Raw genomic sequence first — 57,377 nt, 5'->3', positions numbered from 1 at the left:
GCGGTGCAAAGGCACTGCTGGATCTCGCCGTGTATGACAGTTTCACCAGGCTGCCAACGGCTGTGCTCTACGGATATCTGGCGTTGCTGGCACCCTGCCTGCCTGTCAGGGAATACAATAAAGGGATTTCTTCATATTTGTTTCGCAAGGATAGGGATCATTGAACATCACTATCTGCAAAAGATTTTCTGACTCAAGCCGCGGGTAATGAACCCGCATGTTTGATTCTGATTGATGGTTCGGAATTTTTGCTGTAAGCGGGGTTTGTTGAGAGGGTGTTATGTTTAAAATGATGAAAATATATTTACCGGCGGGTTAAGGCTAGCCTTATGCCCAATGCAATGAATGTAGCACCCACAATTCTATCCAGTAAATTTTGTAGCTTTCGGTTACCTGCAACAGCGCCTGCCGTGCCGCCAGCTAATATGGCAAATGTCACATCGGTCAAAAAAGCTATAAACGCATAAGTTAATCCCAGTAACAGAAAGGATGCCGCATGTTGTTCGCCTTCCGGCGTGACAAACTGAGGGAAAAATGAAATAAAGAAAAGGAGCACTTTGGGATTAGTTAATGTCGTGATGAACCCCCTGGACAGCAGCCTGCAGGCACTTACCTTCCTGGAGTTTTGGGGTGTGACATCTCCCCCGTCCTTTTTTCTTTTGAATGTTCCTAACAACATTTTTCCACCCAGGAACATCAGATAGCTCGCTCCAATGTACTTAATCGCGGTAAACATAACAGGAGAGGCAGTGATGAGGGCTGTCAGCCCTAAAGTGCTTGCAATCGCATGTGTGCAACTTCCTAACGCTACTCCAGAAGCTGAGACAATACCGGCGCGACGGCCGTTAGCAACGCTTTGTCCAATGACATAAGCCATATCAGGTCCGGGAGTTACAGAAAGCAAAAAACTGAAAAGGCAAAGAGTCCAAAATTTGTAATATCCAGCATGGCGACCTCAGATGTCTTTGGAATTTAATATTAATCCAACCGTATAACACTTAATTTTCCAGCTCAAGAATTTTGCTGGCCTCTCCTCACTAGCATAATTGATATTCTATTTTCGGCACCCGCCAACTAACTCTCAGATGAAATGCTGCTTAACACCGGAGGTCCGCTCTTCGCTCATAGAGGACATTGATCTATGCATCAGTCCGCTTTGTGCCATAAGCAGATGTTGTCGCCTTACTCGAATTAGATAGGTATGCTTAAAAATTTTTATGGCACATGCAAAAGGTTCGTAGAATAAAACTCACCAGGAAAAGCGATGACAATCATGCTGGCCTGCTCCAAAAAAACTGACTGGCGGCGTTATGTCGTTATTGTCAGTATGCCCGTCGCAGGTCGTCATGAGGATGCTGTGCCTGAAGCCTGTATTGCAGTCAAGCCTCGTGCCGAAAATTTCAGCGGTTACGGTGCATCAATAAAGCTGCTCAGACAAAGAGAGAGTTATGGCGAATATTATTGACGATAACTGGATTAGGATATCTGTGATATCAGCAATATTTAGTAGTCTCGTGGGTTCATTACTGGTTTTTATCTATCTTTCCCTGGGGAAAGACAGTGCACCGGTAGTGGGCCTCATATTTATATATTTTTTCATCGTTACGATGAGTATTATTGTGACCACGATGGGAACAATGATAATCGGCATGCCATTAGCGATGATTTCGAAGCGATTTTATCCTGATGCCGCCCTGAAGGGGAGCTTTTGTATCGTGTGCTCTGTGCTCTTCATGTGGCTGTTTGTACTGGCATGGCCTGTTATCAGGATATGTGAGGCGTCTTATTCTGATATTTTGCTTTTAAGCCCCTATGCTTTCTGTTCAGCTGCTGCACTTGCTTACCTGGTTTACTGGGAATGATGCGTATACATCAGATAGTGCAGACCGAAGGTAAACGGCGAACGCACCGCCTGGCATGAACGCTATTCAGCATATTTAATGTTGTTCCGGGCTCATGCATTCTATAGCAAAGCCCGCATTTAATTTTATGTCTGCCTGCATAGCACTGTTTGTCTGGGGTAAGGAGCGTAAATGGCCAGTGTCATCATTTTACATGTTCACCTGAAGTAGAGGTCAGGCCTGGGTTGTTTACCATCCTATCGACTTGCACCGGCTGAATTCAGTCTGTGGAACAATGAGCGCCATATGATTTTCTGCCATGCACTGTTTAAAAACTTCGTTTTTGTAATTTCCTATCTTTAAACCCAGCAGGGTGTTGATCCGTTCCGCTGCGTTTTTTTCAATGTAATAGCCACAATTTTCTTTTAAATACTTAGAGTTATCGCTCCCAGAAATCGACCGTCTCAGCTGGGCTTCAACTGTATTAACTGACTTATCCTGGGGTACGGCTTTTGCTGATTTCAAGCCAGAATAGAGTGGGTTGACCAGTAACTTCTGTGCAAATCGTTGATTTTCTCCGGTTAAATGGCCGGTTTTACACAATTGCAGATAGACCTGCGAAAGGCGTTGCTCCTCAGCGTCGGCAGCATGAGTGCATTCTTCCTGGACTTGTTCATCAGACTTAGCCGGATGTTTTTCAGTGGACCTCCAGTAACTATTTTTAAAGTCCGGAACCGTGCCTTCAAAGCTGCCAAAAGGGCACAATGCACTGGCACAACCCAGTAAAAACATGGGTACGCACGTCAGCATCAGAATACGTAACAGGGGAAAGGTTTTAAGACTGCTTTTATTCATATTATTCTCATTTTATTTAGCTTCGGAGAGAAGGTACGGACAATGTAATTATTTTGAAAGACTGCGTTCAGATGAGGCCCGGTCTTCTGCATAGAGTAACATAATCGGGGCAGACCTCGCTTTTTAGGGCAAGTTCGCATATCGATCTAAGTTAAGAAGGGGGCATGATATTTTATCAATTCTCACTCTCACACCGGCTGCGCGCTATTCTGTTTCCTGCCTGCACCTTTGCTGCGTGTCGTCAGAGTGTGGCCTCATTCACTAATTTCAGATAACGGTAACCCGATATATTTCTGCCGCTAACCACGCAGACGACCTTACGTCCACTCAATTCTTTTGCATAACGAAGGACTGCCGCAATTGCAGGTGCTCCCGAAGGTTCAATAACATGGCTGTGCTGATTCAGCATTAACAGCATCGCTGCTTTGATCCCGGCTTCTGAAACAATAAGAACACGATCAACGCGGTCGCGTACAAGGGGCCAGGCTATTGCTTCAGGCTCAATATAGCCACTGATGCCTTCGGCGATTGACGGGGATAATTCAACCGGGATCGTTTGGCCAGCCTCTTTCCAGTGTGCAAAAGTTGGGCTGGCTTCACTTTGAATTGCCCACACTTCGGCTGCAGGGTTGATAGCTTTGACGGCCGTCGCAATACCTGACGCCAGCCCGCCGCCGCCAATATTTACGAGAATGACGTCAGCGTCTGCCCAGTCTTCCATTATTTCCAGACCGACGGTGCCGGCTCCGGCTATCATCTGCTCATTATCGTAGGCGGAGACAAACGTCGCTCCGGACTCCTGCGCAGCCACAATCGCGGCCTGTCTCGCCTCTTCAATATTTTCAAAGAACGTAACCTGAGCACCATAGCTTTTCATTGCTGAGACCTTAATCGGGTCTGCTGAATAGGGCAGAAATATGGACACCGGTACACCTGCTGCGTGACCCGCGCAGGCAAGCCCCAGGCCATGATTTCCCGCCGTCGGGGCAATGACGCCGGCAATGCGCTGGTCTGGATTAAGACTGGCAATGACGTTTGCAGCCCCCCTCAGTTTAAAGCTACCCGTATGCTGAAGACTCTCCATCTTGAGCCTGACCTCTGCTCCTGCAAGAGAAGACAGCGCCTGCGAAAGCTGCAGCGGGGTTCTGCAAACCGTTGTTTTGATGCGCGCGGAAGCAGCATAAATCGCCTTCAGCGTGACACTGTCCATTGGTCTTTGTGTGTGGTTTGTCATAATATGACCTCAGAGTTTATATAGGAAAATAACTATATAGGAGATTGGCTATATGAACAATCCTGAAACATCAATGGCAGACCTTTTCCGCGCTCTCGGCAATGAGCACCGGCTCGTGATGGTGGAGTGGCTTTCCGATCCCAGGTCGCATTTTCCGGAACAGCAGGATGGCGATCTGGTTGAGGATGGGGTGTGTGTCGGGTTTATTACCGAAAAGATTGGTCTCAGTCAGCCGACCGTGACAGGCCTACACAGAACTTGCTGCTCTCTCCTGTATATTCCTTCTCTTTATATTAATTATCTTGCTTTGGGTGCATATAACGAGATTAAACACAGCGATAAAGGATAAAAATATTTTCATATCCGCCATATATCACGAACTGTCAGGCTCCATTCAGAAAATTCAGTTATCATAGATATGATTGATGTCAGAGGAGATATCTTAAACTCAGAAAAATATCTGGCAAAAATCACGTATCATTCTAATAAACTTTACCTTCAAACTAAAGAAATACTAGAATTTTCAAAAATTGAAATCGGTAACGTTGGCCTAAGTAATGTTAGCTTTTATACAGAAGACGCTTTAAATGCAGGTTTATCTCTCTATAATGAAAGCAATGCAAATAAAATTGAGTGCAGCGTATACCCGGAGAATGTTCTCATTAATGCTGATAAGCAAAAAATCATATCCATAATCCATAACATTATAGATAATGCAAACAAAAACACACATTCTGGATTGATTAGAGTAAAGCTCAGGATCACGAATTCTCACTTATTTTTAAGAGTGAGTGACACAGGCTGCGGATTTGACACTAAAAAACTTCCTCTTCTTTTCAAACCATTTAATCAGGGCGTCGAAAATGAAACGCGGCAAGGTTTAGGATTGGGACTGTCGATTGTTAATAGCTACCTTAAAACAATGAAAGGAAGAATCAGTGCGCATTCAGAGATTGGTAAAGGCTCTACTTTCATGGTCAGAATCCCGATTACCATTGTAAATTGATTTCATGAAAATAAAATGAAGTCCGGTCTTTCCGGACTTCTCTATTACTCAACAATAAAGTGCTTACTCTCCGCCTTATCTTCTGCAGAGCTCATACCTGTCAGATTCTGGTCAATCATCTCTTCAAGAGCCTGTGGCCCGGACTCACCGCGTATATGCAGATACATTTCCGTCAGCATCGCCATCATGATGCTGGTTCCCTCACGCGTTCCTGCAACACGACGTATTAAGTCACGGTTAAATTCCTCTATATCGAACTTATTTCCTTCACCCTGGTGTTTTTTGACCATCAGACCGATACCCACCAGTTCATTCACCACAGAGGAGAAGTTAACCTCACCGTGGGTTGCACCGTTCTGCAGCTCTATCTGCACCAGCTCCTGGACTTCTCTTTCGGTTTTTTCTTTGAAGTAAATATTTCTGCGTGCCATTACGGTATTCCCTGTAAGACAGAGTTAAATTTACCCTGCCTTTTGATTGATTTATTTATAAATATTGCCTTCATAGCGCAAGCCTGACTGCTCATTTGGATAATTTTACTCTTACTGTATTATTTACCCCGGTTTCAGTGTGTGTCAATCCAGCACTGTTCATTTAAGCCAGAGGGTGTGTTAATCAGGCACTGCACCTCAATTCTGTGTGTGTTAATCCGGCACTGTGCACAATTTTCATACGTAATTTACGGCTAAAATCTATGAATGATGTGTGTCAATCCGGCACCATAGCGGCTTTTGATGTGTGTCAATCCGGCACTACAGCCCTTTTTTATGTGTGTTAATCCGGCACTGCACACTGACATACCATGCATAACATTATGTTTTTAATCAATAGCCACAATCAGCACACACTACAGTGCCGTTTACAGTGCCTAATTAACACACAATCCAGCACCGTAATGACACACAATCCGGCACTGCATAAACACACAATCCGGCACTGTAAGGTGTGTTAATTAACACACAATTTCCATCACACTTCGAAAAAACAGCTAAAAAATAAAGTTAAACTCATGTTTTTAAACAACTAAACTGCAAGATTTTATCTTGCGTGAGGTGTGATGAAATTTTACCTCTGAAGAGCGGCTTGTTAATTAACCCTGTCTTACTGAATTCTTTATATCCAGGACGAAGTTCGTCACATGCCCGTCAGCGCACTGTGCGCGTCTGTAACGAATTATCTTGCAAGTGATGATCTGAGCGCGTATTTTTCACCCGAACCCGCCTGGCACATTACGCGCACGCACGTGAGATTATCAGAATGAAATGGTCAGCTTTGTTCGGGCTTGCCGCTGTATTCAGCGCGCAGGCCGCGCCGGAAATGTGTTTCACAAAGGCCGGTCGGGATTTCGGTATTGATCCACGTCTGCTGATGGCGCATTCCATTCAGGAATCACGCATGCGTAACAACGCACTGAATACTAAAAGCAGCGGCGGCACGCATGACGTCTGCAATATGCAGATAAACAGCTCTCACTTTAGCCAGCTAAAGAAGTTCGATATTACGCGGGAAAGGCTGCTGAAAGATCCGTGCATCTGCATTTATACCGGTGCATGGATCGAGGCAAGAAACTTCAGGCAGTACGGCAGGAACTGGGACAGCGTCGGGATGTACAACACCGGCCCGAACCCGAAGCTGATCAGACAGCGTCGCGAATATGCGGCCATTATCAAAAGTATTTACCGCGTGCTGATTGCACGGGATGAGGTTTATACCGCAATAGCGCAGCGGAATAAAAAATCGCCCTCGCCGGAAACGTTTCTGGCTGCGGACGTGATGCCTGACAAAAAATAACCCCGGCGCGCCGGGGTTATTTTTATGATTTGAGTTTTGCGAACTCCTCCGCCATTTTCCACAGCGCCTGATTCAGCTTTATATCGCCGTCGATGCCGGTTACCGGACGGGTGGTGGTTCTTTTTCCCTTCGCAGTTCTGCCGGGCACACCCCCCTTAATCAGATTCTCCTGCACGATATTAAACGCGGTCCACAGGTCGGTGCCTTTGTCATACCAGGCACGCGGCTGAATAATACGCTCAGCAGACACCGGCGGCTCTTTTCCGTCATATTTATATTCCAGCGCCAGCTGCCCCAGCAGGCGGCGTTCTTCGCTGTTAACCTGAATACCTTTCATCATGCCGATATTATTTTCGACCTTATCAAACACGCCCAGCACCTCATAAGCGCCTTCAATAACCTGCGACACAATATCACCTTTGTGCGGCACGCTGATTTCACCAAATGATTTCCAGCACACCAGGCCATTCGTGCAGACCTGCCGGAAAATACCGGGGATCATTTTATAACTGCTGGAGCCGTCATGGCTGTTCAGCAATACAATTTCCGGCACCTCTTCGCCGCCGTTGTTATTTCCACGGCGCAGGCGGATCATGTGTTTGGTAAATTCACGGCGCTCCGGATCGCGCACGCGCGACTGGCTGGCAAAAAAGGGCTCAAATCCTTCTTCACGCAGTTTATCCAGCAGCGTAATCGTCGGAATATAGGTATAACGCTCAGAACGCGAATCATGCTTTTCTGCAGAAAACGCGCTCGGAACAATGCGCATCAGCTCGTCGTTATTCAGCGGGCTGTTTTTACGGATAGCGGTCGGGGCGGCATAGCGGGAAGCAAAACGGACCATAATTAATTACCTCTTAAATTTGAGTGTCAGCAGTGAAATAAAAAACGATTTATAAAGCGGCCAGCACTTCGCGGAATATCAGGTAACCGGTGTCGTACTCATACAGCGCCAGCGGCCAGCCGTTGTGCAGGTAAACGATCGCCGCTTCAGGCTCCTCCGTGGGCTCCTCCAGCGCATCGAGCTCAGCCAGCTGCGCACCATTAACCCCGCTGATGCCGGTGAACACGCCGTGCCTGTGCAGGTGATCGTACAGATCGCGAAACTGCGCCGGACTGAGCGCCCCGCCCTGCTTTTCAGCGCATGTTTTGGGAGATTCTGGCGTGGCGGTGTTGACGTTGACGTTCTGTGTGTTCATGGCATTTCTCCTGCTCAGGTGGGTTGTCATGTTTCGGTCGATCCAGTCGCGGCAGAGGGCAAAGGAGCAACGGCAGGCGGCAGGTGCAAGGGCGCCGCAGGCGTGCATTTCACCCTTGCAGCTGACGAATGACGGTGCTACGACCAGCCCTCCGCGCCTGGACTGACCGGAACAGGCCCGCCGCGCGCGAAAACGGCACGAACACACCCCGGACGGCTCTGCCGGTCCGGTCCTCAGCGGCCACGGCCTTTCGTGGCCAGTGAACGCACCGGCGACAGCCGGTTGCAGGGGTTGCGTCAGGATGGAAACCCGCTGGCCCGGAACGGGTCCGGGCAGAGACGGCCTGCCGGCTCTGTGCGCAGCATGACAGCCGCCCGGACGCCCGGTGTAACGGCTTTTGACCGTGCGGGACACAGCATTCCGGGTCGATTAAGGGGTCTGTCGTGGTGTTGATGACGTTGATTTTCAGTAAGAATCCAGGTTTTCATGCGCATACACGCTGTCTTTTTTCCCTGCAGCGCACTGCAGGGAAGCCATCATTTATCCTCTCAGACGTGAAAACTGCCAGTGACAGAACGGGCTGTATTCGTCAGCCACCGGCAGGTTCTGCTGCGCATATTTACTCAGCCCCCCATGCTCAGACCAGAACAGTTCAAGCGCTGCGGCATTCAGGTCGCCTTCAACCTTATAAACGTTAGTCGTCTGGTATTCAGTGTTCTCCGCATACTCTTCTTCGCCGATCGGATTGGCTGAATGCACGATCCGCGTTTCATAAGTCTCCGGTGTTGCGCCTGCCGCCAGGGCATAGACAGAAACCGTGACCAGCAGTTTTTCGTGCGCGTTAATCAGCAGCATCTCAATTCCTGAACGGAATTTTCCCGTATGAAATTCCGCCTCTTCGCGCGTTAAGGTTGCCGCAATCAGGAACTCCAGATTCATAGAAAAATCGCTACGCAGCGCCGCCGTGTTGACATTGAACTGCGGGACAGTCCGTGTAAAACAGACTGCGACGTAAAGCGCGCCGTATAGCCTCATAGCTGTTCTCTTCTGATGATTTTGCCGTGAAAGACGATGATTCTTTAGATTCTGCAGCCGTGGTGTTGACGTTCTGCTGTGACATGTTGTGTCTCCCGTGTGGTTTATCTGATGTTTCTCTGAGTTCCTTGCCGTGAAGGCAGAACGGGCTCGCGGGCATCAGGCTGAACGCAGGGGGAAACGGCAAAGCCGCAGCCCGCAGGGACCGGGTGACGCCGTTTAGCATGCGTCCCTTGCGTGAAGACGGCCGCGTGCCAGGTTTCTGCACGGCGAAGGGATTCAGGAAACTAAACTGAACGCGGAAGATGAACAGAGCACAGCCCCGGACGGCGGCTCTTTGCCAGTCCGGTCTTCAGCGGCCCCGTTTTCGGGGCCAGTGAACGCACCGGCGACAGCCGGTTGCAGGGGTTGCGTCAGGATGGAAACCCGCTGGCCCGGAACGGGCCCGGGCAGAGACGGCCTGCCGGCTCTGTGCGAAGCATGACAGCCGCCCGGACGCCCGGCACAGCAGCATTCTGTCTGTGCGGCACGGGCAGAAATGGCCGTTATGATCACGTATTACGCCAGGAAATAAGCCTGAAAAGGTGGTTGCTGGCACCGTTCTGATAGTTACTGTTATCAGGAGCGATGCGGCCGCGGCGCCGTCAGGCGCGCGCCCTGCCGCTTGCGCGCCGAAGGCGCAGGGGGTTTTGCGCACCAGGAGGGTGGCGGCGGGCCTCCCTGCCCGGCCCCTTTGTTACTGGTTTACGGCGAGGTATGCGCGCCTGAGTGCCGCCTGAATCGCGTCCGTTTCTCTGTCAGCGCCTGCATCCGGCAGCCTGCCCGCCGCCTGCATCAGTATTTCAAGATCGCCCGCTGACAGGGTCACGGGCCGGCTGCGCTGTCCGGCGGCGTAGCGGATATTATCAGCCAGCTCGCGGAGGGTTTCGGCTCCCACGCCCGCCTCGTGCTGCGCATCCCTGTCCCACGTGGAGAGGTCACAGACGATTTCGGCGGCGGTTTCCGCCGTTACGTGCTCCTCCCCCATAACCCGTATCACGTCTTCTTTACGCCAGATAATCAGCGTAATCTTCCTGTCGCCCTCAAACTGAATTTTCAGGTCGTTACACAGCTGACTTACGGTTCCGTACAAGGTTCTCTCCTTACCGGGGCGGCCCTGCCGCCCCGTGCTGTCAGATATATGTTTATTCGCCGCTCTGCTCTCTCAGCAGCGCGCTGATCCGAAAGAGCGCCGCCGTTTCCGCCGGGAAGCGGCGGGCAGATGCCCCTTCTCCGTTCTGCGCATCCTCAAGCCTCATGAAGTCCCACGCCACCCTGATCGCCGTCTCAAGCGCGGCGGCGGGCACGGTCGCCACGCGGGCCTGCTTTTCCTCCTCGCGGATGTTTTCCAGCACGGCCTGGAGCGTTTCCAGACTCACGCCATAATCGTGCTGTGCGTCCAGCCCGCTGATTTGCTGCACGATATCAGCGGCGGTTTTTTCCGTTACGCTTTCGTCGTCAAGAACGGCCAGCACGTCCTCTTTTGTCCAGACAATCAGCGTCATGAGTTCGTCAGATTTGTAACGCTGTAATAATCGGGCGCAGAGTTCGTTAACGGTTCCGTACATGGATTTTTCCTCTTAAGAGGGGCGGCCATGCCGCCCCGTGATTTATCAGTTCAGGGCGCAGAAAATGGCGGCGGCTTCGGGATGGGTTTTCACGCACTCCATCAGCTGGCGGTGGCGCTGGCAGAAATGCGCACTCAGTTCTTCGTCGTCGTGGCGGTCGTACAGCCAGCTGCGATGGTTAAGAACCAGCGCCGTGATGATGATCCCCGCCGCGTCGGCGCTGATTTCCAGCTCCGTCCAGTGGTACGGATTGGAGTACATGTAGCGTTCCTCGCCTTCCGGCTTCATGTATCCGCCGCCGCCCGGCAGCTGTACGAAGTCCCAGACCGTGCCGTCATAGTTCGCCAGGTAGCGGCTGGCGTAGAGGTACACGTTGTTTTCGGCCTGCGCGTAATCGTGACCAAACAGGGAAGGCAGAAAACGCAGGCTGACAAAATCGGCCAGAACAGACGCCGGCTGTAAAACGTGGGGTTGTGTGTTCATCAGACATCTCCGCAGTCAGAGGGGGTTAAAGTTCCGGCCTGTGCCGTGACTGAATGACAGCCCGGCGGAAAGCGGAGTGTTCAGGAGCGACACCGCAGGCCGCAGCGCAAGCGAGCGGGAGACGGGATTACGCACGGCGCTGGCGCGAATTTCTGAGCGGCGGCGCGACGGAAGTAAGCGCGGCGGAGCGAGTGCGAACGGGCGAGCAGTTGTGTTTGATGTCAACTTGGGAGGGGGTTAGAAGTCGCGCAGTGGTTGCAGGTGATGAACGTCCGCTATGAGCGAAAAGCGGACGTAAGGTCTGAACCGCTTGGATTTTTTCGCTTACTGCTAATGCGTATTGCCCGTTGGCCGAATCAATAGAGTTAATTCAAGGCAGACGTCACTGCTTTTATTGTGTCGACGAACAACCGCAGTGCAACCGGCATATGGCGGTTTTGCGGAAAGTAGAGTGCGAGGCCCTGCGACAAGGTTGTCCAGTCTTCCAGTAACCTAACCAGCCGCTTTGTGTCGAGACCCTGCCGGGCGTAGGGCTCTGGCACATACGCCACGCCTAATCCTGCAACAGCCGCTTCCACCATCAATGCGCTGTTGTCCAGGGTCAGGCTGCCCGGCACATCCAGCGCAAACTGTTGCTCATGCTGCTTATATTCCCAGTGATAACGTTTTCCGCCCGGCAGACGCTGGCGCAGACATGTATGTTGCATCATGTCATGCGGATGCCGGACTTTCGGACGCCCGGTCAGGTAACCGGGCGATGCTACGGTAACGAAGCGCAGAGGGCCACTCAGAGGAATTGCTACCATGTCTTTAGGTACATCTTCAATCAGCCTGATGCCCGCATCAAACCCCGTCGCTACGATGTCCACCAGTTGTCCCTGTGCGGCTAAATCAATCTCAATCCCTGGCTTTTGCTGGATAAATGCTGGCAATACCGTTTCCAGCAGAAGGCTGATTGCCGCATCGCTGGCGCTGATGCGCAGCGTACCGTAAGGCTGCTGAGCGCTGGCGGTGACGTCATTCAGCAATTCATCCATTTCCGCCAGCAAGGGGGTGAGACGCGCAATCAGCATTTCACCCGCTTCGGTCAGCGCAACGCTACGTGTTGTGCGATGGAACAACTGCACGCCAAGTGTTGCCTCCAGCCCTTTGATCATATGGCTAAGCGTTGAACGTTTAAGTCCGAGCACTTCAGCAGCGCGACTAAAGCTGCGCTGTCCGGCAATGACTTTTACAGCCTGCAGTTCATTCCAGGAAGGTCGCTTCATTGTTGGATATTTCTCACCACCTCATTCTTATTTGTGGAGATTATGCCACCAATAATCCGGTTTATGATGTTATCTGACTTACTAAACGGAGATGACATAATGAAAACCTGGCTAATAACCGGCGCATCCAGCGGCCTGGGTCGCCTGATGTGTGAAATGCTACTGGCCCGAGGTGATCGGGTATTCGCAAGTGTTCGAAATAGAACTGCTCTGGATGACCTGGAAGCAACATACGGCGAAAATTTGCAGGTGATGATGCTTGATCTCAGTAGGTCAGCGACGATAAAACCCACTGTTGAAGCTGCGTTCGCTCAGGCGGGACGGATTGATATTGTGGTAAGCAACGCGGCGTACGGCCTGTTTGGCGCAGCCGAAGAATTGAGCGACACGCAAATTGAGCGACAGATTGCCACCAATCTCACGGGTTCGATTCAGCTTATCCGCGCGGCGATTCCGTTTTTGCGACAGCAGGGCGGCGGTCGTATCGTGCAGGTTTCGTCAGAAGGCGGCCAGATTGCTTATCCCAACTTCAGTTTGTATCACGCGACTAAATGGGGAATTGAAGGTTTTGTCGAAGCGGTCCGGCAGGAAGTCGCGGCGTTCGGCATTGACTTTTTGCTGGTTGAACCGGGGCCGACGGCAACGCAGTTTGGTACGGGACTGGATATTGCTGATGCCCTGCCGGCTTATCACAATACGCCGGCAGGCGAACTGCGGTCGGCATTGATGTCTGGTGAGTTTGCGATCAAAGGCGATGCTGAAAGATGCGTGACAGCTATGATTGCCGCGGCTGATGCTGCCAGCCCCCCATTACGTCTGCCGCTGGGCAGTACAGCCTATGACAATATTGAAGCCGCGTTAAAAATGCGTCTGAGCGCACTGCAGGCAATGAAAGCCGTGGCACATGGTGCAGATCGCCAGTGAAATGTAAGCGGTTATGCCAGATGAAGTGGAAGGCAAACACCTGTGATGCGCTCAATTTATGTCCGAAACCAAAACGCCAACGTCCGCTTCTGGCACAAAGCGGCCCCTCTATTCATTCAGATTGAACAGAGTTACGTATCGTCTGCTTCATCCAGACTCGTAAATTGTCTCTTCAGCTGTATATCCAGTCCTTTTGGTCCCTGAACATAGCATTGAGTATCGTTATGAATTTCCTGATACAGGCTGTGATCGCGACTTTTTTTACTTTTCCACGTGAAATGAGGGATGTATAGAAGTCTTTAATCTGAGGGTTATATCGAACCGCGGAAAGCATCGCCATATAGAGTGTTGCCCGCAGGCCAGCCCTGCCTCCCCAGATAGCCCTTTTGCCGCGAAGCTGCCCGCTGTCCCTGTCATACGGGCATACACCGACCAGCGCCGAAATCTGCCTGCGCGTCAGCGCCCCCAGCTCAGGAAGCTGGCTCAGGATCGCTGCCTGGGTTACTGGCCCAACGCCCTTAACTTTTTCAAGAATTTTTCGCTTTGAAGATAGCGCAGTATTCTGATTAAGCTGGTATTTTATTTCCTGTTCCAGAGTACTAATTTGTGAGTTAAGCCAGGCGATGTGCTCTACAATCCCCGTCTCAATATATATCCCGTTTTTTTCCTGCAGTCTGTTAGTTTCCATGACGCGATTTTGTACCAGCTGACGCCGCCGGGTAAGAAGCAGTGCCAAATCCTGAAGCTCTTTGTCCCTGGCAGGTCTGAATTCCGGTTTCATCCGACGACCATATTCGCAGATTATCCTGGCATCGATAGAATCGCTTTTTGCCACCTTACCCATTGCCCTGGCAAAATTCTTTATCTGTCGCGGATTAATGACAGCGACAGGTAGATCCGCTGAAATCAGCATTGATTCAGCAAGAGAGTGATATCGGCTTGTAGCTTCCATGATAACCCCCGATATATGAAGACCTTCCAGCTCCTTCAGCAGCTGTATGATGCCGGAGGCGGAATTTTCCAGATGTATCAGTCGCTCGCTGGTATCAATAAAGACATCTAAAGCGAACTTTGATACGTCAATACCAACAGTTGTTTTATCGATCATTTCAGTTCTCCCTGCCTTGCAGATACGGGCTTCTGACGCACCAGGCAATTGTTCGGGCTATAGCTGAAAGTGATGCTGCGCATAATGCTCACCCGCGGGCTTGTTAATCCCTGGATGTCGATCGCGCTGCAGCATCAGTAAAAACCAGGATAAGTTTAGTCCCATCCCGGTTCTGCTTTAAACATACAAAGCAGTTGTGTTTAACTTCAAGATATTTCACTATGAACAGTGAATAAACGCACCGTAGAGGAAGCATTTTTTGCTTAGCCTGATGGATAAATCAGAAGGCGGCCAGGGATGAAAAGCTGAACTGGCTTTTGATGTGAGGCTGAATGCCTCTAGATGAATACATCTGAAGTAAATAGATGTTAAACCTGCCAATTCTACAGCAGGTATGAAGAAAACTGAGCTTATTGCATTGACGCACGATAACACTTTTGGTTAGTGCGTTAGTCTTAAGCCAGTTCTTCATGCCCGGAAAATCCACCCATGTTAATCACGCATGAATTCTCCTTCATCACCGAGCTGGGCGTTACTCCGAAAGCTTTACGGAATGCATGACTGAAATGAGTCAAATCAGAGAAACCGTGATCCAGAGCTATCTCTGAAACACTTCGTGCCCCGCCCTGAACAAGGGCATTTCTGCAGGCGGTCAGACGTTCCTGCCATATAATAGCAGCCGGAGTTTTCTGATGACGCGCAAAAGCACGGGTTACAGTGCGGACGGACACATGATGCGCTTTCGCAATGCTTTGCAGACTTAGTTCGGAGTTCTTCAGATTACGACTGATATAGTTACGGGGTTTGAAGTCCAATGGAACCAAAACGTACGCTATTTAGGTAACTGTATGATTGTCTGATATATCATAAATTATCAGACGTTGTAAGACGGCAGGCATAGAATGTCTATTAAATCGTATTTTTATTATAATAGACACAAGGTGTCTCCTATCCGATTTAAGGTACATTATATGCGACTTTTTGGTTACGCACGGGTCTCAACCAGTCAGCAGTCGCTCGAGATTCAAGTTAAGGCACTTAAAGAAGTAGGTGTTAAAGCCAACCGCATCTTCACCGATAAGGCATCAGGTTGTTCATCAGATTGCAAAGTACTCGACCTGCTTCGGATGAAGGTCGAGGAGGGTAATGTTATCCTTTTGAAGAAACTGGACCGTCTTGGCCGTGACACAGCTGATATGATCCAGCTGATAAAAGAATTCAATACTCATGGGGTTGCCGTCAGGTTTATTGACGATGGGATAAGCACCGACGGCGAAATGGGAAAAATGGTGGGCACCATATTGTCGGCTGTTGCACAGGCAGAGCGACGGAGGATCCTGGAACGTACGAATGAGGGGGAGACAGGAAGCAAAGCTTAAAGGTATTCATTTTGGCCGAAGGCAAACCGTTGACCGAAACAGAGTGACAGCCCTTCACAGAGAAGGGACTGGCGCAACGGAGATTGCCCGACAGCTCAGTATCGCCCGCTCTACTGTATATAAAATTATTACTGATGCCGCGAAACAGTGATGAGCAGTAACAAACCAGTACATCCTGGTTTGTTACTGTGTTGAACACAGAGCCGCGAAGGGGATGTTACCCTGCCGGCTCTGCTTCAGAGAAAGGATAACCAGGCCATAGCGCCCGCATCAGAATGCCACGTTCAGCGTCAGGTTTCCGGCGTTCTCCTGTCGCCCGTTTTCACCGTAAACTCCGTTCCATCCCAGCGTCAGGCTGGTCTCATTTCCAGCGTCTGCCAGCTCAAGGCCGGCACCGGCCACGGCGGCATCGGCGCTGAGCGGTGCCCCCCGCACGCGGAAGCCGGCGCCGGTATCCGCAAACGCCATCTCCCGCTCCGGTGTTCCGCCGCTCAGCACATGCCGCCACGCCACATCGGCATAAGGCCGCACGCTGACCCTGCCGGCCTTCAGACGCCACGAGGCGCGCAGTCCGGCGGTGGAAAAGGTGCTGGTCTGGTCGCCACCGGCAGCCTGCAGCGCGGCCTCACCACCGATTTCGCTGAAGCTGCCAAGCCGGGTTTTCACGGCCGTGATTCCGGCATACGGCTCTGCAGTAAGGGCACCGGTCTCCATGACGTATCCCGCCTCGCCGAACGCCTGCATCACGGACGCATGCGCGCCCGCCTGCTCCTGCTCGCTGAAGCCTTCAAAACTCACGTTGCGGCGCGTGTCAAGGTCGTGGTGGCTGTATCCCGCGCCGGCGCGCAGCGCAACCGGCCCCCACTGACCGCCGGCGTAGAGTCCGAAAAGCTGATCATCGCTGCCGGTGCTTCCGCCGCCCGAACGCCAGGAGGACGAGCCGGTGCCGGCCAGCACGCCTGCCCTTAAGCCCCAGTCGGTGCCCCCGTCCACGCCCACCATCATGCCGGACGCACTGCCGTCAAGCGAACCGGCTGACGGTCCGCCCCCCGAAAGCGAACCGTCTGACTTCCAGGGCCGCACCCAGGCGTCTACGCCGCTGCCGTGATGTTCACGCAGGCGGTCCAGCGCCGCTTCACGCAGGAAGCGGCTGTTTTCAGCCAGCGCCGTGGCAGAGGAGGCATATGTTTCGCCGGACAGGCTGTCGAGCGCAGTGCGCATCTGCGGCGCGTTCAGCACCGCCAGACTGCTGTACAGCAACCCCAGAGGAGAGAAGCGTTCAGCGGCCTGAGCTGCCTCGCGCTGGTTAAACGTCTGCGCCACGGAAGCGAAGCTGACGTCGTTACGTACCAGCCGCAGCGTGACGCGGTCGGATGTGTAGCCCAGCTGCGGCGCCAGGAACGTGTAGTCCGATGCGACGCCGTCAAACTGACCGCTGACGCCCCCCGCCGCCGTCAGGATGGTGTAGGTGGCCAGCGGTGAGTAGGTGCCGGCCTCACCCATGTGGAGGACCTGACCACCTGCGAGGGTGGCCCGGCCGGAGACGGAGAGCAGGTCGCTGTGGCCGGTGGCGGGGTCCGTTTCCCAGCTATAGACGCTCCCCTTATCCATGTTCAGGTCACCCAGCACGCGCAGCGTGCCCGGCGAATTGCCGGGTGCCACGGTGCCGCCGGTGCCGACATGCACGCTGCCGGTGCTGCCGCTGCCTTTCAGGGTACCGCCGCGACTGACGTCAACCGTTGACGTCAGGGGACCGTTGGCCGCCAGCGTGCCACCGTCTCTGATGCTGACGCTGCCGCCGAGGGCGCTGGTTACGTTGACTGAGGTCTGACTGATATCCGTGTGCCCGCTGAATCCTGACGTGTCACCCGTGATGCTGAGGCGGCCGGTGCCTGTCAGTGCGTACATCCCGGTGCCGCTGATACTGCCCGCCTGAGTGGCTTCACCGCTGTCAACTGCCAGGTTCACGGCCCCGGTCAGCAGCAGGGGATTAAGCACTGTGATACCGTCGCTGTAGTCGAGGGTTGTGCCGTCGTCGAGCGCAATGGTGCCGGTGCCTGCTGCTGACGATGTTCCGAGGTCAAGCTTACCGGCGGTCACGTGCGTCCCGCCCGCATAGCTGTTGCTGCCGGTGAGCGACAGCGTCCCGGTGCCGGATTTGACCAGGCCACCCGGTCCGCTGACCGTGCCGGAGAGGCTGCCCTGACGCCCCGGAGCCACGTTCACCTCGCCAGACCCGGCAAGGATTGTGCTGCCGGTAATGCGGAGGTCACCGTTCTGTGACCCCAGCGTTCCGCCACTGAGGCGCAGGGTAGCGCCGGGGGCCGTAATGATATCGCCCTGCGTCTGCAGCGAGCCGTTTTCCAGCGCCAGGGTGCCGCTATCTGCGTTCACGCCGGCTGAGTATTCATTAATGCCCGTCAGCCGCAGGGTGCCACCGCTGACGGAGAGGCCGCCGAAGGTGTTGTGCCCCGTCAGCGTCAGTTCGCCGCTGCCGGCCTTGGTCAGCACGCCGCGCCCGCCGATGTCGTTACTCCAGATGTCGCTGGCGTTGTAGACCGCCCCCGGCTGCGTGTCATCGGCCGCCCGCGCGGCGTCCATGGTCACGGTGGTGCCGGCGTCAATGGCTCCGTAGCCGTTGGCCGCCCGGAACAGGTCAAGACGTGCCCAGCCTTCGCCGTTATCCAGCACGATGCCCGATGGCAGTTCGGTCGTGCGCAGCACCTCCCGCAGCTGGTCCGCGCTCAGGTAGGGGAAGCGGGTCATGATGAGGTATTCCGCGCCCTGTGGCACCACTGCGGGCTTATCCCCCGGCCCCACCGCGGGCAGGCTGTAGGTCAGCCGGCTTTCCCAGTCGGCCCGGTTTCTGGTGTAATTGCCAAACGCATCGCTGCTGCCTCCATCCGCGCACGCAGCAATAGTTTTGCCGCCGCAGGCCTTCAGCATTGCTGCACGCACGTTTTCTGCCGTATTTTTTACGGCCCCTGCCAGCCCGCCGCCGGCTGCCATTGTACCGGCAAAAGCCCATTCCCCCAGCATGCGCCCGGCGATGGTGTCCAGCGGATAGTGCACGCCATTGACGATGCGGTGCAGCCCGTACTCACTGGCCCGGGTCATTATCTGCTGGTAGCGTTCGGGAAATATCCAGGCTGTATAAAGTGAGTCCATATAGCCGTTGGTAGTATGACCACTGGGAAAGGACGACCCGCCGGCACCAACCAGATTATGAATACTTTTATCCACCAGGAAAGGACGAAGGGTGTTGTAGTACTTTTTTGCATCCCCGGCGGCGGCATAGGCAGGCGTTCCCTCCCGGCTGGCCAGCTGCCACCCCGTTCCGTCAATGCCGGGATTCAGGGGCTGCAGCCCGCCCAACGCTGGCCCGGCTATCTGGGTGGCAGAATAATTGGTGTTATCTGCGATGGCCGCGCGCTGGTCGGTCTTTGTACTGGCGCCCATGATGTCTTTCACGTCCTGCAGGTTCTGCGCAATAATGTCCGGCCGGTTTTTTTGTATGTCGGTAAAGCCGCTGAGTATCTCATGTGCCTGTTCGGCCCGGGTGCCACCCTGAAAAAAAAGCAGGCTGATACAGATGGCCGGGACAGTTCGCCTGAATAAGTATTGTTGCATTTTTTACCCCTGAGTAAGCCCTGCCGGGCCGGATTAATCACGCGGACGGAAACGCCCTCCGCAAACTTTTGCTCCTGAGAATATTTCTGATTCTTCAGAACTGCCAGCGCACGCCAGCCTCAAAACTGTTCGCCTGATGCCGGACGGACAGCAGGCCGGACCAGCCGGCGGTTACCGCAACAGTATCGCCTGCGCGCCATTCGGCCCCGGCCTTCAGCAGCATTGCGTCACGTGGCGCATCGGGGGCCCGTACGGTAAAGGCATTCCCTGTACTGAAGTGCAGGGTGGCGTCCCGGCTGACAGCGCTAAGCGCGTGCTGCCAGCCCGCACGACCGTAAACATGGAGCTGCTCCACGGGCGAAATCTGCCAGGCGGTATTGCCCTCTAATCCGGCCACTGACTGCAGTGCATGCACTTCCTCCCGCCCGGCGCTCAGCGCGGCCGCCCCGCCGCTTTCCTGCAGCGCATTCCGCGAAAGCGAAACCCAGCGGAGACCGGTGAAGGATGCCAGGACCGCCGGACCGGAAAGCAGGTCATATGCCGCACTGCCGAAAACCTGTACTGACCGGGCGCCGTAATGGGACGTATCAGTGTCACGCTGGGTACCGTAAGCCACCCTCCGTTCTGTTTCAGCACGATGCACACCCAGCACGCTGCCCGCGCTGAGCGTCAGCGCGCCCGGCGTCCAGCTGCCATACGTCGACAGCCAGCCGTTGTCACCCGTGGCGCTGCCGTCCGCGCCCCCGTCCACCGATGAACGGGTGTAGCTCAGAGCAGCGCCTGCCCGCGCGTAGCGTCCGGTCAGGTCTGCCCCAAACAGCGCGCCGTACGCACTGTCGTCATAGCCATAATCCCCTCCCTGCCCGGCCGAATGGCCCTGAGCGCCCAGCAGTTTCCCCCATAGTCCGTGACCGGCCTGCGCTTCTGTAGCGGAGGGAGCTCCGGCACTCTGCAGGTGGTCTTCGAGCGCCGTCCTGACGGCAGCGGACTGATCCGCCAGGCTCTCCAGCACGTCCGCATGCAGCTGGCCGCTGAGGGTGCTGAACGCACTTCGGGCCTCACCGGCACTGCTGATGCCCAGCAGGGACTCGCGGACCGGATGACCGGCGGGAAGAGCGTCAGCCGCCGCTGCCACCGCGCGGCTGTTAGCCGTGCCGGCAAGAGCGGTAAAAGGAGTGGCATTGCGCCCGGCGGTCAGCGTCACGCCCGTGGCGTCATAGTCGGGATGCACGCCAAGAAAAAGCCAGGCCGGGGAAACCGTGCTGAAATGCCCGCTGAAGCCGCTGGCTGCGTCAAGGATGCGGAAGCGCCGGCCGTCCAGCGACTGCACCTCCCGCTGCGTCAGCAGGTTGCCGGTTGATGCGGACAGGGCGGACAGGTCAGCGCTGCTGAGGGTGATGCGTCCGTTGCTGTGCAGCGCGTCGCTGCGGCCGTCCGCCGAAATCGTCGAGACATAGTGCGAACCGGGCTCCAGGGTTACGTCACCCGCGGCAGTCAGCGTGTTGCCTGCGGCGCCGGGTGACAGGGTCGCACCGGAACGTAAGGTTATGCCACCTGTATGGCCACTGCCGCCAAGGACTGCTGAGCTGTCGACGGTCATGGTCCCCGGCAGCGTGCCATTAACGGTAAGACGGCCGGCATGGACCTCAGTCGGGCCGGTCGCCGTGCTGTCGCCGTTCAGCACCAGCGCGCCGGCACCGCTTTTGGTCAGGGGGCTGCTGCCGGTAAGCGGTGCCGCAATAACCGCTGTGTCTCCCGCAGCGGGCACGCTGACCGTCAACCCGGACGGGTCCATGCCCAGCGCCTGACCGATGAGGGTATAGCCGCTGACCAGAAAACGCAGCTCACGTGCCGAAACCTGCCCCCCGGAATTGTCAACGGTGACCGTCCCGGGGGCGCCGCGGAAAATGGCAGTTTTGCCGCCCCAGCCGTCGTTAATCAGGCCACCCGCCCGCGTCCAGTTTTCAGCCGACATGCCACTTTGCCAGGCGCCGTTACCGCCACCCGCGCGTCCGTCCGCCATCGGGGTGCTGCCGTCCCAGTACTGTTCATCCGGCAGCAGTGAGTCCAGCCGGAGAATGATGAACTGCGTCTTGCGCTGCGTGGTGCTGAAGTTATTGTCAGACACCAGAATGAGCGACGTGTGGCCGTCAGGCAGCGTGGGGCCGAAGCTCATCCCCTCCACGTTATCCACCTTGGTGTCCCAGGTATTCAGCACGCCCGCAAGCGCTTTCGAATCAAAAATCAGGGTCTTGCTGACGGGCAGCGTGCTGCCCGCACTCAGGGACGCGCTGCCGCTGATGTCCGGTGCTCCGGCAACGTCCACACGGTAGATGCGGATGGAATTATGCGATTGACTGGTCGGAGCGGTGCCCGCCCCTTTACCGTCCCAGGCTCGCTCCATCACCAGGAAGCTGCTGCTGCTCACGGCCAGCAGTTCGGACACGCCGTTGCCAGAGATGCCGTCCATGCGGTACGGATACTGCGCGAGCACCCTGCCGTCTTCACTCAGGCGGGAGAGGCGGGTTATGCCGCTGTCCTGCGCGCGCGGCGCCTCCCGGATGACCCAGAGCGCCCCCTCGTGGGTGAAGGTCATACCCTCCAGCTGGATGTTGCCCCCGCTGCCGGTCACGGTTTCCGGCGGCCGGATGGTATCGCGTGTCGTGCCGTCAGCGTGGAGGTGATACAGCACATTTTCGGACTCCGAGCTCAGCCACAGGCCGTCACCGGACGGGTCATGGCGCACCGACTCGAGCCCGTTGGTTTCGGGCTGCCAGGCCGGATTATTTAATGGGGTGACGCCGGTGAAGCGGATGCCGTAGCCCGGCTGTTCGGGTGTAAATACCGGCTCAAGCGTAAAGAGTGAGGTCTGCCCGGCGCCGCCCGGGCCCAGACCGAGACGGGTGTTATCGCGTGCGGCAACAAACTGCCCGTTGTCTCGGTTAAGGTCGATACCCGACAGGCCCCCGATGGTCCAGCCGTCATAACGCTCCCCCGTCGGAAAAGTCACATTGTTCTGATAGCTCAGTCCGCTCATTGCGGGTATATCTGTGCCATAGCTTTCTGTATTGCCACTGAATCTGCCGTCATCGGCCTGTGACGGCAGCGTCACCGCCATACAGGCCGCGCACAGCAGGCTGCGCCGGAAATTCTGACGCTGATCCCCCCAAAAAAACTCCATCACCACACCCATAATTTAAAGGAACTGTAAAGACGATTTTTGTTGAGGGGTTATAGAGGATTACTGTTTCATTTTTATGGCAGAAAAAGACTGAATTCAGACATTTGTAGCCGGAGAGATAAGTGGAGTGAAAAAAGCCAAGGTATACACAGCGAGGGATAAGTGAAGGTCAGAAAGATCCGTCGGGGCGGTCACTGATGCACCGGTGATATTGAGAACGCCAAGTTCGCTGGAAGCCCTGGGCCGGATGCGCAGTCATGGAGAAGAAACCGGAGATGAGGGTATCGCGCGCAGGTGTACGTGCATATTAATACGCTGGCGCATTATACGTTCACGTTGCCGGATGATATTCTGAAGGGGAAGCTGAGGGCATTAAATTTGTTTTAATTAAAACAACGAGTTACATCTTTAACGTGCGTTTTCGGTCCATTGGCCCTCAACCCCCATTATAAAGAAACGCTCATCAGCAAGTACTGTCTCCCCACTTGGTAACATCATTGTGAAGGTTCGGGACGCTACTTCTGGTCCTGTTAATGTTTTTTTCAATCCCGTTTCTTCAAATAATTCGCGTATAGCGGCCTGCTCGAAAGATTCATTTTTCTCAAGCCCTCCTCCCGGAGTTGCCCAGTATGTTTTTCCCCTTAGAGCATCATCCTTATGACAGAACCTAAAGAGCAGGACATTATTTTCAGGCGAAAGAATGATCAGTCGAGATGATGGTCTAATGCGCACATATCCCCCTAAAAAAAGCTTACATACTGATTCTCAATATTTATATAAACATAAATTGCAGCCTGAATCTCCCTATAGGTCTGTAATTTCTTACAGTTTTAATCTCACTCAACGTCCGCTTTTCGCTCTTAGCGGACGTTCATCTGATTCCGTCCGCTTTGTGCCAACAGCGGAAGTAGAGGTGCGGGTGGTGAATAAAAAAAGAGAGTGAAATTTTCATATGAAAATACGCGACAAAAGTTGATTACCCGAAGCTATTAATTAGTATCAGGTATACTCACCGGAATCAGGAATACAGAATGGCCATCGAAGTCCGTGAAGTTAATGCCGAAGATTATGAAGGCTGGATGTTACTCTGGAAACAATACCTCGCGTATGCCGGATGTGAGCTTGATATCACTATCACTCAGTCAACCTGGAACCGGGCCCTGTCAGCAGAATCTCCACTGATGTGCAGGGTTGCTGAGATGAATGGAAAAATTGTCGGTTTTGCCATTATCGTTTTACACGAGGGTGCCTGGATCACGCAGCCGCTATGTTACTTAGAAGATCTCTATGTGGATGAAAATAAGAGAGGTTTTGGAGCGGGGAAATCACTAATAGAAGCAATCCGCAAAGAAGCTGAGAAAAAATCCTGGGCAAAGGTTTACTGGGTTACACGTGAATCCAACCCAGCCCGTGCGCTTTACGATAGGCTGGCAGTACTGGAGGACTTTGTCCGTTATAGCATCAAATTATGAGTTTCCAGCAGTTTATAGGGCTGATGCCCGCACCTCCCTCACAGCTGACCTTACCGAGCGCGCATTTCCGATCCGTGCCAGGAGCAGACATTACTAGCATCAGTTTATGTTAATCAACGGGGAGTAGGTCATTGGGCTCCCGGTAACCGTTCAACAAAATGTGCTGGCGTGAAAGGTGAAGCAGAGATCCGTAAGCTGCCAGACAGGATCGGCTTTTAAACCGTCCTCAGGAAAGGGACCGGCTGACTCTGCTTCGTGTGATGGTAGCTAATCACCACATAATGTTAGATACAAGGACGGGGTTGGGGTTTTGCCACCATCAGCCCTGTAACCGGCTCTGCCGGGCTTACGGCGCCCGATGGCATCTGAAGCCGTCCTTTACAGTTTCTGGCGCCTCCATGCCGCTGACGCGGCATTAACGGGACAGGCTGCGCACTGCTCGCCTGTCCGGCTACGTCTGAGAGGTACATGCTATGCAGGTTACTGAAGCAGAACAGCGGGATTCAGAAGAGGCATACCGCCTGCTGGGTGAAGCCGTGCTCATGCTGGCCGATGCGGGACTTGAAACCACCCGCATAGGGCTGGCAGGGATATTCCGTTCGGAGCTCGACATACCTGATAAATGGTCACCAGGTATGGCGGACGTCATGCAGATCGTTATCGATAAGCTGGAAATTCTTCCGGATGTGGACAATGCGGAAACGCTCTGAAAGCACAGGCCGGGTTCACTCCGGTTATCCCTGGTATTGAAACCGGTGGCCATAACTCTTTTTTCGCTGTCCTGTTTGAGGACAGGCGCCAAGCTGCCGCCGGTTTGCAACCTGAAGCCGTGCCGGTTATAAATTGAGTTAATGACGTACCGGTTATGAAAAGGAGGATTCTGTGGAAGAAGAACAGGGACTGAGGATAGCGCTTTCGCCGGTGCAGCTGGCAGCCGTACTCTCTGATCGCAGCGTCAGTGAAGGTGAATCAGCCAGTAACCGTATATCCGGCGGGCTGGGGCTGGCGGGTGGCGTGGTGGAACTGTTCGGTGCAGGCGCCCTGTGCGTGGTGCCGGAGCCCACCATGCTGACCAAAGCCGGCTGCGTCTTTGTCGGAACGCACGGACTTGATACCATTCAGGCCAGTCTCCGGCAGGTCTGGACCGGCAGGCAGGTCAGTACCGATACCTTTAATTCCGCTGTGGGGCTCGCGGAATCCCTCGGTGCTGACCGCCAGACCGCCATGAAGGTTGGCCTGACGGTCGATATCGCCATACCGATGGCGTTTGCACTGGCGGCTGGCGCAGAGCGGGCCATTGCCGTACGCGGCGGGCGGTTCAGAATCGCTGAGCACGAGTCACTTTCAGGACGTGCGCCCGGTGGCCATACCATCGAACGACACATCGGCAAGTCGCCGGATGAGCTACGTGAAAGGCTTATCAGGGAGCCCAGGCTTGAAGAATCCAGCAGCTTTAAATCACTCCGTGAGGCAGAGGCAATCATCAGCCGGGTGCTGGCGGACAATAAAAATCAGATAGCGATGTGGGTGAAGAACGTTCCGCCTGGCATGCGGGCCCGCATGCGCCTGAGCCGGCGGTTTGCGCACCCCACGGGGATTATGGTACGCAAAGGAAATCAGGAGACCGTTACCTGTTATGCCGTCCGCGTGGAGATTGATTTCAGGTCATTTAACGGTAAACCCTGTTTTATTCTGACTGCGTTTCCGGAGGTATAGTGGACCGTATCAGCATCAGCGAACTGGATAATTTTATCGGCGTCTATTTCGGTCAGGACTACGTTATGGCCGAACCCGGGCATGAGATAGAGCCCAAAATTCAGGCCTACATTCACGACATGCCCGACGCGAATCTTCACGCCCTGCTGGCAGACATTGAACTGTTTCTGGACGGGTGCGACGATACCGAGCTGGATTTCCGGGCGCATTATAAGGGGGAGTTTGTGCCGGCGAACTGGGACACCACGGCGCAGGCGTTTCTGGCGCGGGTACAGGCCAGAGTGTCTGCCGCGCTTAAAAACCGTGAACGCTGATATCCAGCCGTCGATCCCCGCGAAGCAGTCAGCATTGCCGGGTCCCTGTTCCTCCGGGTTCCCTTTTTACAGGCTACAGTGAATGCCCGGGGTGGCTCAGAATAACGGACATGCAGCGGACGAGCCGCCAGTGAACAGCCGGATACATAACGTTGTATTTTACCCTGCACGGGCATTCTGTACGTGCGACCCGCACTTTTACGATTAACGATTTCATTCATCCGGGAACTGCCAGGAATAACGCCATGAACAGACATGAAGTGACGTCTGCGCTTTTCAGCAGCGCGGGATACGATGCGACCACCGGCGTGCTGGAGCTGGAGTACCGGAACGGCGCGTGCAGGCGCTGGCTGGCCGTGCCGGCAAAGGTGTATCAGGCCTTCTGTGCGGCCGCAGACAGCGACACTTTTTTCAGGACCAGCATCGATGGACGCTATCTCTCTGTGCGGGGCAGCCTCAGCCTGCGGCGCGACGTCTGAGGCCATCATCTGCGCGTACGCATCATAGTTCTCCCGCGCCTGCTGGCGACAGTAGCGGACGGGTGCCCTGCGCTCAGCCCGCACCCGGTAGCCACAGCGGCGCTGCCGGGCTGAATCCGTCAGCGTGGCCTGCACCCATGACCAGAACGCGCGACCGGGATGCGGCGTCACACTGTAACCGGCCTTTTTCATAATTTTACGGGCAATGCTCTCACTCCATTTGCAGATGAGTGAAAGTGCCCCGTTAATATCACCGCGCGATGTGAGAATGTTTATTTCGTGAAATTCGTTCATGGTTCCCCCGCTCCCTGTGTGAATTATATTATCGGCAGGGATTAATAATGACTTAACACGCATTTTTTATATTATGTTGCGACAGTAACAGGACGTTATTTAATTAAATAAACGCGCTGCGTGATAGAATGGTGACTTATTTATCCTGCAGGGCGACTATCCATGATTAAATATAAACCCGGAGTAATAGCGTTATGCGCGATTGCATTTATGCCCTGTTCGTTCGCTGCGGTGACGGCAGGATTCTCTCCCGGCGGCACGGCGCTGAACCTGATACTGCAGTTCGCCGGCAGCGCGCGCCAGAGCGTGGATGTGGCAGCCTGGGACTTCACTAGCCAGCCCGTGGCGCAGGCGCTGGCTGCTTCTGTAGCGCGGGGCGTGTCAGTGCGCCTGGTTGCCGATGAAAAGAAAAGCCGGGACCACTGGTCACTCGTCAGCGCGCTGGCCTGCGCGGGTGTGCAGGTGCGCGTCAACGGCATGTACAGCATCATGCACAATAAATTTATTGTTGCTGACGGAAGCGCGGTTGAAACCGGATCGTTTAATTACACGTCATCGGCTGAAAAAAGAAATGCTGAAAACGCGCTGGTTATTACGGGCGAGCCGGCAACCGCGCGACAGTATCAGATGGAATTTAACCGTCTGTGGAATGAATCTTCGCCTGTAGCCTGCTCAGCGGACAGGCTGAATTAAGAAACATGTAGGTCTCATATTCAGTATTGTGATCGGGAGGTGGCTTATTATAGCGGCAAAGAAAACATTTCCGGTGCGGTTTGCCGGCCAGCGCGGAACGCGGGAATGCGCAGCAGACTTCCGTGCGGATAAGCCGGAACAGTGGCAGCGCTGGCTGAAATACGCGCGGGATAATAAAGCCACGACGGTGGTGACCTGCCTGTGCCGGCCACCCGATGAGAACGCGCACTGCCGGCGCCTGAAGGTGCACCTTTCCCAGAAAACAGATCAGTGCTGGCTCGCGTCATGGCCTTTTTCCGGCCATGAGCACGCACCGGACTGCCGCTTTTATTCCGTCTGGTCAGATGAAAGGCAGGCCGCTATTTATGCACCTGACGCCGTAAAGGCGTCACCGGACGGGAACATTGTCATACGCCTTCCCACCGGTCTGCAGAAGAAAGATATCCTGGAAAAAAAACCGGATGCGCTCCCGGTCAGCGCCGGACCTGTTAAGCGGCGCCGGCAGCCCTCGATGCGCCCGCTGGGGTTGCTGCACCTGCTCTGGGAGCAGTCCGGCATCAACGTCTGGTACCCCGCCTTTGACCGGAAAAAACGCTATCCGGGCTGGGTCAGCTGGCGGCTGAATGAAGCTGCCGCACGCGTACGTATCGGACGGGTCCCGCTGCAGCAGTCGCTGCTTCTGATGGCCACGAAGGACTCAGCGCAGGCCGTGCAGAACCGTCATGTTGCCAGAGACGCCGGCAGCAAGTCACGCCGTCTCATCCTGATCTCGCAGCTGGCTGCCTGGAGTGACGCGGCCGATGCGCGACTGGAGTCCACGCTTCCGCTGGGACTGTTTGCCGGTTTTCCCGCGCTGCAGCTGCCTGATGACGTCAGAGCGCGCCTCGCGCGGAGCTTTTCGCGCGAACTGGGAGACTGGCGCCGCGGTGCCCGGGTCATGGTTATCTGTGAAACCGAGCCGCCGGAAACGGTTTTTATCCGAAGAGACGGGCAGAACCTGCCGCGCAGCAGCTGCAGGATAATCGATGCGGCGCTGATGACCGTCAGTCCGCGCTACATTCCCCTGGACTCGCGCTATGAGGGAATGGTCGAGACGCGTCTGTGGCAGGAAAAACGCGCGTTCATCAAGCCGCTGCGCTATGACGGTGAGGAAAATGTTTTCCCTGACTTTGTACTGACTGACGTTGCCGGCGCAGAAGCCCTGCCGATGGAGGTGTTCGGTATGAATACCCCGGATTATCTGCAGCGTAAACAGGTTAAAACGGTGACGTACGACAGAGAGTTCGGGGCCGGGCGATGGTGGCAGTGGGATGCCTCAGCAGACCCTGAAGGCCATGATATACCGGCCTTTCCGCCCCGCTGAGCACAGTTTAATGCAGGCAACTGTCCGGCTGGCGGCATATACTGACATTCTGAGTAACGGATACGCACTGTGTGGCAGACAGCGGCGTTACAGGTTCACGTCTTAAAGCTGAAAAGCTGTCAGAATGGAGTATTTTCATGGCCTTTCAGAGCCCGGCCCAGAACTACACCGAAACACGCCTGAGTCTGGGCGACCTCGTTCATCTTTCACCTCATTCAACCTACCTGATGCGCAGCGACAGCAGCTTTCCCGATGCCGGCATCGTGAAAGGGTCGGTGCTGGCCATCGATCGTTCGCTGGTACCGGAGCACGGTCAGCTCATTGTGGCCGAGTCCGACGGGGAGCTGACGCTGCGACGCCTGCTGCTCGACCCTGTTCCCGCCCTGCAGGCGCCGGATGCGGATGAAACCGTCACCCTGCTGGATGTGAGTCAGGGACTTCCCGTGTGGGGTGTGGTTGCCTACGCACTCACCGATGTAGCCGGGCTGGGATTCACCGGACCGGCGGGAGAGTAATCATGTTTGCGCTGGCCGATGCCAATAATTTTTACGCTTCCTGCGAAACCGTATTCAGGCCTGATCTGCGCAGTAAACCTGTCGTCGTTGTGTCGAATAACGACGGATGCGTTATCGCACGTTCGGCCGAAGCAAAGCGCATGGGTATAAAAATGGCCGCCCCGCTGTTTCAGAACGAGCGCTTTTTCAGGCAGAACGGCGTTCAGGTGTTCAGCTCTAATTATGAGCTTTAGTAAGTTACGTGGAATGCAACATTGACTGAGTAAGCTTTGAGCAGCAGTGTTGCTGTCAGAGGTGAACACAATGCCGATCCCACCGGATGAACACGTGCTGTTACTGGCCGAGCGCTGACTGAAACTGTTATCCGATCTGGGCCGGACACAGGCCACACTCGCCGCCTACCGCAGTGCCCTCCGCCACTATTTTGCTTTCTGCCGCCAGAACCGGATTGAACCTGAAAAGGCCCGATTTGAAGACCTGGCCGCGTACATCAGCCCTCAGCTGCCCGGCATGCCTTTTCCTGCGGCCAGCGCCACGCTCCAGCTGCGCCTGTCTGCGATCCGTCTCTGGTATGATTTTCTGGTTTATCAGGATATATGCAGTCTCAATCCGCTCCCCCGTGCGGGTTTACCCGGTGCCATTTATACCGGGCGGGGGCTGGTCCCGCGTATCACCCGCTTACCCGTAATACCAGATGATGAGCAATGGCTGAGATTTCTTAAACATGTTTCAGTTGCCTCCCTGCGTGACCGGCTGATGCTCGCGCTTGCCTATTTTGGTGCTCTCAGGCGTGCAGAGGTGACAGCTCTGGCGCTTGAGGATATTGACCCTGCTCATCGCCTGATCCGTATCCGTGCAGAAACAACGAAAGGCAGGCGGGAAAGGGTTGTATGTTATGGTCCGGATGTGACGCCGGTACTGGCAAACCATTTCCGGCAGCTGAAGCAGGCTGGCCGGACACAGGGTGCGTTGTTCCGTTCATTTTCTGATCGTAATTACGGTGCATCTCTTTCTGTGTGGAACTGGAGTAAAACCGTACGCAGATGGGCTCTGGATACCGGGCTTCCACATATTACAACCCATACCTTCCGCCATCTTCGTCTGACCCATCTGGCACGGGCCGGCTGGAAGCTGCATGAACTGGCGACTTATGCAGGACACAGGGATCCGCGCACCACTCAGATTTATATCCATCTGTCAGGTTCCGATCTGGCTGGCCGGATAACCGCAGCCGTGGCTGAAACCGACAGGAAGGTTGCCGGACTTATTTTTCAGGGGAGCCTCACTGATGAATGAAAAAAAACGGCCAGAGTCACTTATGTGCCTTTTAAACGCACAGACTATCAGCTGAGTGATGCGTTAAGCCCTGAAGAAAGAGACGCGATAAGTGCAGGCTACCGGCGGTCAGCTGCGCTCGATCGGCCTGGTTCTCTGCCGTTTTTACTGTTGCCCCTGCAGGACATAGCCTCGCGCAGCGATATCAGTGTCAGACTGGTCAGAATTATCATCCTTGCCGTTCTGGCAGAAACGCACCGGGCGGGTCAGCCCTGCTGGCTGTGGACGCAGGAAAGGTGGTTAACGCTCTGTCAGCAGCACAGTTCCGGCAGGCCTTTGCTTGTCGCCTTTGCCTTTCATCTCGGCCCGTTTCCCTCTGCGCTGAGCCTGCCAGTGCATGGCGCACCGTCGCTGTATGCCAGTGCCATCTACGGCCGGAGTATTGTCAGTCATGAACTTAACCGGCTGACAGATGTTCAGATCTCACTGGGATATGTCGGGCAGAATCAGAAACACAACCTGTCAGGTATGCTGGGTGTTCTGATGCTGATGAACAACGATCCGCGTCTTGAAACGTTCACGACAGAACTGCTGTGGCGGGGGCAGAACTGCCATGACCGGGGGATCGCAAGAGTGACAGGAAAAATATCCTATGCACTTGCTGCTATGGGAATTATAAAAAGCCCCCTGAGAATGCGTAACTATCAGGAATGGCATGAAAAGCCAACAGAAGGTATCGCACCTGACTGGGCCCGGTGGTGCCGGAAGTGGCGGGAAACGTCGGTACTCCGCCCCCGCTCCAGAGAAACTCAGTACAGTTTCATTCTCCGCTGCGGCCTGTGGCTTGCCCGGGAAAAGCCGGAAATATGCGAGCCGTCTGACTGGACAATGGAAACCTGCGCCAGCTTTATTGCAATGGTCGGCAGACTGAAAGTGGACGGGCTGTCACTGGACACAGTTAAAGGGGGCCGGCGTTCAAACCGCTCAGGAGAGCCCCTGATGCCGCATTCCCGCAGCCGGTTTGTTTATTCCGTTCGCCGTTTTATGCTTGATTATGAAAGCTGGGGGTGGGGCCGATTAAGGTTCAGTCCGGCCCGTCATCTGTCCACGCCGGACACGCCGCTGTTTCGTCAGGGCGTAAGTCCCCGTGTCATTGATGATCCGGTCTGGCTGAAACTGGTCTGGGCAAGCCTGAATCTGCGTCAGGAAGATCTGCTGAGCGAAATTCATTATCCCCTGTCTATGCTCCAGGCTATGGCGGTTATCTGGACACATGCCGGGCTGCGACAGAACGAACTGATGCGCCTGACAATCAGCTGCGTTACTCCGCAGGCGGATGACATTCCGCAGGAAAACGGCAGCGCTATCCCGGCCGGCACCCTGTGCTATCTCAGCGTGCCGGCCGGCAAAACGTCTAAAGCTTTTGTTAAGCCGGTCTCGTCTGTTGTGAAAAAATATGTCGATATCTGGCTCAGTGAGCGTCCTCAGGAGCAGGCAGCACTTACGGATGAACGCACAGGTGAAAAAGTTCGTTATCTGTTTCAGAACCGGGGTAAAACGGTGGGAAGAAATATAGTGAATCTCACTGTCATTCCGCTTCTGTGCGCCAGAGCTGGAATGCCTGCAGAAGATTCACGTGGTCCCATTACAAGCCATCGTGGCCGTGCTTCTGCCGTGACAGCACTGGCCAGTGTAGCCGGAGGCATGTCTTTACATGAGCTGATGCAGTGGTCAGGTCACTCATCCGCACAGTCGACAATGCATTATATCCGCATCCGCCCGACTCAGCTGGCCGCCTCGTTCGTAAAAGCAGACAGGGTGGCTCACATGATAAGCGTGCTGATTGACCACGATCCGGAAGCCGCGAGTCTGACCGGACCCGCGACGTACTATGACCTGGGTGATTCATACTGCATGAACCCCTTCTGGAGCAGCTGTCAGCACCGGATGGCCTGCATCGGCTGCGATTTTAACCTGCTGAAGGAGAGCGCGCGCGGGCTGGTACTGGAAAGCAAAGCCTCTGTCAGACGTTACCTTGAAGAAGTTCCGCTCACACCCGATGAAAGAGCCATCGTGGAACAGGACGCAGAGAAAATCGAACAGGCTCTTAAAAGAATGCCCCTTAAACCCGAAGGTTAAAACGGGCAGCTTTGTGCCAGAAGCAGACATTGGCAATTAAAAGTAGCTCCGAAAGGGTAACGACTGTGCTCAGTTGCCGCCTGAATTTACTTTTTCTGCACATTTCCAGTGAGCCGGACCTGAACACTGCAGCCCTCAAATATGGCTATCGCGCTGGGAGCCTTGTGAGGATCCTCAAACAATACGCTCTGGCGCCAATCCGCTCCTGACCATCGGAACCAAGTGTAAAAATAACGGCATCAATGTCTTTCGTCACATCAGTTAACGTTTCAGGCAGAGAAACATCACCATTAAAAATATCAGCGCCATGAGGAAGCAATTTCACTTTGCGCTGTTTTCTGACTAAAGCCACAGGTTGATGCCCCAATTCAATGGCTGTTTTCATGACATGAAGACCCATACTTCCTGTCGCTCCAGTAACGAGTTTTTTCATAATAAACCTCATTATATTAAAGGCTTATTTCGACATGCTCAGAATATTAATTATCATATTTTCCAGTAATGGGGTTAAAATGATTGTATCTATGACCACCTTTCATGAGTGCTCTGTGGAGGGAATACCTGATTAAGGAAATCGCCAATGCTCAAAGAAAACTTCAACGAACTCCAGATCTTTCTTGTTGTGGCAAGGGAGCGAAGTTTTACTAAAGCTGCCGGCAAACTCGGCGTATCCCAGTCAGCGCTTAGCCACGCGATAAAATCACTGGAAGAGCGTTTAAACATCCGTCTTTTGACCCGAACAACCAGAAGCGTTGCCCCGACAGAAGCTGGTGAGAGAATTATCGCCTGCCTTGAACCCCGTATTGCCGATCTTGAGCAGGAGCTAGAGTCGCTTATTCAACTTAATGGCACGGCTTCAGGCAATATCCGTTTATCTGCAGGAGAGCATGCTGCACGCAGTCTGGTATGGCCAAAGTTGAAACCTTTCCTCCAGGAATATCCCGAAATCCATGTCGATCTGGTTGTTGATAATGGTTTTGTCGATATTGTCGATGGGCGTTTTGATGCCGGGGTTCGCCTTGGTGAAAGCGTTGCTAAGGATATGATTGCCGTAAGGATTGGCCCGGATATGAGAATGGCAGTGGTTGGTGCACCCTCCTATTTTGCAGCTAACCCGGCGCCTGACACCCCGCATCAGCTTCAGAATCATCGATGCATCAATATGCGCTTACCGACGACCGGTGGTCTTTATCACTGGGAGTTCGAGAAGGATGGAAAGCCGCTACGTGTGAGGGTTGAAGGACAAGTCACGTTTAACCTGCTGGCAGAAAGGATCGACGCTGTTTTATCTGGCTTTGGCCTGGCCTGCGTGCCTGAGAATATGATTCAGGATCACGTAAAGTCAGGGAAACTTATTCAGATTCTGCAGGAATGGTGCCCCACCTTCCCCGGATATTACCTTTATTACCCAAGCCGAAGACAGCATCCGCCCGCTTTTGCGCTGATGATAGACGCGCTTCGTTACTCAGAGTAGCGGGTCCGCAGTTTGATGCAGACCCGCTTGAGTCTTAACGACCTACACGAGCCAGATGCTCAGGCGAGTAACGCTCACCGACGATTTGTATCGTTTCAAGCGCCTGTGTGATCTGAAGCGAATCATCCTTTGAAAGGATAATCTCTGCTGCTCCCAGGTTCTCCTCCAGACGGTGCAGTTTGGTGGTACCCGGGATAGGCACTATCCAGGGTTTTTGTGCCAGCAACCATGCCAGCGCGATTTGCGCCGATGTTGCCCCTTTTTCTGCAGCCAGTTCACCCAGTAAAGCGACCAGCTTTTCATTGGCTTCAAGCGCCTGTGCGGCGAAACGCGGCACGGTGCTGCGGTAATCATCCTTACCAAAAGTCGCACCAGGCTTAATTGCTCCCGTAAGGAAGCCTTTGCCCAGTGGGCTGAATGGTACAAAACCAATGCCCAGCTCCTCAAGCAATGGCAGGATCTCCTGTTCAGGCTCGCGCCACCACATTGAATATTCACTTTGCAGGGCAGTAACAGGCTGTACCGCATGCGCTCGACGAATAGTTTGAGCGCCAGCTTCGGAAAGGCCGAAATGTTTGACCTTACCTTCAGCAATCAGGTCTTTCACCGTTCCCGCGACATCTTCAATAGGCACATCCGGATCGACACGGTGTTGATACAGCAGATCAATAACATCTGTTTTGAGACGACGTAAAGACCCTTCAACAGCTTCGCGGATATGCTCAGGACGGCTGTTTAAGATTTGCTGCTTATTGTCATCGCCGAAGGTAAAGCCAAATTTGGTCGCAATAACGACGCGATCGCGGAAGGGCTTTAAGGCTTCGCCGACAACTTCTTCATTTACAAACGGGCCATACAATTCAGCCGTATCGAAGAAGGTAACGCCATGTTTGAACGCAGCACGAATGAGTTCGATAGCCTGACGGGTATCTGTTGCCGGACCATAGGCGTGGCTGAGCCCCATGCAACCGAGTCCCAGAGCTGACACTTCCAGCCCGGATTTACCCAGGTGACGTTTCTGCATTGAATTAATCTCTCTTTTTCGTGATTTAAACGTCAAGTTTGCGGCCAGTCAGCCATTCAACCATCGCAGGGTCACGATGCGAGAAGAAGGCACTGGTGGCGGTATCAAGGGCGGCAATCTGCAGCATATCTTCAGAACCGAGTTCAAAATCAAGGATATTGATATTTTCTTCCATACGTTCTTTTCTTACAGATTTTGCCAGTGAAACAATGCCACGCTGGAAGATCCAGCGCAGGACAATCTGACCCACGCTTTTGCCGTACTTTTCACCAATTGCAGTCAGGACAGGATGCTGAAACAGGCCATTTCTCCCTTCTGCAAAAGGGGCCCATGCTTCAGGCTGAACACCACGACTTTGCATCCATGGCACAGCATGCAGTTGCTGATTGAAGGGGTTAACTTCAATCTGGTTTACCGCAGGGGCAACCTTATTGAAGGCCATAAGGTCGGCAAGCCTGTCAGGATGAAAGTTGCTTACGCCAATGGCGCGAATTTTGCCGGCCTGTTGCATTTCTTCCATGGCACGCCATGCGCCATGGACATCGCCGTAAGGCTGGTGAATAAGGTACAGGTCAACGTAATCCAGCTGCAGCCGATTCAGTGAACGTTCAAACTGCGCTTTCGCACCTTCGTAGCTGGTATCCTGCAACCAGAGCTTGGTTGTCACAAAGAGTTCTTCACGTGCGATGCCGATCTGTTTCAGTGCGTTCCCTACCTGAGTTTCGTTCTGGTAGGAGGCCGCGGTATCTATCAGTCGATACCCCGTATCGATGGCATCAATGACAGCTCTCTCGCATTCAGCGGCATCTGACATCTGAAACACACCAAAACCCAGCAGGGGCATTTCCATACCGTTGTTCAGTTTTACAGTTTGCATGACGTTATCCTTCAGCTGTTGTATGAGAAAAGCATAACGCAAAGTGATTTATCCGATTAGATAGGGCAATTAGCTAGGGTTAATTAATTTAATTCATTAATCGTGACTGAACTCAGCCTTCGCTCGCTAACTGCCTACTGCAAATTTTTTTCTTTCAGAAACTGGCTGACTAAATCAGCGATTTGCACATTATTCAGGTCAGAGAACGGGAAGTGGGTATTACCTTTGATTCCCGCTTCAGGCAGATGCGTCACTGTTACATCTCCGCCATGTTTGTTCACCACATCGCGCCACTCGCGAGCCATAGCCAGACGTACTCGCCAGCTGTCCTGAGCCGGCATAGCTACAGGCTTATCCGGTATGTTATCGCCATAAATAATCAGGATCGGGATTTTAGTCAGTGCCATAAACTGTTCCATCGGAACAGGTTCACCTTTCAGTGTGTCAAATGCACTTGGCATTGGTGCAGGTAATTCTTTCTCGGGGAAAACAAAACTGCTACCCGGTTCGAAAGCTACAATGGCTTTAACCTTGCTGTTTTTCATTGCGGTGTACCAGCCGGGACCACCGCCCTGAGAGTGAGTGAAGAGAATAGCCGGACCAGATTTATCCACTACGGCGGACATGGCATCAGATATTACATTGATATCAAATGGCCCGGTATTCGGGGTCATCTGGCGGAAATACTGATTCAGAGCTTCTTTATCGTGAGAGAACTGGACGCCTTTAAAATAGTCTGGCCAGACACCTACACGGAACTGATTGAACCACATCTGTTCATCCGGCTTCGGCGTTACAGTGCCTTCTGCCGTTGTGCGTCCCGCACTGCCCCGACGCGGTTGGTCAACCAGATACGTTGAGAATCCACGACGCAGGAATATGTTCTGGAATCCTTCACGACCGTCCGGCGTACTTTCCCAGGTACGCGAAAACTGGCCTGCGCCATGCAACATGACCAAGGGATATTTATGAGGATTCTCCGGGATCTGGTAGAACACTGATGCATGATCGCCATGATAAGTCTGACCGGCGGAATCCAGCGGCTTCGTTGCGTCAAACTTCCCGGGAGCGGTTATGACAGTACCACCGGCAGAAAAGCTTCCCTGGTCCTTAATGACCAGAGGCGCGGCATAAATGGACTGAGTCACCAGACCACCTGCCATCACGCAAATGACCAGCGTTTTTAAGATTGTTTTCAAGATTACGTCCTCTGTTACGTTTGGCGTTCAATCATATCTGAGTTGTCAGAGAGGAGTATTTGGCCCCCTGTGATTACCCTTATCTGAGAGTTTTATGAGAACGCATAATCAGCTGCGTATCGTCTCTAACCAGCTCGTTACCGTTTCCGTGGTTCTTCGTTCCTGATCACATTCAATGGCCAGAGGTTTTTCCCGATGCGCATCCGGGGCAAGGCTTGCAAGAATATCGTCGCTGTCACCTTTGCCGTACCCGCCATGGGTAATGAAAGGTATAAGCAACTTCTCCGCCAGGTTATGGCCGCTCAGAAAGGTCTGCACTGCGGGCGGCACGCTGGTTCCCCAGACGGGGAAACCTAAATAGACAGTTTCGTAGCGTCCGATATCGGGCACGCTATTTTTTAAAGCCGGTTTTATTCCCCGGGCTCGCTCATTTTTTGCCTGCTCAACGGTCTTAAAATAGTCTTCCGGATAAGGTGCAGCCGGTTCGATTTCAAACAGATCGGTTTTCAGGCTTCGGTGAATGACACTCGCAATGACCCGTGTATTGCCGCTACGGGAAAAATACGCCACCAGAATACGGCTGTTGCCCTGAACGTTAGCAGTTCCGGGCGCCGCCGATGCCAGTGAAACGTTCGCCAGCGAGAGCCCGGCAAGCGCTGTGATCAACATTCGTCGGGTAGGATCATAGGGCATAACTGACTCCTTTATTTACGCGCCAGTGCCTGCTGTAGTGCTTTTTCAGCACGCATGGCGGCATCATTTTCGCCATGCGCACGCAAAACCTCTGCCAGCTGGCGCAACTGAGCTTCCGTCAGGCCGACCCGCATACTGGCACGGGTATGCGATAACAGCTGGGCTTCAACACCTGGCGTGGCCGCCAGTGCGCCGACCGTTGCCAGTTCACGGCTTTGCCAGTCGAGGTTATCTCGCGCGAAAATGTCGCCGAACAGGTGGGTTTGCAGGAACTGATTGATGGCCGGTGCAAAATCAAAAAGTGGCCCCTGGACGGGTGCCCCTGAGATTCTGGTCTGATTAGCGGTGCCGATCTGACGAAGTTCATCACCGACAGGGATGGGAGAAGCAGGTTCTGCACCCTCAACATCTTTAATGCCGCGTTGCTTTCGCGCTTTAACAACCTTCATCAGTGCACTGAGGGCATTCAGGCTGCGAGGAAAACCCGTATAAGCATAGAGCTGCACGAGAATTTCTTTGACCTCGTTTATTGTGAGTCCTGCATCCAGTCCCTGATTCAGTGCACGGTCCAGCTTATCCATCTGACTGCTGGCCATTGATGCTGCAATCAAAGGGATAGCCTGCTGACGGGTCGTCAGCGCTTCTGAAACGGTTTTTTCCTGGTTCATTTCTGAGGTTCCTTTCGCCGCTGACGCAACGTTTGTCAGGAGACCAAAACCAGCGGTGAGAAGTACCGCTGCCATCAATGCTTTAATGGGCATGGTATTGTTCATCTGTCACCTTCTCCATCCAGTTAGCGCTTTTGCCATCGACGATCCCCGTAATCGCCAGATGCGTTAGGGCGCTGTCAGGCGAAGCACCATGCCAGTGCCTGACGCCAGGAGGGCAGGAGACGACATCACCAGGGCGGATTACCTGCACAGGCTGACCTTCCTGCTGCGTGAGCCCGACGCCGGCAGTGACAATGAGTCGCTGACCTGCCGGATGCGTATGCCAGGCGGAGCGGGCACCCGGCTCGAAGGTGACGTAAGCGCCTGATACTCTCATGTTGTTATCAGGTCTGAAGAGAGGATCAACCCGGACGCGCCCGGTAAAATTCTCCGCAGGTCCATATACTGCGGCCTGACTTCCAGCTGGAGCAATCTGAGCTGAGGTATTTTGCTCCGCAGCCCAGGATGGGACAGTAAAAAGAGGCAGTAACAGCCCGATGTAGCGTAAATATCTGATCATGCAAAGCGTCCTTATCAGTCATGAGGTGGAAAGCCTGCGATGATTCTAGCGAGAGTGGCATGTCGTCAGGCTGACGATCTCCTGACAATTGTGTCAGTTAAATGTATTCCGGATTCCACCTCAGGAAGAACATCACAGAACGCTTTTCCGGGTTGCATTGCAAAGTTCAGTCCAAACGTGTTGACGCCACTTTCACTGCGCGCAAAGACATCTCCCCGATGCATAATGGCGACGGCTCGTACGATAGAAAGACCCAGCCCATGATGGGTATCACTGTTGGCTCTGGAGATGTCGACCCGATAGAACCGTTCGAAAAGTCGACGTAAATGCTCTGCTGCAATGGGCTCTCCCGGATTTGATACCTCAACACAGGCGTAATTCTTTTTTTCACTCAGCCTGACGGTGACCGTGCTTGCCGGAGGTGAATGCCTTGCACTGTTTTCCAATAAATTAGCCAGGGAGCGGTGAAATAACCGCCGGTCAATATGCGCAATGACATCGCCCTCAACGTCCAGTGAAAGCTGTTTTTCAGCAAACGAGGGTTCGACATATTCCGCTGTTTTGAGGGTTTCTTCCCGCAGGGAGACCCGGGCAAGCTGAGAAGCATGTTCACCTGCGTGAGCATGCGACAGAAAAAGCATATCGTTAACGATCGATGTCATACGTTCAAGCTCCTCGAGGTTAGAACCGAGTAACTCTTCCAGTTCATCATGCGACCGCCGGCGTGACAGCCCCAGCTGCGTCTGGCCAATAAGATTTGTGAGCGGCGTTCGGAGTTCATGGGCCACATCCGCATTAAAACTTTCGAGTTGTCTCCACGCTATCTCCTGACGCTCCAGCACGCCGTTAAATGACGAGGCGAGTTGCTGCAACTCTTCGGGTAATCTCGTGGTATCAAGGCGTTGGCCGTGGTCTCCAGGGGCGAGTTGTTGCGCCTGTTTGCTAAGGGCGCCTACCGGACGCAGGGCGATTTTTGAGACCATATAACCCAGTAAAGCGACAACAAAGACACCCAGTGCGGTAATAATCAGCAGAGTGCGGGTGAACGCATTGAGTGTGCCCATATACGGTGTGGAGTCGATGGCAACGACATAGCGCAACTCAGGTCTTTCACCATTTTGGGGGATAGTTTTCACTAACAGGAAAAGTGAACAAGCTCCGTCGGATGCGCCGGGCATTTTATTGAAGCCTTCCTGTAAAGAAGACCACCCGACTCCCACTGGCGGTGTACCACCGATACTGAACCGTGGATCATCACTGACAATCCAGTAGCGAACGCGCTCACCTTCGGAATTGGTCAGTACGGTGAACTTACTGGCAAGCACTGACCAGCCGTCAGCTGAGGTTCGGGCGGTGATCCACGGGCTCATTAATGATTCCCGAAACAGCAGCTCGTTGTGCATTTGCTTTTGCAGGGATTCATGTAATGAGCTTCTTAGCAGGATGCCGATAACAGAAACAATCAGAAGTGCCGATAATGCAAACATCAATGCCAGATGGACTGAGATGGCGCGCTTTATCATGCTTACCCCCTTCATTTATACTGGCCTGACTTCCAGAACGTACCCCATCCCGCGCACGGTATGGAGTAACTTAATGTCGAACGGGGCATCAATTTTTGCCCGCAGACGTTTAATGGCAACCTCAACTACGTTGGCATCACTGTCAAAATTCATGTCCCATATCTGTTCAGCGATCATCATCTTTGACAGAATCTCGCCCTGATGACGGGCCAGAAAGCTCAGCAGAGCAAATTCCTTCGCGGTCAGTTCAAGTCGCGTTCCGGCACGAAACACCCTGCGAGCCAGCAGGTCGAGTTGCAGATCGTGAATCTGTAATTGCGTGATGTCGGCACCATCTGTTGACCGGCGACGTACCAGAGCCTGAATACGAGCTACCAGTTCGATAAGCGAGAACGGTTTGGGGAGATAGTCATCTGCGCCAAGCCTGAGTCCTTTGACGCGCTCATCGACCGATCCCCGTGCAGATAACATCAGTACGGGGGTCTGTTTACTGGCGCGTATGCCTTCAAGTACCCGGTAGCCATCCATCCCCGGCAGCATCACATCAAGAATTATCGCGTCGTAGTCGAACTCCAGCGCGTAATGAAGACCTTCGGCACCCTCTGCAGAAACATCCACCGTAAAACCCGATTCACCCAGCGCACGACTGAGATAAGTTGACGTTTTTTCTTCATCTTCGACTAACAACAGGCGCATGACGGTGACTTCCTCTTAACTTTTCAGCGGAGCTTCAACATCTGAATAAACCTGTACTGCATCCGGCAGCCGTTGCCCCCGGACGGTGATAGTGTCCAGAGAACCGGTCAGCTCGGTCATCTCAGCAGGGGTCAGCGAGACGGCAGCAGAAGATGTGTTCTGCAGCATATGGTCTTTATTTGTGGTTCCCGGGATCGGGACTATCCAGGGTTTACGTGCCATTAGCCATGCCAGCGCAATCTGTCCCGGTGCGGCGTCTTTTCTTGTCGCCCAGGTTTTCAGTAACTCAACCAGCTGTAGGTTATGCGGGAGGTTGTCGGAGGAGAAGCGGGTTTCTATGGCGCGTATATCACCTGCAGCAAATCGGGTTTTTTCATCAATCCAGCCTGTTAAAAACTGTACGCCTAGTGGGCTCCACGGCACAAATCCAATCCCCAGCTCCTCACAGAGCGGAAGCACATGTTTTTCTGGTCCTCGCCAGAGCATGGAATATTCACTTTGTACGGCAGTGACAGGTAATGCTGCATGCGCCCGCTTCAGCGTATTGATGCCCATCTCGGACAGACCCCAGTGCAGGACTTTCCCCTGATCCATTAAATCCTTTATGACACCGGCGACGTCTTCGATCGGAACCTGAGGATCGACCCGGTGCTGATAGAGTAAATCGATGCGATCGGTACGCAGGCGCTTAAGCATGTTTTCTACTACCTGCCTGATATGATCCGGTCGGCTATTGAGGCCAGGCAGGCGTTTACCTGTCTGCTGATCAATGTTCCAGCCAAACTTGGTGGCGATAACGATTTTATCCCGAAAAGGGCCAACGCCTTCCCCGAGGATTCTCTCTACTTCAAAGGGGCCGTACGCTTCTGCTGCGTCAAAGAACGTTACACCCTCATCAAATGCCCGGCGGATAACCTTCACCATCTCAGGACGCCACGGGACAGAGGTATCGTATTTACGGCTCATGTTCTGCACGCCCAGACCAAGGGCAGAAACGTCGAGATTACCGAGTTTGCGTCTGCTCATTGCCGTAACGCGCTGGCTACTATGTCCCGATGAATCGACCTGAAAGGATTTCCCCGCCGCCGTTGCCTGGGGAACAATTGATGCGGCGGCAATGCCGGCACCGGCGAATAGCAGCTTACGTCGTGCGGGCATTGCAGGGTTGTTTTGACTTTTCATGGACCATTCCTTTTCGAAGCAAATTGAATATGAATCCCATTTAACCAGAGAGCATTCTGCTCCCTGATTGCCAACATAATGCTGACGGGTGGCTGACAGCCCTGTCAGAAAAGGTTGCCTGCCAGATAACGCTTCCTGACAAAAATGTTATGTCTCTGTCACGATGCTGACAGCCCCCCGCTCCTAATCTGGGACTGCATATTTGATACCGCAGCCTACAGAGCCGGGCTGACACGCATCGGGAGAGACCATGAAATTCACGCTTATAAGCGCAATACTGCTCACGGCAATAGCCGGAGCGACTTCAGTCAATGCGGCTGACTACAAAAAAAACCCCTTTACGCTTGCTTATGACGGTGCCATCACTGAGAACGTCAAAGGCAAGGTCAACATCCATCCGGTAAAATACGATCTGCATGGCATCCAGATTGCCGCGAATGTCTATACCCCGGCCAATTACGACCCTGCAAAAAAATACCCTGCAGTGGTGGTCGCACACCCCAATGGTGGTGTGAAAGAACAGGTCGCCGGGTTGTATGCCCAACGCCTCGCTGAGCATGGTTACATTACTATCACTGCCGATGCAGCCTGGCAGGGTGGCAGCGGTGGCAGACCTCGCAGTGTGGATAAGCCTGCAAACCGCATTGAGGATGTTCACGGTATGGCTGACTACATCAGCCAGTATCCTGGGGTTGATACGTCCCGCCTCGGCCTGCTTGGCATTTGTGGCGGCGGTGGGTATTCACTTGTTGCAGCCGAAACGGACAAACGATTCAAATCGATCGCAACAGTCAGCATGTTTAATTCAGGGCTTGTACGCCGCAATGGTTTGCAGGATTCACAGCTGGATACTGTCCAGCAGCGGCTGCAGCAGGCTTCTGACGCGCGGGCTCAGGAAGCTGCCGGAGGGGAGATTCTTTATTCCGGCGATGCAAATCTGACTGATGAACAGATCGCTAAATTACCGTTTGCCTTATACAGACAAGGCTATGAGTACTACTGGAAAACCCACCCACACCCGAACTCCACCTTTAAATACACGACAAGTAGCCTGCTGGATTTGATGAACTTTGACGTGACAGACCATATCAATCTCATCAATAAACCGCTGTTAATGATTGCCGGTACAAAGGCAGACACCTTGTATATGACCGAAGCTGCATTTGCTAAAGCGACCGGTACGAAGAACAAAGAATTGTTCCTTATCGACGGTGCAACCCATATCGAGACTTACTGGGTTCCCAGATATGTTGATCAGGCAATGCAAAAGTTAGACGTATTCTTCGATAAGAATATTTAGTCAGCCACAGAGGGCACCCCGGTCTGTCCGGCTGGGGGATATCTCCTGCCTGTAGTCACTTCAACCTTCACTTCACTTTTTTCTTTTGAGTGATATATCCAGATTAACGAAGTTGTGGTTAAAGATAATTGCGCTAGGAAAATAGGTGCTATGAATAAAATTCATAGGCTTAATCAGGGACAAGGAATGATCATTAAAAGTCGGTTGTGGCAGGATGGGCCCGGAGAGAGCGATACATTCTCTTAAGATCACTTTCAGGCGGAGGAGCATATGAGTTCGCAAGAGCCAACATTCAGTGACGTCGTTAAAAGCAGGTATTCAGCAAGAGCCTTTCTTCCATCTCCCATTCCCGATGATATCCTCGAAGACATTCTGTATGAAGCACAATGCTCGCCATCCAACTGCAACACGCAGCCCTGGTCCCTGCATATCGTCATGGGAGATAAGCTTGAGGAGTTAAGCCAGGCATTGACTGCGGATCTCAGGGCCAGAAACGACAGTTCCGATTTCACCTTTGATAAAGAAGCCTAACCTGAGCCATTCAGGGAACGGGCTTCAGAGCAGGGACGCTCATATTACCAGGCTCTGTGCGTTGCGCGCGGCGATACACTGAGTCGCTCAGAAGTGGTCGAACACAATGTCAGATTTTTTGGGGCGCCCCATGTAGCATTTTTGTTCATTCCTGTTGTAGGCGATAACGTTCGTGTTGCCTCAGACGCCGGCATGTACGCTCAGACGCTCCTGCTATCGCTCACGGCTCGCGGTTATGCGGGAGTCCCGCAGGCAGTACTGAGTTACTTTGCGCAAACGGTGCGCCGGATCTTACATGTCCCTGAGAATTTCAGGCTGCTTTACGGCATTTCGTTTGGTACGCCAGATAAAACCCATCCTTCCCTGCATTACAGGGAAGGACGAATTCCTGTTCAGGAAAGTGTTACCTGGCATCGATAACTAAGCGTGATTTTTAACCTTCACTGTCAGTGCCATCAGGGCGCTGGCTACCGTGAATACCGCGATAATCCAGCCCATTGTCCATGGTGTGCCATCGCTAAACAGCGCCAGAAGCAGCGATGAGACGATACCGCTACCATATTGCAGCGCGCCCATTAAGGCTGATGCCGAGCCTGCAACTTCAGGTACAGCGTCCAGTGCACAGGCCGTAGACGTTGCGGCGATAATGCCATTCATGGAGAAGAACACGAAGACAGTTGTCACAATCACGCTGATCCCGCCAATTCCCAAGCCAGTTGTAACTGCCAGCGCTAATGCTGCAATAGCAGCGATGAATACAGCAATCCGGAGCAACATTTCCAGCGGATAGCGGTGAACCAGGCGTTGGTTAACCATGCTCACTGCCATCAATCCAACAACGTTTACGGCAAACAACCAGCCGTAATGTTCCGGATCAACACCGAACCATGTGATATACACAAACGGCGAGCCGGTGATAAATGCATAAGCCGCGACATAATAGAACGTCAGGCATAACGTAAAACGCATATAACTGGTATTAGTAAGTAGTGATTTGTAGTTGCGAAAAGCGCCGGGTACGGAAGCTTGTATACGTTTTTCCGTAGGAAGTGTCTCCGGTAGCCAGAATAACGATATCAGCAATAATGTTCCGATAATCGTCAACAGCCAGAAAATGGTGTGCCACGAGGTGACTTTAATCATTTGCCCGCCAACCAGTGGCCCGGCGATCGGCGCTATTGCCATGATGATCATCAGGGTCGACAGCATGTGTGCTGCACGGGTACGACTGAACAGGTCGCGAATCATTGCACGCGCCAGCATCGGACCGGTACAGGCTCCCAATGCCTGAAAAACGCGCCAGAAGACAATCTGTGTAATATCCGTTGATAACGCACAACCTACCGAGCCTATAACGAATAATCCCATCCCGAAAAACATCGGCCGGCGTCGACCGAAGCGATCGCTAAGAGGCCCCCAAATCAGCTGGGCGAGGCAAAACCCAATCAGAAAACCCGTGATCGTCAGTTCTGCATCGCCCTGTAAATCAGTGGCCATGACAGGCATGGCAGGAAGATAAATGTCGGTTGATAAGGAAGTAACGGCCATTAAGGCACTGAGAATTAGCAAAAAAGAAAAACCGGTTTTACTGGTTGTCGCTGGCTGTGTTGGAGCCTGAGGGTTAAGCATGGCAGTCCGCTTTGATATGAATAATCAGACGCATGTTAACGTGTTTATCCTGCCGGATAATGATATGCAGAGGGATTAGAGCTATGAGTAATATTCATTAATTTCTTGAATTTTAAAGGCAGTGAAAGCCTGGCGGCACTCTAGCCTGTATGGAGGTTTGTCACTCATTAAAGGCAAATCAACGTTATCAATTCATCATTCTGATTTGATAGTCGTGACACGCTCAAGAGTTAATCTGTTCGTTTTCACTTACATTCGTTATCAAACGCATTGATAATTTCTGGATATTTTCTATTCCACATAAACGGTGATATGTCAGCGCGCATGATGGCCATCCTGGGCGAGATGGCCGCGGGACAGGAGGTATATTCCATCGATGAGTCATTCCTGGACGTTACCGGGATTAGTAACCTTATCCCGCTTGAGACATTTGGCCAGCAGATGCGTGAGCGCATCCGGAGAGAAACCGGACTGATAATTGGCGTGGGTTTCGGACCGACCAAAACGCTGGCCAAACTGGCTAATCACGCGGCCAAGAAATGGACGCAGACCCGGGGCATCGTGGATTTGTCTGACGAAAGCCGGCAACGGAAACTTCTGCATCTGACTGACGTCAGTGATATCTGGGGTATTGGTCAACGCATCAGTAAACGGCTGAACCAGCTGGGCATCACCACCGCCCTGCAGCTCGCAGACAGCAATGTCAGCATGATACGGAAAAACTTTGACGTCATCGTCGAGCGTACGACACGGGAACTGAATGGAGAGTCCTGCCTGGCACTTGAAGATGCGCCGCCACCAAAACAACAGATTGTAAACTCACGCTCTTTTGGCCAGCGCGTTACCCAGCTGGAAGACATGCAGCAGGCAGTCGTACTGTATGCCACGCGTGCGGCGGAAAAGTTCAGGGAGCAGAATTCGCGCTGCCGCCATATAAGCGTCTCAATCGCCACCGGCCGCCACGGTGATGAACCGCAGTATTCGAATACTGCTTCCCGCATATGCAATTATTCGACGAACGACTCGCGAGACATTATTGAATCTGCGCTTCGCGGTCTTAGCATCATCTGGCGGGACGGCTACCGGTATGCCAAAGCGGGCGTCATGCTGGGTGATTTTTATCAGTCAGGCGTGGCGCAGTTTGACATGTTCAGTGAGCAGCAACCGCGTGCAAACGCCGACGCGTTAATGGCCGCGCTGGACGTCATCAATCGTTCAGGTAGAGGAAGAGTTTTTTTCGCGGGCCAGGGAGAGCGTGACAGTGCATGACAGATAAAGCGTGAAATGCTATCCCCGCGCTACACAACCAGATTAAAAGACATACCAAAAATAAAGTAACTTCGTTTTCGCAATCTCTGCTTCGTGCGCCCTACCGCGCAGGTGGTCTAAAATTGCGGTCGCAATTAACTCAATAAAATGAAGATATGATGAAAACAGGACTGATTTCACTGGGTTTACTGGCAGCCCTGCTTACAGGTTGCGATGCTGGCGCACAGAGCCTTGAATGGTATAAGGCGCACGATAAGGAACGTAACGCAAAAGTTGAAGAGTGCAAAAAAGCGTCCGAACCACGCGGTACCGAGGACTGCCGGAATGCCATTGATGCCACTGTCCTCGGCGGCTCTTTCACAAAGAGTCCCAATAAAAGTTGGTAAATCCGATCTGCAATGTCCGCTCTTCGCTGTGAGTTCAACCGATGGATGCAACACACTGATTGAATCGCTCTGCGGGTGATTCATAGTCTAGCGTTTTTCTTGGCCTCTCGTTGAGCTGCCTGGCAACACTGTTTAGTCTTTGCTGGCTGTGAACCGATAAGTCAGTTCCTTTTGGAAAATACTGCCTGAGCAATCTGTTCGTATTTTCATTGGAGCCGCGTTGCCAGGGAGATTGAGGATCGCAGAAGTAAACCTGAATATCTGTGGCTACAGTAAACCGGGTATGGCTGGTCATTTCAGCGCCCCGGTCCCATGTTAATGTTTTATAAAGCTCAGCAGGTAATTCCCGGGCTTGTCTGATGAGTGCAGATATAACCGTTATGGTCTTGTTATCCCTGACTTTGGCCAGCATAACAAAACGGGAATGACGTTCTACGAAGGTGACGATACAGGAGTTTTTAGAGCCCTGGAGCAGGTCACCTTCCCAGTGACCTGGTACTGCTCTGTCAGCGGCTTCAGGTGGCCTTTCGCTGATAGAGACCGTATCCGGGATTGATCCTAGTCTTTTCCCTTTAAGCGATGATGTTCTGGATCTACGCACGACTCTTCCGCTTCTGAGGCATTGCTGCAGTTCTTTTTTTAATGCGCCCCGGGTTTGTATAAAAAGCGTTTTATATATCGTTTCGTGTGACACATGCATTTCCTGACTATCCGGATAACAGCGTTTCAGCCAGCCGGCGATCTGTTCCGGCGACCAGTCCTGATGCATCTTCTCTGCAATGATTTTACACAATGCGGGGCTTTCGATTAGCTTGCAAGGTTTTGGTCTCAGAGCATTTTCCCACGCAGCAGTATCCGCTTTTGATGCACGGTATTGTTTTGCACCGCCGTGCCTCCTGATCTCGCAGCTAATCGTTGAAGGAGCTCTTGATAATTTGGCTGCGATGTCCCTGATGCTGCGTTTTGCTACCAATCCTCTGGATATCTCCTCTCTTTCATCAAGCGAAAGCGCTAACCGGTGCCGCTTTCGCACGGGAGGACGGCAGCCACCTGTCTGGTGGATTGTAGGCATAATAGAAGAGTGAAATCTGTCGAACATTCTGGCGATATCATGCAGAGAATCACCTTGCTTATATCTGTCTCAGATAATCGCTTTCTGTTCTGGCGTGAAGTAAATGCGTGTTCTTCGTTTCATGGCAACGTCCCCCTTGATTAAGGATAGCGCTGCATCGACCCGTTGAACTCACAGCCAATAACGGACGTTGCTTTCACGCCTTGCCCGGTCAGTCACCTCATCGCAAAAGTAAACCCGCTGATATTGCAATATTTAGTTTGGTCTCCGCCATCATCCTTATCTGCCGGTTGAGTCTATTAAAAGTTTAAAAGCAGACATCAATTAAGTTGCGACCGATTTAATTTCTCATCCTCCTACAGACATGCCGTCTTACGCCGATAACGTTTCTGAAAGACACCATACGCGGTCATCGTGCGCTGAAGCATGATGCAGTTTTCACCGGAGAGACTGTTACAGAATACCCACTCTGTTTGATTGTACACTGACCGACCTTAACCACCCTGCGGACCGGAATGTCTCCGGCGTAGCTTATGATCATTTCAGGAACCGACATATGAAATCTGACATTCATGCTCGACTCGGCGTGGCGGTCTCTGAAACGTCACTGTGTGCCATATATCTGCTGTCATCATCCGGGGAGGTACTAAGCTGGAACCGGGGGGGCGAAACATGAAGGGATGGGACAGGCCGGAGATTACAGGACTGCATTTCTCGGTCTTCTACGATGACAGCGAACGGACCAGGGGCGTGCCGGAGGAAAATCTTGCCGCTGCCCGTGATTGCGGACAGTATTCTGCAGAGGGCTGGCGTCTGCGCAGGGATGGCAGCGTTTTCAGGGCATTTGTTGAAATTGAGTTTCTTCACCCGGCTGAAGGTGAGCAGGCTGCTTTTATTAAAATCGTACGTGATGTATCACGTCAATATGAAGAAAGAATGGCACTCAGTATCGCGCAGCGGGTGATCATCAGGCGTGAGGCAGAACTGTCGGATGCCAGTCAGCTGCTGGATGAGATATTCAGCCATACAGCCTGCGCGCTTATTCTGTGCGAGGCTGGATCGGGAAATATTGTTCGCACAAATCAGCCAGCCATCCACTCAGCCTGGCTGAGAACTCTTGTGCTGAGTGGTAACATCCTTAACCGTCAGTCCGTAACGTGGCTGGCGGGCCTGGACACAATCTTCAGGCGCGGTCTGCACCTTTCGCCGGGCGACGGACTTGTCGAAACCCTCACGTCCGGAGAGAAGATGCCTGAAATTGCTCTGAGGGTAGCGGCGGAAAGGCTGACAACCGGCGGGGCTGGCGAATTTATTCTTTTCACCCTACTGGATATAACTGCTGAGCAGCAGGCTATTGTCAGGGCAACTTATGAAGCCCTGCACGATCCACTGACGGGCCTGCTGAACCGCCGGGGCTTCATGCCGGCGCTTAACGGATTTCTGAAGAAGAGTATGCCTTTTGCACTCATGATACTTGATATCGACCGCTTCAAAATTATTAATGATGCGTTGGGGCATGCTGCTGGTGACTCTCTCCTTACGGAAATATCTGACCGGCTGCAGGCCACACTGCGCACTCAAGATTTGCTGGCACGAACGGGTGGTGATGAGTTTGTCGTTCTTCTACCCGATATGATCACTTCGGAAGCTGCGGGCGAAACAGCCCGCCGGTTTACGGACGTGCTATCGGAGCCATTTACAATTGAGGGCCGGAAAGTCATGTCCGGATGCAGTATCGGTATCTGTCTTTACAGTGGCGATGCGCGGCAGGCAGAAGACATGCTTGCAGCCGCCGACGTTGCGCTATATGAGGCGAAAGCTGCCGGGCGCAACGGCTACGTGATTTTCTCCTCCAGACTTGCCAGTGCAGCGGCAGAGCGCTTCAGCCTGGAAAATGACCTGCGCAATGCGATGGCGAACGGTGAATTACAGCTTTTTTACCAGCCCGTTGTTAACAGCCGCTCGGGTTTAGCGGTATCATATGAAGCATTAATGCGCTGGCACCATCCCGTCAGGGGGAGCGTACCGCCGTCCGTATTTATTCCCCTGGCAGAGCAGACCGGGCTTATCCATGAGATTGGTGCTTTTGCCCTTAGGCGGGCGTGTGCAGAAGTTGCCGGCTGGCCTGATAACGAACATATAGCAGTAAACCTCTCTCCCTACCAGTTTCGTGAGCCCCGGCTTGCCGACATCGTCCGGCATGCTCTGCATCACAGCGGTCTTGAGCCACAACGGCTTGAGCTGGAAATTACGGAGTCAGCCCTCTTGGAAAATCCAGAAGACAGCTATCGCGTCATTCATGAGTTGAAGGATATGGGAGTTCATATCGTCCTTGACGACTTTGGCACCGGCTTTTCATCTCTGAGCTACCTGCGGACCCGTCTGTTCAGTAAAATCAAAATTGACCGGTCCTTTATCAGCGATCTGCATTCAGATGCTAGCGCCACAGCAATTGTCGGTGCCGTCCTGACGCTGTGTCTTGAACTTGGGCTGGAAGTGGTGGCTGAAGGCGTTGAGAAAGAAGAGCAGGCGGAATGGCTCAGAGCATCCGGTTGCGGACTGCTGCAGGGCTTTCTATTTGGCCGTCCGGGGCCACACAGAAAGCAAAATCAGCCCATCTGACTGGCCTCTGATACATGCAGGTTTTACCGGCAATATACTGTCCGGATGAGGCAGGCCGCCGGGTCATAAGCACAATGACCTAGGGATGTTATGTTAAAAACAGGTGAAACGTAACGCGTTCTATTTGCTCAAAGTGGACCCTGCGGCATGGATTTCAATGTCCGCTCTGTGCCAGGAGCGGACGTTGCTGAGTCTGCAATCCATCAATTGTGGAGCATCAGCTTAAAGTCAGCTATCCGGATACTGATGCCAGAAACGCGCGCCTTTAATGAACCGGGTGGTTCTGTTAATATGGGCAGGTTTACAGGGAGAAACCACATGCGAACACTGACTGAAAAGAAACGAAATGACATCCTTAACGCCGCCACGACTGTCTTTCTCGAACAGGGTTACGAACGCGCATCCATGGATGCTGTGGCCAGAGCAGCAGAGTGCTCCAAAGCCACGCTCTATAACTATTTCTCCTCCAAGGAAAGCCTTCTTGACGCCGTCGTCAGGGCCTACGGCACCAATTTTCTGACGCGGGCGGCGGACGAGATTGACAGTCATGACAGTCGTCATCTGCCCCTGGCTGACAGGCTGCAGCGCTTTGGTGAAGGCATGCTGGGTGCAATGACATCGGACTGGAAGGGCCTGCAGCTGTATCGTATGGTTATTGGCGAGGCCGGACATTCCGGTATCGGTGATATTTTTTACGAATCGGGTGTCCGCGAAAGCATGAACGCGCTGGCAACGCTGATGAAACAGCATATCGAGGCTGGAGACCTGGTTCCCGCCCGCCCCGACCTGAGAGCGAAACAGTTTTCAGCGCTGGTGAAGGCTGAGGCTGATGAGCTCTTTCTCCGCCATAAAATGCCGGTTTATACGCGCGAAGATATCATCGCTATGGTGAAAAGCGCTGTAGAGGTATTTATATCAGGTGCAGCACCCCGCTGACCACACACCAGCAGGGCGGACTATTGCTCTTAAAGGTTGACTAATCCCTGAATATAATTAAACTAGTACGTACAGTTTAATTATAGGGGGTAACGCTTATGCTTCATCGTTTCATTCTGGTGGCAGGTCTGGCCGTGGGTTCGCTTCTGCTGAGCGGCTGCGTTTCTTTATTCTGAGGAGTTAACATGCGTCTTGTTTACAGCCTCATTACCGGTATGGCCGTACTGATGCTTACCGGATGCCTTTCTATCGGCAGCCACATCTGAACCTCACCAGCCCGCCTTCAGGCGGGCAATTTGCTGATACCGTCTGCGCACGGCTAAAATAATACCCCCGACAGTATGAGCACAATCAGGGTGCTTATGGCCAGAGCCACCATAATCTCTGCAACAAGCAGCGTGATTAACGAGTTCTGGTGGACTCCCCAGGCCCCCCTCTGTATATTTTCTCCCGCGGCGGGCTTTCAGGCGCCGGATATGAACGATTTCTTTTACGTTAATGATGACGTGCCACCACATAATCATGACGGTCACCGCAAGAGCGCCAAATAAAATCAGGATACTCAGGATGCTCCAGTCCATCCAGGCCCCCTGCCATTAATCACTGACAGTTTCTCCTTCAATGTATCCTCCTTCATGTAAGTCTTGGCTTATGGAATTCTGAAAACGCGTATCCCTGTGAGCCGGGCCGGATACTGCGAGGTTTTCACCAGGGGGTGACGTCACTGAGCACCAGCAGCACAAGCACAGACAGCGCATCAATAATGAGACATTCCGCAACCAGAAATATCTGTACCAGTTCTGATGAGGCACCCCACACCCTGACGGCATAATATCCGGCCCGGCGCTGACCGGACCGGCGCAGATGGCGTATTTCAATGAGGTTGCCGGCGGTTCTGAGCAGGGCACATACCACGGTCAGCAGCATGGCTCCATATATGAACCATTGCCTGGGCGATGCATTTTCCAGCCCCCCGGTTATCGGGCAGCCACTCATCAGCTGACCCGGGCGTCAAATGTGGTGAGGATGCCGGCGGCAATAAAAACAAACACCAGAACGATCCGGATGAGCAGTACCTTCATGCTCCTGCACCCGCCGCATACCGCCGAAGAAAATCAGCTGTACTGCGCCGCACTTCTTTACGGAGCACCGCCTTATCCTGCTGAAAGCCAGTCATCAGGATACGCACCTCCTCCGTCAGCTTCAGCCAGGCATGGGCCATTTCGCCAGAGGGCCTGCAGCGCAACTCTCCGCGCAGCATTGCCGTATCAATAACGCTCCGCGCATAGTCCGCTGCCGGTGTAAAGGCATCATGTCCCGGGCCGTCCAGGCTGCTCCTGGCTTCGCCATACTTTTGCAGTGTCAGCATCATTCTTATGAGCCTGCGCCGCACCGGCAGACCGGAATAGCGGAGCGGCAGGCTCAGGATAAAACATGCGCGCTCAGCACTCACTTCCCGCATGCGCTCCGGCCAGTCTTCCCTCATTACCGGCATGATTTCCAGCATGGAGCTGGGCAGGCACGTGATGCCTGACGACGAAACTTCCGGTTTTAAATAAAGCATTCCGCACTCCTCATGTGAAAGTCAGCGACACTCACTGAAACATTTTGTTGACAGAGTCAGGATAAACCATATTAACTATACCGTACAGTTCATTATATCAAAAAGTAACCGGAGAATAATTTATGGTTCGCCTCACAAAACAGCTTTCCCGTACGCTTATCCTGACCGCCATCATTGCCGCCGCAGGATGTTCGTCCACGTCACCGGTGAAATATTCCGGCATTCAGGCCACATCCCGGATGACGCCTAACACGGCTGATGACAGCGACCGGATCCCTTTCCGCTATGCCACCCCGGTTGACTGGAGCAAATACCGCAGCATCACCATCGATCCTGTTGGAATTTATGGTGGCAGCGACGCACAGTTTAATGACATGTCTCAGGAAGACCGGCGCAATCTGGCAGACTACATGCAGAAGAAGTTTGCCGACGTGCTGCGGGAGAAGTTTACTGTCAACACCAGCACCGGGAATGCCCCTTCTCTCCGGCTAAAGCTGACGCTGACCGGCGCGGATACCACGCCACAGGTTGTGGGGACCTTTACGAAATTCGACCTGGCTGGCGGCCCTTATAATATTTTTCAGTCTGTGCGAGGCGGGCGCGGACTGATGAGCGGTTACGTCAACTATGCTGTGGAAGTGCAGGATGCCGCGACCGGTGAACTCCTGCTGGCCTACGTAGCGGAACAGTATCCTAATGCCATGAACGTGGGGGCCACGTTTGGCTCATTGAGTGCGGCCGAGACAGGAGTGGACAAAGGCGCTGAGCAGCTGCTGGAAAAACTGCGCTAAGGGAGGCGATAACCAGATCATGACGGCTTGTGAGCACAGGGATCTGTCAGTGTAGCGATCGCTGCACTGATGGAAGATGGATGGATACAGGCATTGTTCATAAAGGCTATCCTCACATCAAAAAGAGCTGTGTTAAGAATTCCCAATGTCCGCTTTTCGCTCATAGCAGACTTTTCGATGAGATATCTGTTGAAGGTTTTTTGCTGAAACTGGCAGCATTATTTTAATACCTACAGCACGCGGTTAAGACGTGGCAGAAATAATCGCGTCATCAGTTCTGAAGCAGGAATAAAAAAGCCCGGCGACCGGGCAATGAGTCAGCCGCTCCTTTCAGAGCAGTATACGGGGTGTGTTAAGTCAGGTTAGGCGAGTATAAAAGATGGAGCCAAGCGGCGGGTAAAAAAATATCTGCTCAAGAGGCTGGCAGCAGGGACGAATCGTAATGGTGGTTCTGAAGCTTCTGAGTGGCCTCTGTACGTTATGAGGTAGACACCGTTAATTTTGCCGGCATCATATCAGTCAGCGGTATGAGCATCGGCTCTTTCACAGCCTGCTACGGATGAGAGGACCTGTGTAAGATAACAGGTGTAAACGATAATATTTCACCGAACCATTTTTAATTGCGAAAAAAGCCCGTCTTACGCGGGCTAATTAAAACAGAGCATTCAATAGAGAAGCGTTTATTGAGCGACTTATGCTCATTTTTATTATCGGCAGGCAGGGCAAAAGCTTTAAAAGCGGGTATGTCCAGACCTGATTTGCACATGGCTTTATTCCGGTCAGTTGCCGGCCCGCTGGCGCTGCTCACGCTGATATTTGTGGTAATCCTCATCGCATTCTGCTGAGCAGAATGCGGTACCAGCAACAACGGCTTCTTCTTTACACCATATGCACTTACCATCAGGGCTTACCCGTCGCGGCTTACGCGCGGACAGCGAGGCTGCCAGATGCGCTTCTTCGCGCTCCTGCGCCAGATCTGCATCATCCAAAATTTTTCTCCGGTAACTTAACAGAATGTCCTGCGCCTAGTGAACCGCAAGGAGTAAGACTCCCCCGGGCTGAATTACCCCTTCTCCCGTATAAATCCATACTGGCCGGCGCAATTCAGCCCGGGGGAAATCGACTAGAGAATAGCGACTAACCCCGTCACCCGCCAGAGTAAAATGCCTTCCTGCCAGGTCTTATTACACATGTGTGAACCGGCCACGCCTTTATCACCCCACTGATAACGCTGCCTGTTCATACCGCGCTCCCTGAAAATGGATTAAATGTGGCGACAGGCCGCTATATCAGACCAGACCTTAATAAAACAGATTCACGAAATGGCAAGGCGCACCGGGTCGTTACGCCGGCTGCATTCTGGAAGCAGCGGCTGGCCACAGCCCGTTACCCTGCATGATGTCGCACCGGGTAGCCGTCACAAAATTCCGCTGTGCCGCATCCTCCACACCCTTCGCCGCCACGCTGAGTCCGAAGCATTTCCCCAGTGTTGCGACAGCTCGGAACATCATCCGTATGCGCATTCTGTTAACCAGTTCATAGGTCAGCGACTTGTCAATTTTAAAGCCGCTGACGAAGCCGTGCTGCAGCATGCTGATGGCGCCCAGCGTCCGTCCGTAATGATCGATAACGAACGTGGTGCCCGTGCGCCTTGAGCTTCGCGGGCGTGTCCTGAACCAGCATCGCCAGAAGCGGTTCATCCACCTCCAGGTCTACGAAGGTAGCATTGCCGCCGGCAGCCTCTCGCGGCACGCTTTCAAAACCGTGCCCGGCCAACTGGCGCGGGAACAGGTTGATGCTGACCCGCAGCAGCGGGCCTGCCACTGACGAATCTGAACCAGCGAGGTCCGGATAATCCAGTCGGCCAGCACAACCGAAAGCGGACTTTTCACCAGCATTTCGTTAAACTCGGCCGGCAGCAGGAGGCTCCGCGCGGGATGCTGCCAGCGTACCAGCACCTCGCAGCCGAGCAGGCGGCTGATAGTGCAGGATGAACTGCTGGTGCCGCACGGCAGTTTCCAGCTCACGCTCAAAGCGCCGTCGCCGCTGTTCAGACTCGCGAAACGCCGGCCGGAAAGCACGCTGCGGCCCTTGCCCGAGGCCTTGGCCCGGTAAAGCGCCAGGTCGGCCGCCGACATCACCGCAAAAGCATTTTTACCGTACTCCGGACAGTAGGCAATGCCGGTGCTGGCACCCACCACGACAGGTGAACAGTGATAGCGGAAAGGCGTCTGTACGGCGGCGATAAGGCGATCCGCCGTGGAGCCGGCATTGTCATTCCCGTCGGGTAGCAAAATGATGAACTCGTCACCGCCGAGCCGGGCAGCGATTATCGCCCCAGTACACATCAGCCTGATCTGCTCCGCCACGTGGCAAAGCAGCGCGTCGCACGCAGCGTGCCCAAGCGTATCATTGACCTCATTGAAGCCGTCAAGGTCCATCATTAGCAGCATGCATGACACGCCGGCTTCAGTCAGGGGGTCCAGCTGCGTCATAAATGCGCCGCGGCTGGCCAGCCGGGTCAGCATGCCCAGTGAGGCCAGTTCGCACAGGCGGGCCTCGCTCTCATACCGGGCGG

51 protein-coding genes and 9 pseudogenes (1 of these 60 running past the window's edge) are annotated in these 57,377 nt (G+C 53.4%); 27 read left to right on the top strand and 33 right to left on the bottom strand.

Going from position 1 to position 57,377, the window contains the following annotated elements:
- Nucleotides 1–304: 304 nt before the first annotated feature.
- Nucleotides 305–948: pseudogene (locus tag ACX8ZY_RS22875) on the bottom strand (LysE family translocator).
- A gap of 316 nt (nt 949–1,264) precedes the next feature.
- Here ACX8ZY_RS22875 and ACX8ZY_RS22870 point away from each other — a divergent pair.
- Entirely contained in the window at nt 1,265–1,465 is a 201-nt protein-coding gene (locus ACX8ZY_RS22870) for a hypothetical protein (RefSeq protein ID WP_313679458.1), read from the top strand.
- On the top strand, nt 1,449–1,862 hold the full coding sequence (locus ACX8ZY_RS22865; protein WP_459261372.1) for a hypothetical protein: 414 nt from the start codon (nt 1,449–1,451) through the stop codon (nt 1,860–1,862). The genes ACX8ZY_RS22870 and ACX8ZY_RS22865 overlap by 17 nt, the downstream gene beginning before the upstream one ends.
- 228 nt (nt 1,863–2,090) lie before the next feature.
- On the opposite strand, the gene ACX8ZY_RS22860 is transcribed toward ACX8ZY_RS22865, so the two are convergent.
- Nucleotides 2,091–2,696: a hypothetical protein gene (locus tag ACX8ZY_RS22860; RefSeq protein WP_459261370.1), complete on the bottom strand. Its 606-nt coding sequence runs from the start codon at nt 2,694–2,696 to the stop codon at nt 2,091–2,093.
- A 241-nt stretch (nt 2,697–2,937) separates the two neighbouring features.
- The gene (locus ACX8ZY_RS22855) at nt 2,938–3,930 is read right to left on the bottom strand and encodes a threonine ammonia-lyase (protein WP_346529466.1); all 993 of its coding nucleotides are present in this window, start codon (nt 3,928–3,930) and stop codon (nt 2,938–2,940) included.
- 52 nt (nt 3,931–3,982) lie between these two features.
- Here ACX8ZY_RS22855 and ACX8ZY_RS22850 point away from each other — a divergent pair, with 52 nt between their 5' ends.
- Nucleotides 3,983–4,279, top strand: a complete 297-nt coding sequence (locus ACX8ZY_RS22850; protein WP_346529464.1) for an ArsR/SmtB family transcription factor — start codon at nt 3,983–3,985, stop codon at nt 4,277–4,279.
- A gap of 69 nt (nt 4,280–4,348) precedes the next feature.
- Nucleotides 4,349–4,936 carry a sensor histidine kinase gene (locus ACX8ZY_RS22845; RefSeq protein ID WP_346529462.1) on the top strand — a complete coding sequence of 196 codons (588 nt, stop codon included), beginning with the start codon at nt 4,349–4,351 and terminating at the stop codon, nt 4,934–4,936.
- 44 nt (nt 4,937–4,980) lie between these two features.
- Here the strand turns inward: ACX8ZY_RS22845 and ACX8ZY_RS22840 are convergent, their stop codons facing one another.
- Nucleotides 4,981–5,367: a relaxosome protein TraM gene (locus tag ACX8ZY_RS22840; protein WP_167433397.1), complete on the bottom strand. Its 387-nt coding sequence runs from the start codon at nt 5,365–5,367 to the stop codon at nt 4,981–4,983.
- A gap of 826 nt (nt 5,368–6,193) precedes the next feature.
- Here ACX8ZY_RS22840 and ACX8ZY_RS22835 point away from each other — a divergent pair.
- Nucleotides 6,194–6,727: a lytic transglycosylase domain-containing protein gene (locus ACX8ZY_RS22835; protein WP_346529459.1), complete on the top strand. Its 534-nt coding sequence runs from the start codon at nt 6,194–6,196 to the stop codon at nt 6,725–6,727.
- A 22-nt stretch (nt 6,728–6,749) separates the two neighbouring features.
- Here the strand turns inward: ACX8ZY_RS22835 and ACX8ZY_RS22830 are convergent, their stop codons facing one another.
- The 7 genes from ACX8ZY_RS22830 to ACX8ZY_RS22800 all read right to left on the bottom strand — a co-directional run bounded on the left by ACX8ZY_RS22830 (nt 6,750) and on the right by ACX8ZY_RS22800 (nt 12,319).
- Nucleotides 6,750–7,571, bottom strand: a complete 822-nt coding sequence (locus tag ACX8ZY_RS22830) for a DUF932 domain-containing protein (protein WP_129063673.1) — start codon at nt 7,569–7,571, stop codon at nt 6,750–6,752.
- 49 nt (nt 7,572–7,620) lie between these two features.
- Complete coding sequence (locus tag ACX8ZY_RS22825; RefSeq protein ID WP_346529457.1) at nt 7,621–7,926, bottom strand: hypothetical protein; 306 nt, start codon at nt 7,924–7,926, stop codon at nt 7,621–7,623.
- 540 nt (nt 7,927–8,466) lie between these two features.
- Nucleotides 8,467–8,865 (bottom strand): hypothetical protein, encoded by a 399-nt coding sequence (locus ACX8ZY_RS22820; protein WP_346529455.1) that lies wholly within the window; start codon nt 8,863–8,865, stop codon nt 8,467–8,469.
- A gap of 832 nt (nt 8,866–9,697) precedes the next feature.
- The gene (locus ACX8ZY_RS22815) at nt 9,698–10,093 is read right to left on the bottom strand and encodes a DUF1380 family protein (protein ID WP_346529452.1); all 396 of its coding nucleotides are present in this window, start codon (nt 10,091–10,093) and stop codon (nt 9,698–9,700) included.
- A gap of 52 nt (nt 10,094–10,145) precedes the next feature.
- Nucleotides 10,146–10,568, bottom strand: a complete 423-nt coding sequence (locus tag ACX8ZY_RS22810; protein ID WP_459261457.1) for a DUF1380 family protein — start codon at nt 10,566–10,568, stop codon at nt 10,146–10,148.
- A 45-nt stretch (nt 10,569–10,613) separates the two neighbouring features.
- Nucleotides 10,614–11,051: an antirestriction protein gene (locus ACX8ZY_RS22805; protein ID WP_187514191.1), complete on the bottom strand. Its 438-nt coding sequence runs from the start codon at nt 11,049–11,051 to the stop codon at nt 10,614–10,616.
- 365 nt (nt 11,052–11,416) lie between these two features.
- Nucleotides 11,417–12,319, bottom strand: a complete 903-nt coding sequence (locus tag ACX8ZY_RS22800; RefSeq protein ID WP_337016320.1) for a LysR family transcriptional regulator — start codon at nt 12,317–12,319, stop codon at nt 11,417–11,419.
- Nucleotides 12,320–12,418: 99 nt separating this feature from the next.
- On the opposite strand from ACX8ZY_RS22800, the gene ACX8ZY_RS22795 reads away from it, so the two are divergent.
- Nucleotides 12,419–13,243 (top strand): SDR family oxidoreductase, encoded by an 825-nt coding sequence (locus ACX8ZY_RS22795; protein WP_337016322.1) that lies wholly within the window; start codon nt 12,419–12,421, stop codon nt 13,241–13,243.
- A 172-nt stretch (nt 13,244–13,415) separates the two neighbouring features.
- Here the strand turns inward: ACX8ZY_RS22795 and ACX8ZY_RS22790 are convergent, their stop codons facing one another.
- A complete protein-coding gene (locus ACX8ZY_RS22790; RefSeq protein WP_337016268.1) occupies nt 13,416–14,351 on the bottom strand; it encodes a transposase in 936 nt (311 codons plus the stop codon).
- A gap of 455 nt (nt 14,352–14,806) precedes the next feature.
- Nucleotides 14,807–15,148, bottom strand: a pseudogene (locus ACX8ZY_RS22785) (helix-turn-helix transcriptional regulator); the annotation flags it as partial.
- A gap of 174 nt (nt 15,149–15,322) precedes the next feature.
- Here ACX8ZY_RS22785 and ACX8ZY_RS22780 point away from each other — a divergent pair.
- Nucleotides 15,323–15,881: pseudogene (locus ACX8ZY_RS22780) on the top strand (recombinase family protein).
- 119 nt (nt 15,882–16,000) lie between these two features.
- On the opposite strand, the gene ACX8ZY_RS22775 reads toward ACX8ZY_RS22780, so the two are convergent.
- From ACX8ZY_RS22775 to ACX8ZY_RS22765, 3 genes and pseudogenes are all read right to left on the bottom strand, one after another.
- A complete protein-coding gene (locus tag ACX8ZY_RS22775) occupies nt 16,001–19,360 on the bottom strand; it encodes an autotransporter domain-containing protein (protein ID WP_346530394.1) in 3,360 nt (1,119 codons plus the stop codon).
- Nucleotides 19,361–19,454: 94 nt separating this feature from the next.
- Nucleotides 19,455–22,541, bottom strand: coding sequence for an esterase-like activity of phytase family protein (locus tag ACX8ZY_RS22770; RefSeq protein ID WP_337016542.1), 3,087 nt, complete (start codon nt 22,539–22,541; stop codon nt 19,455–19,457).
- Between the two features lie 444 nt (nt 22,542–22,985).
- Nucleotides 22,986–23,273 (bottom strand): annotated as a pseudogene (locus ACX8ZY_RS22765) (NUDIX hydrolase); the annotation flags it as partial.
- Nucleotides 23,274–23,572: 299 nt separating this feature from the next.
- Between ACX8ZY_RS22765 and ACX8ZY_RS22760 the strand changes: the two are divergent.
- The 11 genes and pseudogenes from ACX8ZY_RS22760 to ACX8ZY_RS22710 all read left to right on the top strand — a co-directional run bounded on the left by ACX8ZY_RS22760 (nt 23,573) and on the right by ACX8ZY_RS22710 (nt 32,801).
- A complete protein-coding gene (locus tag ACX8ZY_RS22760; protein WP_346530424.1) occupies nt 23,573–24,013 on the top strand; it encodes a GNAT family N-acetyltransferase in 441 nt (146 codons plus the stop codon).
- A 473-nt stretch (nt 24,014–24,486) separates the two neighbouring features.
- On the top strand, nt 24,487–24,723 hold the full coding sequence (locus ACX8ZY_RS22755) for a DUF2767 family protein (protein ID WP_346530426.1): 237 nt from the start codon (nt 24,487–24,489) through the stop codon (nt 24,721–24,723).
- 172 nt (nt 24,724–24,895) lie between these two features.
- Complete coding sequence (locus ACX8ZY_RS22750) at nt 24,896–25,729, top strand: RNase A-like domain-containing protein (RefSeq protein WP_346530428.1); 834 nt, start codon at nt 24,896–24,898, stop codon at nt 25,727–25,729.
- A complete protein-coding gene (locus ACX8ZY_RS22745; RefSeq protein ID WP_129063545.1) occupies nt 25,729–26,043 on the top strand; it encodes a contact-dependent growth inhibition system immunity protein in 315 nt (104 codons plus the stop codon). Before ACX8ZY_RS22750 ends, ACX8ZY_RS22745 begins: the two co-directional genes overlap by 1 nt.
- Nucleotides 26,044–26,288: 245 nt before the next feature.
- Nucleotides 26,289–26,522 (top strand): KTSC domain-containing protein, encoded by a 234-nt coding sequence (locus ACX8ZY_RS22740; protein WP_033783562.1) that lies wholly within the window; start codon nt 26,289–26,291, stop codon nt 26,520–26,522.
- A 456-nt stretch (nt 26,523–26,978) separates the two neighbouring features.
- Complete coding sequence (locus ACX8ZY_RS22735) at nt 26,979–27,509, top strand: phospholipase D family nuclease (RefSeq protein ID WP_346530431.1); 531 nt, start codon at nt 26,979–26,981, stop codon at nt 27,507–27,509.
- 28 nt (nt 27,510–27,537) lie between these two features.
- Entirely contained in the window at nt 27,538–28,872 is a 1,335-nt protein-coding gene (locus ACX8ZY_RS22730) for a DUF1173 family protein (RefSeq protein WP_459261450.1), read from the top strand.
- A gap of 137 nt (nt 28,873–29,009) precedes the next feature.
- Nucleotides 29,010–29,387 carry a S24 family peptidase gene (locus ACX8ZY_RS22725; protein ID WP_346530435.1) on the top strand — a complete coding sequence of 126 codons (378 nt, stop codon included), beginning with the start codon at nt 29,010–29,012 and terminating at the stop codon, nt 29,385–29,387.
- A 2-nt stretch (nt 29,388–29,389) separates the two neighbouring features.
- Nucleotides 29,390–29,617, top strand: a pseudogene (locus ACX8ZY_RS22720) (Y-family DNA polymerase); the annotation flags it as partial.
- A gap of 121 nt (nt 29,618–29,738) precedes the next feature.
- On the top strand, nt 29,739–30,683 hold the full coding sequence (locus tag ACX8ZY_RS22715; protein WP_346530455.1) for a tyrosine-type recombinase/integrase: 945 nt from the start codon (nt 29,739–29,741) through the stop codon (nt 30,681–30,683).
- Between the two features lie 522 nt (nt 30,684–31,205).
- Nucleotides 31,206–32,801 (top strand): tyrosine-type recombinase/integrase, encoded by a 1,596-nt coding sequence (locus tag ACX8ZY_RS22710; protein ID WP_459261447.1) that lies wholly within the window; start codon nt 31,206–31,208, stop codon nt 32,799–32,801.
- A 148-nt stretch (nt 32,802–32,949) separates the two neighbouring features.
- Here the strand turns inward: ACX8ZY_RS22710 and ACX8ZY_RS22705 are convergent.
- Nucleotides 32,950–33,234, bottom strand: a pseudogene (locus tag ACX8ZY_RS22705) (NAD(P)H-binding protein); the annotation flags it as partial.
- A 147-nt stretch (nt 33,235–33,381) separates the two neighbouring features.
- Here ACX8ZY_RS22705 and ACX8ZY_RS22700 point away from each other — a divergent pair.
- Nucleotides 33,382–34,275 (top strand): LysR family transcriptional regulator, encoded by an 894-nt coding sequence (locus ACX8ZY_RS22700; RefSeq protein WP_337016611.1) that lies wholly within the window; start codon nt 33,382–33,384, stop codon nt 34,273–34,275.
- Nucleotides 34,276–34,309: 34 nt separating this feature from the next.
- Here the strand turns inward: ACX8ZY_RS22700 and ACX8ZY_RS22695 are convergent, their stop codons facing one another.
- From ACX8ZY_RS22695 to ACX8ZY_RS22655, 9 genes are all read right to left on the bottom strand, one after another.
- The gene (locus ACX8ZY_RS22695) at nt 34,310–35,299 is read right to left on the bottom strand and encodes an aldo/keto reductase (protein WP_337016614.1); all 990 of its coding nucleotides are present in this window, start codon (nt 35,297–35,299) and stop codon (nt 34,310–34,312) included.
- A 25-nt stretch (nt 35,300–35,324) separates the two neighbouring features.
- A complete protein-coding gene (locus ACX8ZY_RS22690; RefSeq protein WP_337016616.1) occupies nt 35,325–36,176 on the bottom strand; it encodes an aldo/keto reductase in 852 nt (283 codons plus the stop codon).
- 134 nt (nt 36,177–36,310) lie between these two features.
- Nucleotides 36,311–37,375, bottom strand: a complete 1,065-nt coding sequence (locus tag ACX8ZY_RS22685; protein ID WP_140034339.1) for an alpha/beta hydrolase — start codon at nt 37,373–37,375, stop codon at nt 36,311–36,313.
- Nucleotides 37,376–37,483: 108 nt separating this feature from the next.
- Nucleotides 37,484–38,068 carry a flavodoxin gene (locus tag ACX8ZY_RS22680; RefSeq protein WP_346530441.1) on the bottom strand — a complete coding sequence of 195 codons (585 nt, stop codon included), beginning with the start codon at nt 38,066–38,068 and terminating at the stop codon, nt 37,484–37,486.
- Nucleotides 38,069–38,079: 11 nt separating this feature from the next.
- Entirely contained in the window at nt 38,080–38,841 is a 762-nt protein-coding gene (locus tag ACX8ZY_RS22675) for a carboxymuconolactone decarboxylase family protein (protein ID WP_337016620.1), read from the bottom strand.
- Nucleotides 38,819–39,298, bottom strand: a complete 480-nt coding sequence (locus ACX8ZY_RS22670; protein WP_337016622.1) for a (R)-mandelonitrile lyase — start codon at nt 39,296–39,298, stop codon at nt 38,819–38,821. Before ACX8ZY_RS22670 ends, ACX8ZY_RS22675 begins: the two co-directional genes overlap by 23 nt.
- 65 nt (nt 39,299–39,363) lie before the next feature.
- Entirely contained in the window at nt 39,364–40,821 is a 1,458-nt protein-coding gene (locus ACX8ZY_RS22665; RefSeq protein ID WP_337016624.1) for a heavy metal sensor histidine kinase, read from the bottom strand.
- A gap of 15 nt (nt 40,822–40,836) precedes the next feature.
- Nucleotides 40,837–41,517, bottom strand: a complete 681-nt coding sequence (locus tag ACX8ZY_RS22660) for a heavy metal response regulator transcription factor (RefSeq protein ID WP_031594267.1) — start codon at nt 41,515–41,517, stop codon at nt 40,837–40,839.
- A 15-nt stretch (nt 41,518–41,532) separates the two neighbouring features.
- On the bottom strand, nt 41,533–42,699 hold the full coding sequence (locus ACX8ZY_RS22655; protein WP_337016626.1) for an aldo/keto reductase: 1,167 nt from the start codon (nt 42,697–42,699) through the stop codon (nt 41,533–41,535).
- Nucleotides 42,700–42,949: 250 nt separating this feature from the next.
- Here ACX8ZY_RS22655 and ACX8ZY_RS22650 point away from each other — a divergent pair, with 250 nt between their 5' ends.
- Complete coding sequence (locus ACX8ZY_RS22650; RefSeq protein ID WP_346530446.1) at nt 42,950–43,999, top strand: alpha/beta hydrolase; 1,050 nt, start codon at nt 42,950–42,952, stop codon at nt 43,997–43,999.
- A gap of 270 nt (nt 44,000–44,269) precedes the next feature.
- Nucleotides 44,270–44,950: pseudogene (locus ACX8ZY_RS22645) on the top strand (nitroreductase).
- Here ACX8ZY_RS22645 and ACX8ZY_RS22640 read toward each other — a convergent pair.
- Nucleotides 44,951–46,159 carry a multidrug effflux MFS transporter gene (locus ACX8ZY_RS22640; RefSeq protein ID WP_346530448.1) on the bottom strand — a complete coding sequence of 403 codons (1,209 nt, stop codon included), beginning with the start codon at nt 46,157–46,159 and terminating at the stop codon, nt 44,951–44,953.
- Between the two features lie 270 nt (nt 46,160–46,429).
- On the opposite strand from ACX8ZY_RS22640, the gene umuC reads away from it, so the two are divergent.
- The 3 genes from umuC to ACX8ZY_RS22625 all read left to right on the top strand — a co-directional run bounded on the left by umuC (nt 46,430) and on the right by ACX8ZY_RS22625 (nt 47,814).
- Complete coding sequence (gene umuC / locus ACX8ZY_RS22635; RefSeq protein ID WP_337016630.1) at nt 46,430–47,428, top strand: translesion error-prone DNA polymerase V subunit UmuC; 999 nt, start codon at nt 46,430–46,432, stop codon at nt 47,426–47,428.
- Nucleotides 47,429–47,431: 3 nt separating this feature from the next.
- A complete protein-coding gene (locus ACX8ZY_RS22630) occupies nt 47,432–47,497 on the top strand; it encodes a DUF4113 domain-containing protein (protein WP_072006765.1) in 66 nt (21 codons plus the stop codon).
- Between the two features lie 86 nt (nt 47,498–47,583).
- Complete coding sequence (locus ACX8ZY_RS22625) at nt 47,584–47,814, top strand: EexN family lipoprotein (protein WP_337016632.1); 231 nt, start codon at nt 47,584–47,586, stop codon at nt 47,812–47,814.
- A gap of 34 nt (nt 47,815–47,848) precedes the next feature.
- On the opposite strand, the pseudogene ACX8ZY_RS22620 reads toward ACX8ZY_RS22625, so the two are convergent.
- Nucleotides 47,849–49,009 (bottom strand): annotated as a pseudogene (locus ACX8ZY_RS22620) (IS30 family transposase).
- A 549-nt stretch (nt 49,010–49,558) separates the two neighbouring features.
- Here ACX8ZY_RS22620 and ACX8ZY_RS22615 point away from each other — a divergent pair.
- A complete protein-coding gene (locus ACX8ZY_RS22615) occupies nt 49,559–51,508 on the top strand; it encodes a putative bifunctional diguanylate cyclase/phosphodiesterase (protein WP_459261440.1) in 1,950 nt (649 codons plus the stop codon).
- 147 nt (nt 51,509–51,655) lie between these two features.
- A complete protein-coding gene (locus ACX8ZY_RS22610; RefSeq protein WP_346530130.1) occupies nt 51,656–52,444 on the top strand; it encodes a TetR/AcrR family transcriptional regulator in 789 nt (262 codons plus the stop codon).
- A 269-nt stretch (nt 52,445–52,713) separates the two neighbouring features.
- On the opposite strand, the gene ACX8ZY_RS22605 is transcribed toward ACX8ZY_RS22610, so the two are convergent.
- The 3 genes from ACX8ZY_RS22605 to ACX8ZY_RS22595 form a co-directional block, all read right to left on the bottom strand.
- Nucleotides 52,714–53,025 (bottom strand): hypothetical protein, encoded by a 312-nt coding sequence (locus tag ACX8ZY_RS22605; RefSeq protein ID WP_346530132.1) that lies wholly within the window; start codon nt 53,023–53,025, stop codon nt 52,714–52,716.
- Nucleotides 53,026–53,149: 124 nt separating this feature from the next.
- Complete coding sequence (locus tag ACX8ZY_RS22600; protein WP_346530134.1) at nt 53,150–53,371, bottom strand: hypothetical protein; 222 nt, start codon at nt 53,369–53,371, stop codon at nt 53,150–53,152.
- A gap of 151 nt (nt 53,372–53,522) precedes the next feature.
- Nucleotides 53,523–54,008, bottom strand: coding sequence for a hypothetical protein (locus ACX8ZY_RS22595; protein WP_346530136.1), 486 nt, complete (start codon nt 54,006–54,008; stop codon nt 53,523–53,525).
- Between the two features lie 122 nt (nt 54,009–54,130).
- Between ACX8ZY_RS22595 and ACX8ZY_RS22590 the strand changes: the two genes are divergently transcribed.
- Nucleotides 54,131–54,799, top strand: coding sequence for a DUF3313 domain-containing protein (locus tag ACX8ZY_RS22590; protein WP_346530138.1), 669 nt, complete (start codon nt 54,131–54,133; stop codon nt 54,797–54,799).
- Between the two features lie 779 nt (nt 54,800–55,578).
- Here ACX8ZY_RS22590 and ACX8ZY_RS22585 read toward each other — a convergent pair.
- Together ACX8ZY_RS22585 and ACX8ZY_RS22580 are read right to left on the bottom strand one after the other, a co-directional pair.
- Nucleotides 55,579–55,788 (bottom strand): hypothetical protein, encoded by a 210-nt coding sequence (locus ACX8ZY_RS22585; protein ID WP_337016172.1) that lies wholly within the window; start codon nt 55,786–55,788, stop codon nt 55,579–55,581.
- Nucleotides 55,789–56,142: 354 nt separating this feature from the next.
- Nucleotides 56,143–57,377: pseudogene (locus tag ACX8ZY_RS22580) on the bottom strand (EAL domain-containing protein) (it continues 877 nt past the right edge of the window).

Source organism: Pantoea sp. XAF26B01_ASV70 (assembly GCF_054512635.1).
Note: the sequence above shows the minus strand (reverse complement) of the source record. Positions and strands in the feature narration are given on the sequence as shown.

Excerpts from the sequence above, each read along its gene's own strand:
- ACX8ZY_RS22870 (WP_313679458.1), top strand. The coding sequence starts at position 1,265 with ATGACAATCATGCTGGCCTGCTCCAAAAAAACTGACTGGCGGCGTTAT.
- ACX8ZY_RS22865 (WP_459261372.1), top strand. The coding sequence starts at position 1,449 with ATGGCGAATATTATTGACGATAACTGGATTAGGATATCTGTGATATCA.
- ACX8ZY_RS22860 (WP_459261370.1), bottom strand. The coding sequence starts at position 2,696 with ATGAATAAAAGCAGTCTTAAAACCTTTCCCCTGTTACGTATTCTGATG.
- ACX8ZY_RS22855 (WP_346529466.1), bottom strand. The coding sequence starts at position 3,930 with ATGACAAACCACACACAAAGACCAATGGACAGTGTCACGCTGAAGGCG.
- ACX8ZY_RS22850 (WP_346529464.1), top strand. The coding sequence starts at position 3,983 with ATGAACAATCCTGAAACATCAATGGCAGACCTTTTCCGCGCTCTCGGC.
- ACX8ZY_RS22845 (WP_346529462.1), top strand. The coding sequence starts at position 4,349 with ATGATTGATGTCAGAGGAGATATCTTAAACTCAGAAAAATATCTGGCA.
- ACX8ZY_RS22840 (WP_167433397.1), bottom strand. The coding sequence starts at position 5,367 with ATGGCACGCAGAAATATTTACTTCAAAGAAAAAACCGAAAGAGAAGTC.
- ACX8ZY_RS22835 (WP_346529459.1), top strand. The coding sequence starts at position 6,194 with ATGAAATGGTCAGCTTTGTTCGGGCTTGCCGCTGTATTCAGCGCGCAG.
- ACX8ZY_RS22830 (WP_129063673.1), bottom strand. The coding sequence starts at position 7,571 with ATGGTCCGTTTTGCTTCCCGCTATGCCGCCCCGACCGCTATCCGTAAA.
- ACX8ZY_RS22825 (WP_346529457.1), bottom strand. The coding sequence starts at position 7,926 with ATGAACACACAGAACGTCAACGTCAACACCGCCACGCCAGAATCTCCC.
- ACX8ZY_RS22820 (WP_346529455.1), bottom strand. The coding sequence starts at position 8,865 with ATGAATCTGGAGTTCCTGATTGCGGCAACCTTAACGCGCGAAGAGGCG.
- ACX8ZY_RS22810 (WP_459261457.1), bottom strand. The coding sequence starts at position 10,568 with ATGTACGGAACCGTTAACGAACTCTGCGCCCGATTATTACAGCGTTAC.
- ACX8ZY_RS22805 (WP_187514191.1), bottom strand. The coding sequence starts at position 11,051 with ATGAACACACAACCCCACGTTTTACAGCCGGCGTCTGTTCTGGCCGAT.
- ACX8ZY_RS22800 (WP_337016320.1), bottom strand. The coding sequence starts at position 12,319 with ATGAAGCGACCTTCCTGGAATGAACTGCAGGCTGTAAAAGTCATTGCC.
- ACX8ZY_RS22795 (WP_337016322.1), top strand. The coding sequence starts at position 12,419 with ATGAAAACCTGGCTAATAACCGGCGCATCCAGCGGCCTGGGTCGCCTG.
- ACX8ZY_RS22790 (WP_337016268.1), bottom strand. The coding sequence starts at position 14,351 with ATGATCGATAAAACAACTGTTGGTATTGACGTATCAAAGTTCGCTTTA.
- ACX8ZY_RS22775 (WP_346530394.1), bottom strand. The coding sequence starts at position 19,360 with ATGCAACAATACTTATTCAGGCGAACTGTCCCGGCCATCTGTATCAGC.
- ACX8ZY_RS22770 (WP_337016542.1), bottom strand. The coding sequence starts at position 22,541 with ATGGAGTTTTTTTGGGGGGATCAGCGTCAGAATTTCCGGCGCAGCCTG.
- ACX8ZY_RS22760 (WP_346530424.1), top strand. The coding sequence starts at position 23,573 with ATGGCCATCGAAGTCCGTGAAGTTAATGCCGAAGATTATGAAGGCTGG.
- ACX8ZY_RS22755 (WP_346530426.1), top strand. The coding sequence starts at position 24,487 with ATGCAGGTTACTGAAGCAGAACAGCGGGATTCAGAAGAGGCATACCGC.
- ACX8ZY_RS22740 (WP_033783562.1), top strand. The coding sequence starts at position 26,289 with ATGAACAGACATGAAGTGACGTCTGCGCTTTTCAGCAGCGCGGGATAC.
- ACX8ZY_RS22735 (WP_346530431.1), top strand. The coding sequence starts at position 26,979 with ATGATTAAATATAAACCCGGAGTAATAGCGTTATGCGCGATTGCATTT.
- ACX8ZY_RS22725 (WP_346530435.1), top strand. The coding sequence starts at position 29,010 with ATGGCCTTTCAGAGCCCGGCCCAGAACTACACCGAAACACGCCTGAGT.
- ACX8ZY_RS22710 (WP_459261447.1), top strand. The coding sequence starts at position 31,206 with ATGCTGATGAACAACGATCCGCGTCTTGAAACGTTCACGACAGAACTG.
- ACX8ZY_RS22700 (WP_337016611.1), top strand. The coding sequence starts at position 33,382 with ATGCTCAAAGAAAACTTCAACGAACTCCAGATCTTTCTTGTTGTGGCA.
- ACX8ZY_RS22695 (WP_337016614.1), bottom strand. The coding sequence starts at position 35,299 with ATGCAGAAACGTCACCTGGGTAAATCCGGGCTGGAAGTGTCAGCTCTG.
- ACX8ZY_RS22690 (WP_337016616.1), bottom strand. The coding sequence starts at position 36,176 with ATGCAAACTGTAAAACTGAACAACGGTATGGAAATGCCCCTGCTGGGT.
- ACX8ZY_RS22680 (WP_346530441.1), bottom strand. The coding sequence starts at position 38,068 with ATGCCCTATGATCCTACCCGACGAATGTTGATCACAGCGCTTGCCGGG.
- ACX8ZY_RS22675 (WP_337016620.1), bottom strand. The coding sequence starts at position 38,841 with ATGAACAATACCATGCCCATTAAAGCATTGATGGCAGCGGTACTTCTC.
- ACX8ZY_RS22670 (WP_337016622.1), bottom strand. The coding sequence starts at position 39,298 with ATGATCAGATATTTACGCTACATCGGGCTGTTACTGCCTCTTTTTACT.
- ACX8ZY_RS22665 (WP_337016624.1), bottom strand. The coding sequence starts at position 40,821 with ATGATAAAGCGCGCCATCTCAGTCCATCTGGCATTGATGTTTGCATTA.
- ACX8ZY_RS22660 (WP_031594267.1), bottom strand. The coding sequence starts at position 41,517 with ATGCGCCTGTTGTTAGTCGAAGATGAAGAAAAAACGTCAACTTATCTC.
- ACX8ZY_RS22655 (WP_337016626.1), bottom strand. The coding sequence starts at position 42,699 with ATGAAAAGTCAAAACAACCCTGCAATGCCCGCACGACGTAAGCTGCTA.
- ACX8ZY_RS22650 (WP_346530446.1), top strand. The coding sequence starts at position 42,950 with ATGAAATTCACGCTTATAAGCGCAATACTGCTCACGGCAATAGCCGGA.
- ACX8ZY_RS22640 (WP_346530448.1), bottom strand. The coding sequence starts at position 46,159 with ATGCTTAACCCTCAGGCTCCAACACAGCCAGCGACAACCAGTAAAACC.
- ACX8ZY_RS22625 (WP_337016632.1), top strand. The coding sequence starts at position 47,584 with ATGATGAAAACAGGACTGATTTCACTGGGTTTACTGGCAGCCCTGCTT.
- ACX8ZY_RS22615 (WP_459261440.1), top strand. The coding sequence starts at position 49,559 with ATGAAGGGATGGGACAGGCCGGAGATTACAGGACTGCATTTCTCGGTC.
- ACX8ZY_RS22610 (WP_346530130.1), top strand. The coding sequence starts at position 51,656 with ATGGATTTCAATGTCCGCTCTGTGCCAGGAGCGGACGTTGCTGAGTCT.
- ACX8ZY_RS22605 (WP_346530132.1), bottom strand. The coding sequence starts at position 53,025 with ATGGACTGGAGCATCCTGAGTATCCTGATTTTATTTGGCGCTCTTGCG.
- ACX8ZY_RS22600 (WP_346530134.1), bottom strand. The coding sequence starts at position 53,371 with ATGCTGCTGACCGTGGTATGTGCCCTGCTCAGAACCGCCGGCAACCTC.
- ACX8ZY_RS22595 (WP_346530136.1), bottom strand. The coding sequence starts at position 54,008 with ATGCTTTATTTAAAACCGGAAGTTTCGTCGTCAGGCATCACGTGCCTG.
- ACX8ZY_RS22590 (WP_346530138.1), top strand. The coding sequence starts at position 54,131 with ATGGTTCGCCTCACAAAACAGCTTTCCCGTACGCTTATCCTGACCGCC.